This is a genomic window from Methylophaga sp. (genome assembly GCF_965655755.1).
Lineage (GTDB): Bacteria > Pseudomonadota > Gammaproteobacteria > Nitrosococcales > Methylophagaceae > Methylophaga.
Genome location: NZ_CBFHHW010000015.1, coordinates 1 through 44,171, shown reverse-complemented (window position 1 = coordinate 44,171; position 44,171 = coordinate 1). Strand labels below are relative to the sequence as shown.

General features: G+C 46.0%; 40 protein-coding genes. 28 read left to right on the top strand and 12 right to left on the bottom strand.

Features of this window, described 5'->3' with window-relative positions; all coding sequences use genetic code 11:
* Together ACTF5U_RS06710 and gatC are read right to left on the bottom strand one after the other, a co-directional pair.
* On the bottom strand, window positions 1-503 hold a 503-nt coding region (locus ACTF5U_RS06710; protein ID WP_438970870.1), incomplete at its 3' end, for an amidase.
* 20 nt (window positions 504-523) lie between these two features.
* A complete protein-coding gene (gene gatC / locus ACTF5U_RS06705) occupies window positions 524-811 on the bottom strand; it encodes an Asp-tRNA(Asn)/Glu-tRNA(Gln) amidotransferase subunit GatC (protein ID WP_438970869.1) in 288 nt (95 codons plus the stop codon).
* Between the two features lie 120 nt (window positions 812-931).
* On the opposite strand from gatC, the gene ACTF5U_RS06700 reads away from it, so the two are divergent.
* From ACTF5U_RS06700 to ACTF5U_RS06635, 14 genes are all read left to right on the top strand, one after another.
* Window positions 932-1,978 (top strand): rod shape-determining protein, encoded by a 1,047-nt coding sequence (locus tag ACTF5U_RS06700; RefSeq protein ID WP_008291235.1) that lies wholly within the window; start codon window positions 932-934, stop codon window positions 1,976-1,978.
* 77 nt (window positions 1,979-2,055) lie between these two features.
* Window positions 2,056-2,970, top strand: coding sequence for a rod shape-determining protein MreC (gene mreC, locus ACTF5U_RS06695; protein WP_438970886.1), 915 nt, complete (start codon window positions 2,056-2,058; stop codon window positions 2,968-2,970).
* A complete protein-coding gene (gene mreD / locus ACTF5U_RS06690) occupies window positions 2,954-3,433 on the top strand; it encodes a rod shape-determining protein MreD (protein ID WP_438970868.1) in 480 nt (159 codons plus the stop codon). Before mreC ends, mreD begins: the two co-directional genes overlap by 17 nt.
* A 7-nt stretch (window positions 3,434-3,440) precedes the next feature.
* Window positions 3,441-5,309 (top strand): penicillin-binding protein 2, encoded by a 1,869-nt coding sequence (gene mrdA, locus ACTF5U_RS06685; protein WP_438970867.1) that lies wholly within the window; start codon window positions 3,441-3,443, stop codon window positions 5,307-5,309.
* Window positions 5,290-6,420: a rod shape-determining protein RodA gene (gene rodA / locus ACTF5U_RS06680; protein ID WP_438970866.1), complete on the top strand. Its 1,131-nt coding sequence runs from the start codon at window positions 5,290-5,292 to the stop codon at window positions 6,418-6,420. Before mrdA ends, rodA begins: the two co-directional genes overlap by 20 nt.
* Window positions 6,417-7,397, top strand: coding sequence for a lytic murein transglycosylase B (gene mltB, locus ACTF5U_RS06675; protein ID WP_438970865.1), 981 nt, complete (start codon window positions 6,417-6,419; stop codon window positions 7,395-7,397). Before rodA ends, mltB begins: the two co-directional genes overlap by 4 nt.
* Window positions 7,394-8,215, top strand: a complete 822-nt coding sequence (locus ACTF5U_RS06670; RefSeq protein ID WP_438970864.1) for a septal ring lytic transglycosylase RlpA family protein — start codon at window positions 7,394-7,396, stop codon at window positions 8,213-8,215. The genes mltB and ACTF5U_RS06670 overlap by 4 nt, the downstream gene beginning before the upstream one ends.
* A gap of 25 nt (window positions 8,216-8,240) precedes the next feature.
* Entirely contained in the window at window positions 8,241-9,389 is a 1,149-nt protein-coding gene (locus ACTF5U_RS06665) for a D-alanyl-D-alanine carboxypeptidase family protein (protein ID WP_438970863.1), read from the top strand.
* 3 nt (window positions 9,390-9,392) lie between these two features.
* Window positions 9,393-10,241, top strand: coding sequence for a D-amino-acid transaminase (gene dat / locus ACTF5U_RS06660; RefSeq protein WP_438970862.1), 849 nt, complete (start codon window positions 9,393-9,395; stop codon window positions 10,239-10,241).
* Window positions 10,238-10,513: an HP0495 family protein gene (locus ACTF5U_RS06655; protein ID WP_438970861.1), complete on the top strand. Its 276-nt coding sequence runs from the start codon at window positions 10,238-10,240 to the stop codon at window positions 10,511-10,513. Before dat ends, ACTF5U_RS06655 begins: the two co-directional genes overlap by 4 nt.
* 4 nt (window positions 10,514-10,517) lie before the next feature.
* Window positions 10,518-11,129, top strand: coding sequence for a lipoyl(octanoyl) transferase LipB (gene lipB, locus ACTF5U_RS06650; RefSeq protein WP_438970860.1), 612 nt, complete (start codon window positions 10,518-10,520; stop codon window positions 11,127-11,129).
* On the top strand, window positions 11,129-12,085 hold the full coding sequence (gene lipA / locus ACTF5U_RS06645) for a lipoyl synthase (protein ID WP_438970859.1): 957 nt from the start codon (window positions 11,129-11,131) through the stop codon (window positions 12,083-12,085). The genes lipB and lipA overlap by 1 nt, the downstream gene beginning before the upstream one ends.
* Window positions 12,086-12,100: 15 nt before the next feature.
* Window positions 12,101-13,375, top strand: coding sequence for an FCSD flavin-binding domain-containing protein (locus ACTF5U_RS06640; protein WP_438970858.1), 1,275 nt, complete (start codon window positions 12,101-12,103; stop codon window positions 13,373-13,375).
* 111 nt (window positions 13,376-13,486) lie between these two features.
* Window positions 13,487-14,644: a citrate synthase gene (locus tag ACTF5U_RS06635; RefSeq protein WP_438970857.1), complete on the top strand. Its 1,158-nt coding sequence runs from the start codon at window positions 13,487-13,489 to the stop codon at window positions 14,642-14,644.
* Between the two features lie 3 nt (window positions 14,645-14,647).
* On the opposite strand, the gene epmB is transcribed toward ACTF5U_RS06635, so the two are convergent.
* Window positions 14,648-15,655 (bottom strand): EF-P beta-lysylation protein EpmB, encoded by a 1,008-nt coding sequence (gene epmB, locus ACTF5U_RS06630; protein ID WP_438970856.1) that lies wholly within the window; start codon window positions 15,653-15,655, stop codon window positions 14,648-14,650.
* Between the two features lie 60 nt (window positions 15,656-15,715).
* On the opposite strand from epmB, the gene efp reads away from it, so the two are divergent.
* The 4 genes from efp to ACTF5U_RS06610 all read left to right on the top strand — a co-directional run bounded on the left by efp (window position 15,716) and on the right by ACTF5U_RS06610 (window position 19,387).
* Window positions 15,716-16,285, top strand: a complete 570-nt coding sequence (efp, locus tag ACTF5U_RS06625; RefSeq protein ID WP_438970855.1) for an elongation factor P — start codon at window positions 15,716-15,718, stop codon at window positions 16,283-16,285.
* Window positions 16,286-16,328: 43 nt separating this feature from the next.
* A complete protein-coding gene (epmA, locus tag ACTF5U_RS06620; protein ID WP_438970854.1) occupies window positions 16,329-17,309 on the top strand; it encodes an EF-P lysine aminoacylase EpmA in 981 nt (326 codons plus the stop codon).
* A 75-nt stretch (window positions 17,310-17,384) separates the two neighbouring features.
* Complete coding sequence (locus ACTF5U_RS06615; protein WP_438970853.1) at window positions 17,385-18,362, top strand: sensor domain-containing diguanylate cyclase; 978 nt, start codon at window positions 17,385-17,387, stop codon at window positions 18,360-18,362.
* 266 nt (window positions 18,363-18,628) lie between these two features.
* A complete protein-coding gene (locus ACTF5U_RS06610) occupies window positions 18,629-19,387 on the top strand; it encodes a hypothetical protein (RefSeq protein WP_438970852.1) in 759 nt (252 codons plus the stop codon).
* 35 nt (window positions 19,388-19,422) lie between these two features.
* On the opposite strand, the gene ACTF5U_RS06605 is transcribed toward ACTF5U_RS06610, so the two are convergent.
* Both ACTF5U_RS06605 and ACTF5U_RS06600 read right to left on the bottom strand, forming a co-directional pair.
* Window positions 19,423-20,730, bottom strand: a complete 1,308-nt coding sequence (locus ACTF5U_RS06605; protein WP_438970851.1) for a TRAP transporter large permease — start codon at window positions 20,728-20,730, stop codon at window positions 19,423-19,425.
* Complete coding sequence (locus ACTF5U_RS06600; RefSeq protein WP_438970850.1) at window positions 20,730-21,254, bottom strand: TRAP transporter small permease subunit; 525 nt, start codon at window positions 21,252-21,254, stop codon at window positions 20,730-20,732. Before ACTF5U_RS06600 ends, ACTF5U_RS06605 begins: the two co-directional genes overlap by 1 nt.
* Before the next feature lie 130 nt (window positions 21,255-21,384).
* Here ACTF5U_RS06600 and ACTF5U_RS06595 point away from each other — a divergent pair, with 130 nt between their 5' ends.
* The 3 genes from ACTF5U_RS06595 to thpR all read left to right on the top strand — a co-directional run bounded on the left by ACTF5U_RS06595 (window position 21,385) and on the right by thpR (window position 23,184).
* Entirely contained in the window at window positions 21,385-21,768 is a 384-nt protein-coding gene (locus ACTF5U_RS06595) for a DUF4389 domain-containing protein (protein WP_438970849.1), read from the top strand.
* A gap of 21 nt (window positions 21,769-21,789) precedes the next feature.
* Window positions 21,790-22,560 carry a peroxide stress protein YaaA gene (gene yaaA, locus ACTF5U_RS06590; RefSeq protein ID WP_438970848.1) on the top strand — a complete coding sequence of 257 codons (771 nt, stop codon included), beginning with the start codon at window positions 21,790-21,792 and terminating at the stop codon, window positions 22,558-22,560.
* A gap of 111 nt (window positions 22,561-22,671) precedes the next feature.
* The gene (gene thpR / locus ACTF5U_RS06585) at window positions 22,672-23,184 is read left to right on the top strand and encodes an RNA 2',3'-cyclic phosphodiesterase (RefSeq protein WP_438970847.1); all 513 of its coding nucleotides are present in this window, start codon (window positions 22,672-22,674) and stop codon (window positions 23,182-23,184) included.
* 1 nt (window position 23,185) lies between these two features.
* Here the strand turns inward: thpR and ACTF5U_RS06580 are convergent, their stop codons facing one another.
* The gene (locus tag ACTF5U_RS06580) at window positions 23,186-23,836 is read right to left on the bottom strand and encodes a TetR/AcrR family transcriptional regulator (protein ID WP_438970846.1); all 651 of its coding nucleotides are present in this window, start codon (window positions 23,834-23,836) and stop codon (window positions 23,186-23,188) included.
* A 384-nt stretch (window positions 23,837-24,220) separates the two neighbouring features.
* On the opposite strand from ACTF5U_RS06580, the gene ACTF5U_RS06575 reads away from it, so the two are divergent.
* Complete coding sequence (locus tag ACTF5U_RS06575) at window positions 24,221-25,321, top strand: efflux RND transporter periplasmic adaptor subunit (RefSeq protein ID WP_438970845.1); 1,101 nt, start codon at window positions 24,221-24,223, stop codon at window positions 25,319-25,321.
* A 31-nt stretch (window positions 25,322-25,352) separates the two neighbouring features.
* Entirely contained in the window at window positions 25,353-28,514 is a 3,162-nt protein-coding gene (locus tag ACTF5U_RS06570; protein ID WP_438970844.1) for an efflux RND transporter permease subunit, read from the top strand.
* 131 nt (window positions 28,515-28,645) lie between these two features.
* On the opposite strand, the gene ACTF5U_RS06565 is transcribed toward ACTF5U_RS06570, so the two are convergent.
* The 6 genes from ACTF5U_RS06565 to ACTF5U_RS06540 form a co-directional block, all read right to left on the bottom strand.
* On the bottom strand, window positions 28,646-30,850 hold the full coding sequence (locus tag ACTF5U_RS06565) for a bifunctional diguanylate cyclase/phosphodiesterase (protein WP_438970843.1): 2,205 nt from the start codon (window positions 30,848-30,850) through the stop codon (window positions 28,646-28,648).
* A 201-nt stretch (window positions 30,851-31,051) separates the two neighbouring features.
* Window positions 31,052-32,734 (bottom strand): methyl-accepting chemotaxis protein, encoded by a 1,683-nt coding sequence (locus tag ACTF5U_RS06560; protein ID WP_438970842.1) that lies wholly within the window; start codon window positions 32,732-32,734, stop codon window positions 31,052-31,054.
* Between the two features lie 291 nt (window positions 32,735-33,025).
* Complete coding sequence (gluQRS, locus tag ACTF5U_RS06555) at window positions 33,026-33,919, bottom strand: tRNA glutamyl-Q(34) synthetase GluQRS (RefSeq protein WP_438970841.1); 894 nt, start codon at window positions 33,917-33,919, stop codon at window positions 33,026-33,028.
* Between the two features lie 90 nt (window positions 33,920-34,009).
* Window positions 34,010-34,285, bottom strand: a complete 276-nt coding sequence (locus ACTF5U_RS06550; protein ID WP_438970840.1) for a YrhK family protein — start codon at window positions 34,283-34,285, stop codon at window positions 34,010-34,012.
* 48 nt (window positions 34,286-34,333) lie between these two features.
* Window positions 34,334-34,729, bottom strand: a complete 396-nt coding sequence (locus ACTF5U_RS06545; protein ID WP_438970839.1) for a YkvA family protein — start codon at window positions 34,727-34,729, stop codon at window positions 34,334-34,336.
* A gap of 2 nt (window positions 34,730-34,731) precedes the next feature.
* Window positions 34,732-35,484, bottom strand: a complete 753-nt coding sequence (locus tag ACTF5U_RS06540; protein ID WP_438970838.1) for an endonuclease/exonuclease/phosphatase family protein — start codon at window positions 35,482-35,484, stop codon at window positions 34,732-34,734.
* A gap of 186 nt (window positions 35,485-35,670) precedes the next feature.
* Between ACTF5U_RS06540 and htpG the strand changes: the two genes are divergently transcribed.
* From htpG to ACTF5U_RS06515, 5 genes are all read left to right on the top strand, one after another.
* Window positions 35,671-37,578, top strand: a complete 1,908-nt coding sequence (gene htpG / locus ACTF5U_RS06535) for a molecular chaperone HtpG (protein WP_438970837.1) — start codon at window positions 35,671-35,673, stop codon at window positions 37,576-37,578.
* Between the two features lie 88 nt (window positions 37,579-37,666).
* The gene (gene hslO, locus ACTF5U_RS06530) at window positions 37,667-38,554 is read left to right on the top strand and encodes an Hsp33 family molecular chaperone HslO (RefSeq protein ID WP_438970836.1); all 888 of its coding nucleotides are present in this window, start codon (window positions 37,667-37,669) and stop codon (window positions 38,552-38,554) included.
* Window positions 38,555-38,629: 75 nt separating this feature from the next.
* Window positions 38,630-39,901 carry an NAD(P)/FAD-dependent oxidoreductase gene (locus ACTF5U_RS06525; protein WP_438970835.1) on the top strand — a complete coding sequence of 424 codons (1,272 nt, stop codon included), beginning with the start codon at window positions 38,630-38,632 and terminating at the stop codon, window positions 39,899-39,901.
* 34 nt (window positions 39,902-39,935) lie between these two features.
* On the top strand, window positions 39,936-43,151 hold the full coding sequence (gene recC, locus ACTF5U_RS06520) for an exodeoxyribonuclease V subunit gamma (RefSeq protein WP_438970834.1): 3,216 nt from the start codon (window positions 39,936-39,938) through the stop codon (window positions 43,149-43,151).
* On the top strand, window positions 43,148-44,171 hold a 1,024-nt coding region (locus ACTF5U_RS06515), incomplete at its 3' end, for a UvrD-helicase domain-containing protein (protein WP_438970833.1). The genes recC and ACTF5U_RS06515, both read left to right, overlap by 4 nt.

The window sequence follows — 44,171 nt, the reverse complement described above, 5'->3', positions numbered from 1 at the left end:
GTTGCGATGGGAGCCAGTCGTGCCGCCATCGCAGCAGCTGAACCACCGGAAGACCCGCCGGGAACACGATCCGTATCCCACGGGTTTTTAACGGGACCATAAAAACTGGTCTCGTTTGAAGAGCCCATAGCGAACTCGTCCATATTGGTTTTGCCCAAGGTCACCATGCCACTGGCATCGATTTTTTCAACGACAGTTGCATCATACGGTGCGATGAATTTATCCAGCATTTTTGATGCACAACTGGTGCGGACGCCTTTGGTGCAGAAAATGTCTTTGTGCGCCAGCGGAATACCGGTCAATGTGCCAGCGGTCTTGTCGGCGAACATTTTGTCTGCGGCTTTTGCCTGCTCAAGTGCGCGGTCCCCGGTGACAGTAATAAATGCATTCAACGTGTCATTGTGGGCATTGATACGATCCAGATAATGCTGTGTCAGTTCAACACTGCTGATTTTACCGGTATGCAGGGCTGTCGAGAGTTCTGATAGTGATTTGTTATGCATGTGTTTGCCTGTTTTTCGGGTTATTCGATGACTTTAGGGACCAGATAGACACCGGCTTCGGTTTTTGGCGCAATGGCTTGAAAGGCTTCACGCTGATCAATCTCAGTGATTGTGTCTGGACGCAGCCGCTGATGCGCATCCAACGGATGAGCCATAGGCAAAATATTGCTGGTATCGACTGCACTCATTTGCTCTACCAGATTAAGAATATTGTTCAGATCCCGTGCATAGTGAGGGATGTCATCTTCCTGTATAGACAGGCGCGCCAAATGCGCAATTTTTTCTACATCGTTTTTATCTAAACTCATCGACAGTTCCAAATGTTAATTGCTTCAACAAAGCGTGAAGTTTAAATCATTACTTGCTTGCCCAACAGCATAGAGCATTGCTAAAGTACTCATTTTGCCCTTTCAGGTGTGGTTTCTTCAATGTTTGAACGTTTACGTGGAATCTTTTCCAACGATCTGTCGATCGATTTGGGAACAGCAAATACGCTGATTTATGTGCGTGGTAAAGGTATCGTCCTCGACGAGCCGTCAGTTGTCGCTATTCGTCAGGATAAAGGCCCGGGCGGTCCTCGCTCAATTGCCGCTGTAGGTGTAGAAGCCAAGCGCATGCTGGGGCGAACGCCAGGTAATATCACCGCTATCAGACCATTAAAAGATGGTGTGATCGCCGATTTCACCGTAACAGAAAAAATGCTGCAACACTTTATCCGCAAAGTACACGAAGGACGTTTTTTAAAACCAAGTCCCCGTGTTTTGGTTTGTGTTCCATGCGGATCCACTCAGGTTGAACGTCGCGCAATTCGTGAATCAGCGGCGGGTGCGGGTGCCAGAGATGTGTTTTTGATTGAGGAACCTATGGCTGCAGCAATCGGTGCAGGTATGCCAGTTGATGAAGCCAGTGGCTCGATGGTACTGGATATTGGTGGTGGTACCACTGAAGTCGCCGTCATCTCCTTGAACGGTATTGTTTATTCCGCCTCCGTTCGTATCGGTGGTGATTTGTTTGATGAAGCCATTGTCAACTATGTTCGTCGTAACTACGGCACATTGATCGGTGAATCCACCGCTGAAAAAATTAAAAAAGAAATTGGTTCTGCCTATCCTGGGAACGAAGTCAAGGAAATGGAAGTGCGTGGTCGTAACCTTGCAGAAGGGGTACCTCGTAGCTTTACTCTGAACAGCAATGAAATTCTGGAAGCCCTACAGGATCCGCTATCAGGCATTGTTGCAGCTGTTAAAACGGCATTGGAACAAACGCCACCGGAACTGGGTGCTGATGTCGCTGAACGTGGTATTGTTCTAACAGGTGGTGGTGCCTTATTGCGGGATCTGGATCGTCTGTTGATTGAAGAAACCGGGCTGCCGGCTATTATTGCTGAAGATCCATTGACCTGTGTTGCTCGAGGTGGTGGTCGCGCGCTGGAAATGATTGATGAAAAAGGCACAGACGTTTTCACTTTCGAATAAGCGTAACAGGATAATCATGACAAGACCTTTGCGAGTGCCGGGCATTTGCGAAGGTCTTTTAGTTTTGGACTTTAGACATTAAACCGTTATTTTCTAACAATCCGTCGTTAAATACTCGCATGATGCTGGTCATTCTGGCATCGTTGGTGCTGTTTTTTCTGGATTCCAGACTGGATTATTTTAAACCGGTACGTTCTGCTCTCGCTACAGTGGTCTATCCGATTCAGGTGACGGCATCCATGCCAACCAGCTTGATTGATTGGATAGAAGAATTCTTTCAGGATCGTGATCAATTACGTGAGGAAATGACGGCATTGCAGGCCAGTAACATGCTGCAAAATATCCGTCTGCAGAAGATGCAGGCATTGGAACGTGAGAACATGCGGTTGCGTGAATTGTTGGGATCTTCGTTCCGCTTGCAAGAAAGGGTACAAGTTGCAGAGTTATTGACTGTTGACCTTGATCCATTTTCACAACAAGTTGTCATTGATAAAGGCAAAAATTACGGTGTTTATGTCGGTCAGGCTGTGCTTGATGCAAAAGGCGTCATGGGGCAGGTGACAGAGACATCATCTTTATCCAGTCGCGTCGTATTACTGACGGATCCCAGTCACAGTATTCCTGTTCAGCTCAATCGTAATGGCCTTCGCGCTGTGGTAACCGGCCGCGGTCTGGGTGAAAAATTGCAGATGGATTTTCTGCCTCATAATGCGGACGTGAGAGTGGGGGATCTGTTGGTGACATCAGGGCTCGGCGGTCGTTTCCCGGTAGGATATCCAGTCGGTGAAGTCATTACCGTTAACTTCCCCCAGGGGAAAGCGTTTGCTGATATAAAGGTCGAGCCTGCTGCCAGTTTATCCACTAGTCGTGAAGTGATGCTGGTGTTGCCCGGAGAAAAAATACAAGCTCAGCCAGCATCTACCCTGCAACAAGATGATTCTGAAGCCGTCATAGACACACCAGAGGAGCAGGCTGATGGCGACGACAGCTGAGTCACGCAATGGTTTTGTGATTGTTGTGACATTGATTATCGCCATGCTGTTCATGCTGGTTCCAATGCCTGATGTGGTGCGTTACTTTCGACCGGAATGGGTGGTGCTCACACTCATATATTGGGCAATGGCACTGCCTCACCGTGTCAGTATTGGAATAGGCTGGTTCGTCGGTTTATTGATGGATGTGATGATGGGGGGCGCACTCGGTATTATGGCATTCAGTTATGCCTTTGCAGTCTATCTAATTGCCCGTTTTCACCTACAGCTTCGCCAGTATCCACTGTGGCAGCAGGCGCTGACAATATTCTCCGTTATGGTAATGGTTCACCTAATTTCTGTGGTGACGTCCAAGGTTGAATCTAACTGGCTTGTGTGGATGCCTGTTTTGACCAGTACGCTGTTATGGCCAGTGATGTTTGCTGTGCTCCGCAAAATTCGACGCACTTTCCAGGTCAGCTAGTCGGTTTATGGCATCCCGTTTTACTCTGAAAGATCATTTTCGCGAAAGCCGTTTAGTCAATGGCAGATTAATCTTTGCGGCAATTCTGTCGGTGCTTGTGTTTGCTGTGGTTATCGTCAGATTAGTAGTTTTACAGGTTCTGGAATACGAACATTTTGATTCGCTATCGAACCGTAATCGGGTTGATATAGAGCCTTTGCCTCCACAGCGTGGTCTGATATACGACCGCAATGGGGTCATGCTGGCGGAAAACATTCCGACGTTCAGTCTGGAAATGGTTCCTGAGAAAGTACCTGACATTGAAAAAACGCTGGAGGAATTAACAGAACTTCTCGCCTTGAATGAAGAAGATGTCAGTGAATTTCGTGACCGACTGAAGCAACATCGACGGTTTCATCAGGTGGTCATCAGGCAACGGCTGACCGAACAGGAGGTCGCCCGTTTTTCAGCCAATCGTTATCGATTTCCTGGTGTTGATATCGAAGGACGTCTGATACGCCATTATCCGCAAGGCCCTTTGTTTGCCCATACAGTGGGGTATGTTGGTCGCATCAATGAGCGGGAGATGCAGACTATTGACCAGCAAGATTACAAAGGCTCATTGCAGATAGGAAAAACCGGGGTTGAAAAAGAGTATGAAGAGTCACTGCACGGCGATGTGGGTTATCGACAGGTTGAGACCAATGTGCAGGGCCGGATTGTTCGCGAATTGATGTCCGTCGCTTCTCATTCAGGTGATGACCTCTTTCTTAACCTGGATATTAACTTACAGCGGGTTGCTTCTCAGGCATTAAATGATTATAACGGTTCGATTGTGGCGCTGGATCCCCGGAATGGTGGTGTCTTGGCTATGGTTAGTAAGCCAGACTTTGATCCGAATGCATTTGTTTCAGGAATCAGCAGTAAAGCGTATTCGGCCCTACGTGACTCACCTGACCGACCATTGTTTGATCGCTCGCTTCGTGGGAATTACCCGCCAGGATCAACACTGAAACCCTTTGTAGCATTGGCTGGCTTGGAGTTGGGCGTAGTCACAGAGAATTCAAAAACGTTTTGTCCTGGCTGGTATTCCTTGCCCGGTCATGATCATCGATATCGGTGTTGGAAGCACTACGGCCACGGGCATGTTGATTTAAATGAAGCCGTTTCCCAGTCTTGTGATGTGTATTTCTATGACTTGGCACACGCCCTCGGTATTGATCGTATGCACCAGTTTCTTGATCTATTTGGCTTTGGTCATCGCACAGGTGTGGATATTCCGAGTGAAAGTAAAGGCTTATCTCCTTCCAAGGAGTGGAAACGCCGCAGTCGTAATCAGGTCTGGTTTCCAGGAGAAACACTGATATCGGGAATAGGTCAGGGGTTTAACCAAACCACACCGATACAACTCGCTCACGCGACAGCGACCCTCGCCATGCGTGGGGCTACCACGCAACCGAAAGTAGTTCGTGCCAGCCGAGGTGCGGGTGAAGCCGAGATGCAGCTTCGTAATAAGGACACTCTGAATAGCTTACCCATGGAAAACAGTCAGCATTGGGAGGCAGTGATAGACTCCATGGTTGAAGTCGTACATGGCGCGAGAGGGACAGCAAGACATGTCGGTAAAGACATGCCTTTTCAGATTGCTGGTAAGACCGGTACTGCTCAGGTTTTTGGTATAGCACAGGATGAGAAGTACGACGCAGAAACGTTGGAAAGAAAGCTACATGACCATGCGCTGTTTATCGCATTTGCCCCTGCTGACAAACCTGAGTTTGTTGTTGCCGTCGTGGTGGAAAACGGTGGTAGTGGAAGTAAAACAGCGGCTCCCATCGCGCGTGAAATGATAAAACAACATTTTGGAATTGAAGAGAGCGATGAGCAGCCTGATCAGTGACAACAGACAAGCGAATCAGTGGCAGTTGAGCACTTGGCTTCAACGTATGCACATTGATGCGCCGTTATTGATGGGATTGCTACTGCTGTTGGGAATAGGTCTGATGATGCTCTACAGTGCAGGCGGTCAGGATATGGGTCTCATTGTCAGACAGCTTATCCGGATGGGCATGGCCCTGTTTGTCATGTTGCTTGTGGCTCAGGTTAATCCTGATCGCATGCGTGATGGTGCTTATTGGCTTTATGGTCTGGGATTGATCTTATTGCTTGCTGTGCTGTTGTTCGGGCACGAAGGCAAGGGCGCTCAACGTTGGTTAGATCTCGGTTTTTTTCGCTTTCAACCTTCCGAAATCATAAAACTTGCCGTTCCCATTCTAGTCGCTGCTTTTTTAGCTGCAAGACCGTTACCTCCCTCAGCATGGCGATTACTCACAGGACTGTTTCTTATTGGTTTGCCTGCGTTTTTAATTGCGAAGCAACCTGATTTAGGAACCGCTATTCTGATTGCGAGTTCAGGGCTCATTGTTCTGTTTTTATCCGGTATTCGCTGGCGTATAATTCTGACCTTTCTGGGAACTTGCACTGCTGCAGCTCCGGTGCTCTGGTATTTTATGCATGATTATCAACGCCGACGTGTGATGACGTTTCTGAACCCTGAAACGGACCCTCTCGGGGCTGGTTATCACATTATTCAATCAAAAATTGCGATTGGTTCAGGTGGTACTTTTGGTCAAGGTTGGTTACAGGGAACGCAGTCGCACCTTGAGTTTTTACCGGAGCGATCCACCGATTTTATTTTCGCTGTCATTGCAGAAGAGTTTGGTCTGGTCGGCGTCGTGTTATTACTCTGCTTATTTCTTTTGATAGCCGGTAGAGGCTTGTTCATTGCCGGTCAGGCACAAAGTAGTTTTTCTCGCTTATTAGCTGGCAGTATTTCGATAACATTTCTTGTCTATGTGTTCGTTAATGTTGGAATGGTAACTGGATTGTTACCTGTGGTTGGGGTGCCGTTACCCCTGATTAGTTATGGGGGAACGTCAATGGTGACCCTGCTAGCAGGCTTCGGTATTCTTATGTCTATTCATACTCACCGAAGGATGATGTCGTCGTGAAGCAAGTGTTACTCAGTATAAGTGTATTCTTTTTGTGTGTTTTACCGGTTCATGCTGACAAAGATTTACCGGATCTACCTGTATTTATTGATAAAATGGTCACTGAACATGGGTTTGAACGGGATGAGCTGGAGACCGTGTTTGCCGATGTTGAGGTGAAAGATAGCATCCTAAAGGCCATCTCACGGCCAGCTGAGAGAAGTAAACCCTGGTATGAATACCGCAAGATTTTCATTACCGATGCACGAATCAATGGCGGTGTTGCCTACTGGCAACAGCATAAAGAAGCCCTGGCGCATGCTGAGGCAAAGTACGGCGTACCAGCTGAAATCATTGTTGCTATTCTGGGTGTAGAAACCCGTTATGGTGGGAATGTTGGCGGCTTTCGTGTGATTGATGCGCTATCCACACTGGCTTTCCGTTACCCGCCACGCAGTCCTTTTTTCCGTAGCGAGCTGGAACATTTTCTGATTTTGACACGTGAAGAAAAAATGTCACAGTTGGACCCCGTGGGTTCCTATGCCGGAGCTATGGGGCTAGGACAGTTTATGCCTAGTAGCTACCGGGCCTACGCGGTTGATTTCGATGCGGATGGACATCGTGATATCTGGAATAATCACACAGATGCAATTGGCAGCATTGCTAATTACCTGAAAGTACATGGTTGGGTGCCGGGCAAGTCTATTGTTCACCGGACATCGGCAAGCAAATCATTACCAGAAGCAATGTTGGATAATACCTTGAAACCGAGTTACAGCCGCGAAGAACTGGCCGTTGCCGGATTAAGCTTGAATCAGTTGCCCGCCGGGAATGATGTTATGTCGTTGGTAACACTGACTCAGCCTGAGGGTGAAGAATACTGGCTTGGTAGACAGAACTTTTATGCGATCACTCGGTATAATCACAGTCGGATGTATGCAATGGCTGTAACTCAGCTGGCGCAGGAGATACGGCAACAATTTAGCGAGCTGCAATGATGAAAACCTCTTTTTTAAGCAGAGCAAGCCTGTTTATGGTCTACCTGCTTTTAACCTCTTGTGGCGGCGGTGTCGTCACAGAAAAAGACAGAGCACCTGCGACCGTACCTGATGTCAGTCAAATTCCTGATGCAGTCCCAAAAGTGGAGCCTCGCAGTAAATATGGTAATCCCCCTCAATATGAAGTGTTCGGCAGAAATTATTACACCCTTACCAGTGCAGAAGGATACCGTGAAAAAGGGATAGCCTCATGGTATGGGACCAAGTTTCATGGACGTCGTACTTCCAGTGGTGAGATTTACGATATGTATGCGATGACCGCTGCGCATAAAACATTACCTTTACCGAGTTATGTCGAGGTCACTAATCTCGAAAACGGGCGCAGGGTTATCGTTAAGGTTAATGACCGGGGTCCCTTTCACGATAACCGGTTAATTGATTTATCATATAGCGCGGCAACTAAATTAGGGATCGTGGCGAAAGGAACAGGTTTGGTGGAAGTGCGGGTTATCACCCCGGGGAAACTTCAAAAAACAGATACTGCACCAGTAGTTAAACCCGAACCGCTAAAGTCCAACAGCTCAGCTTTGATGTTCCTGCAGGTAGGCGCATATAGCACCCGGAGTCGGGCTGAGCAGGTAAAACACCGACTGCAGCAGGACATCAAAGATAGCGTTACCATTGAGCCTTTCGATGCCATTCAAGGTACCCTGTATCGGGTTAGAATTGGACCATTAGCCAATGTTGCCTATGGTGATAGCTTATCCACTGAGTTAGCGGGTCTTGGATTTCGCGAAAACCACATCGTTATCGAATAAACATTTTTTTACCTGAGAGTTCACCATGTTGAAAAACACGAAAGTTGTTTTATTTCTATTGTTTTTTCTGACAATGACTTCGGCAAATGCCGGCGCCATTGCACCTAAGCCATCGGCACCAAGTATCGCAGCCAAAGCCTATGTGCTGGTTGACTATGAGAGTGGCCGGGTACTCGCAGCAGAAAATGCTGATGAAACCCTGCCGCCGGCAAGCATTACCAAGTTAATGACATCCTACGTGGTTTCTCACGAATTACATGCCGGTAATATTCAGCTTGATGATGAAGTACTCATCAGTGAAAAAGCCTGGCGAATGGTGGGCTCTCGTAGCTTTATTGAGGTCAATACCAAAGTCTCTGTTGAAGCATTGCTACGGGGCATGATTGTTCAATCGGGAAATGATGCGGCTGTAGCTCTGGCAGAACATATTGCAGGAAGCGAAGAAACCTTTGCCCAGATGATGAACCAATATGCGCAGCAATTGGGCATGACAGGAACCAATTATCGCAATGCGACTGGCTTGCCTGATCCGGATCATTACACCACAGCACGTGATATCGCGACTTTATCAGCAGCCTTGATTCGTGACTTTCCGGGGCATTACGAATGGTATTCAGAAAAAGAATATACCTACAATGACATCACCCAACACAATCGGAATAAGTTGTTGTGGCGTGATAATAGTGTTGATGGACTGAAAACCGGTCACACAGAAGCAGCAGGATATTGCCTGGCAGCGTCTGCCAAGCGAAGTGATATGCGTCTGATTTCGGTCGTTCTGGGAACCCGCAGTGAAAATGCACGCGCTCAGGAAACTCAGAAGTTATTCAATTATGGTTTTCGTTTCTTCGAAACGCACCAGCTGTATCAAGCGAATGTGGGTGTTACAGAAAGTAAGGTCTGGAAGGGGGCTCAGGACACGGTTGAACTTGGTTTACCGACTAATCTGTCTGTTACCGTGCCCAGAGGCCAGTATGAAAATCTAACAGCCAGCACTAATATACAGCAGCCTGTTATCGCTCCCATCAAGGTGGGCGAAAAGTTGGGTGAAGTTGAAATCAGATTGGGTGAAGAGGTCATTACAACACAACCGTTGGTTGCGGTTAATGCCGTTGAACAGGGCAGCTGGTGGCGTCGTCTCATTGATGAAATTATGCTGTGGATTTGGGGTTAAAAAGTGAATACAGTTTTCCTCAACGGCGAATTTATGCATGCCGACCAGGCACAGGTTTCTGTATTCGATCGTGGGTTTTTGATGGGGGATGGCGTCTATGAAGTCATTCCTGTTTATTCGGGGTTACCCTTTCGATTGCCTCAACATATGCAACGGCTACAGAACAGTCTTGATGGTGTGCGCATGCAAAACCCCTACACTAATGAAGAGTGGTCAGGGATTATTGCAAAGTTGGTTGATCAGAATGGACCAGGCGATCAGGCCATTTATCTTCAAGTGACACGTGGAGTAGCACCACGAGACCATATCTTTCCAGAAGGTGTTGAGCCGACCGCCTTTGTTATGACGAATCCGATTAAACCCATGCCAGAGTCATACAAAGCAGAAGGTATCAAAGCAATTACCGTAAAAGATATTCGCTGGGCGCAATGCGACATTAAAGCGATTACTTTGTTACCGAATAGTTTATTGCGTCAACAAGCACAGGATGAGGGTGCACAGGAAGCGCTTCTTATTAGAGATGGCTACATGACCGAAGGCTCAGCCAGTAATAGTTATGTGGTAAAAAATGGTGTGCTTTACACTTCACCTAAAGATAAGAAAGTGCTGCCTGGAATTACCCGTGATTTCATCTTGGAACTGGCGGATAAAGCCGGTATAAGCTATCGGGAAGAGGCTGTATCTGAAACTGAATTACAACAAGCTGATGAAATCTGGATCAGTAGCTCTACCCGTGAAGTTCTGCCTGTTACCACATTGAATAATCAAACTGTCGGGCAGGGTAAACCCGGACCGGTCTGGAAGCTGATTGATGATTTGTATCAGCGATATAAAAGAGATGGCTCAGTATGAGTGAGCAAGAGCAACAAGAAACACTTCTCGAATTTCCTTGTGATTACAGCATTAAGGCAATGGGCGAGACATCGGAGCAGTTAGATCTTATTGTGGTCGAAATTGTTCGTCGTCATGTGGATGATCTTGCAGAAGGTGCTGTGTCTTCGCGACTAAGTTCCGGTGGTAAATACACCTCAATTACGGTCACTATCCGAGCGACCAGCAAAGCCCAGCTTGATGCTATTTATCAGGACTTGAGCAGTCATGAACTGATTAAGTACGTGCTCTGATGTCATGATTATTAAAGATCTGGGACTGGTTGAATATGAGCCAGTTGTCAATGAAATGCGTGAGTTCACTCTCGGGCGTGACAAAGATACCGAAGATCAGCTCTGGTTACTTGAGCATAAGCCTGTTTTTTCTCAAGGCGCAAACGGTGATCCATCGCATTTATTAAATTCTCAGTCTATTCCCATCGTGCATACGGACAGGGGCGGTCAGGTCACTTACCATGGGCCTGGTCAACTTGTCGCTTACACACTGATTGATTTACGCCGCATAAAGTCGGGTGTCAGACAAATGGTCAGCCGGCTAGAGCAGACCATCATCAACATGCTCGCAGAGTTCGATATTGATGCTTATGCACGACAGGATGCGCCGGGTGTGTATGTTGATCAGCGTAAGATAGCTTCACTGGGATTACGTGTTAAACGAGGCGCCTGTTATCATGGAGTCAGTTTTAATGTTGATATGGATCTGACACCATTCAGCTATATCAATCCCTGCGGTCAGGCGGGTATGGAAGTGATTGATTTAACATCACTGGGTATTTCACTGGATATGACCGAGGCCAAACAACGATTTGTGTCTGCTTTTAAGCAGCAGATGCATATAGGTAATAAATAATGACAGAATCAGTACAGGGAAAACGTGATGTTCGCGCATTGAAAGGCGAATCAAAAGTTGCCCGTATTCCAATCAAAATTGAACCCAGCGAACCGAAACGCAAACCCGAGTGGATTCGCGCCAAGTCGCATGGTGATCCTAATGTGCAACATATTAAAGATATGTTGCGTGAACATCAGTTACACACGGTATGTGAAGAAGCAGCCTGTCCCAACCTGGGAGAATGCTTTGCCCATGGCACGGCAACCTTTCTCATCATGGGGAATATCTGCACCCGTCGTTGCCCATTTTGTGATGTTGCCCATGGCAGACCGGACCCATTGGATGACAATGAGCCGGCACATCTCGCAAAAACTATTGCAGCGATGCAACTCAAGCATGTGGTTGTCACATCGGTAGACCGTGATGACCTACGTGACGGCGGTGCAGGCCACTTCATTCGCTGTATAGATGAGATTCGTCAGCAGTCACCGGCAACCAATATTGAGATTCTTGTGCCTGACTTTCGTGGCCGTATGGATGTTGCTCTGGAAATACTGACACAAAGCCCACCGGATATTTTCAATCATAACCTGGAAAGTATTCCACGCTTGTATAAAGCGGTACGTCCGGGATCTGATTACCAGTGGTCGTTAGATTTGATCAAACGTTTTCAAGCTATGCACCCTGATGTACCGACCAAGTCTGGTTTAATGCTGGGACTGGGTGAATCCATGGATGAAGTCAAACAGGTCATGCAGGACTTGCGAGATCATGGGTGCCGAATGCTGACTTTAGGCCAATACCTGCAACCCAGCCGTCATCATCTGGCAGTAGAACGTTTTGTGACACCGGAAGAGTTTGATGAACTGGGGCGTATTGGTAAGGATATGGGGTTTGACCACGTTGCCAGCGGTCCTATGGTACGCTCGTCATACCACGCTGATTTACAGGCGCAGGGGCAACCGGTGTCCTGATTAAAGGGAGAAAACATGGCAATCAATCGTCGCAATGTGATTAAAACAGCCGCTGCAGCAGGCCCATTTGCCATGTTTCCCAAACTGGGCTTTTCTGTTTCAACGCCTGATCGCCATAAACCCCGTGTGGTGGTGATTGGGGGGGGCTTTGCCGGCGCTACCGCCGCGAAATATCTGCGTATGTGGGCGCCTGATATTGACGTTGTTATGGTTGAGAAAAATGCCCAATTCGTCTCATGTCCGCAAAGTAATCTGGTGCTGAGTGGAAATCGGACCCTGCAGCAACTCACCAGTGATTATCGTTCTTTAGCATCCAGACATGATGTGAAGACTGTGCAGGCGACGGTCACAGCAATCGATACGGAGAAACAGTCTGTCCGGCTCAATGATGGTTCTGATATTCAGTACGATCGCCTTATTGTAGCGCCTGGAGTGGATTTCATTTACGACCATTTACCGATGCTGACGGCTGATATCGTTAACAATAAAATTCCCCATGCATGGAAAGCAGGCCCGCAAACTCAGCTTTTATACGATCAGCTCAAAGCAATGCGACAAGGCGGACGAGTTGTGATGACTGTTCCTAACGCGCCATTCCGATGTCCGCCAGGTCCATATGAACGTGCCTGTCAGATTGCACTGTTTCTGAAACAACATAATCCCAAGGGAAAACTTATTATTCTGGATGCGAATGGTGATATTGTGTCTAAAAAGGCATTGTTCACCGGTGCCTGGCAAAAATATTATTCAGGTCTTATTGATTATCATCCCAGCAATGCTATTGAGTCCGTTGATGTTGATAGCCTCACGGTTGAGAGTTTTTTTGATACCATCGAGGCTGACGTGCTCAACATCATTCCACCGCAAAAGGCAGGTAAAGTAGCTGAACTTGCTGGTGTCATTAATGTTGATAAGCGTTGGTGCGCGGTTGATTTTCAGACCTATGAGTCCACCCAGGTCAAAGGTGTGCATGTGATTGGTGATGCGGTGGCTTCGAAGCTTCCCAAATCAGGACATATTGCCAATTCACAAGCCAAAGTATGTGCTGCTGCCGTGATTGCCTTGCTTAAAGAACAGGCATTTGAGGCTGAACCCAAGTTTAGTAATACCTGCTATAGCTTTGTTGATGGCGACAAAGCAGGTCATGTTGCAGCTGTGTTTGGCTACGATAGCAAACAAGGTGATATGGCTGTGATGCCTGGTGGCGGTGTCTCGCCATCAGCTACAGAACAGGAAGGGCGTTTTGCTGATGCCTGGGCCAAGAATATCTGGTCCGACATTCTTCGCTAGCGCTAAACCAATCATGTTAATCCGAGATACGGGATGCCGCTGTGACGGCAATGCAGTATAATGCCTGCTTTTCCGATAATCTCCACCATCAAGATAATTATGAGGTTGTAGATGAGTGATTTTTTACCCGGACTGGAAGGCGTTCCCGCCACAAAGTCAGCCATTTCAAATATTGATGGTGAGAAAGGCATACTGAGTTATCGTGGTTATTCGCTTGAAACACTAGCGGAAAACAGCAGTTTTGAAGAAACTACGTTACTGCTTCTGAATGGCGAACTACCAAACCATAAAGAACTCGACGACTTTAAACATCAACTGCGTCAGAATTACCGTACCAAGTACCACATTCGCCAAATGATGCGTCATTTTCCCCATACCGGACATCCGATGGATATGCTGCAGACAGCTGTATCCAGTTTAGGCATGTTCTATCCGGGAACAGAATGTCTGACCGATGCACAAGCCTGTGAAGATCTGGATTATGTGCGCAATATGACGGTTAATATTATTGCGCAAATGGCGCCCTTGGTAGCGATGTGGGAACACATTCGCAATGGTTGGGATCCGGTTCAACCTCGTTCAGATCTTTCTGTTGCTGAAAATCTACTGTACATGTTTACTGGTCAGGATCCTGACCCATTGATGGCTAAAATCATGGATGTTTGCTTGATTTTGCACGCCGAACATACTCTGAATGCGTCAACCTTTGCGGCATTAGTTGCAGGCTCCACTCTGGCAACGCCTTACAGTGTTATCTCAGCGGCGATCGGAACTTTATCCGGTCCATTACATGGTGGTGCTAATCAACGCGTGGTTGGCATGCTGCAAGAAATTGGTTCGCCCGATAAGGTTGAAGCTTGGGTGGATGACAAGCTTAAGAATAAAGAAGTCATCTGGGGCATGGGTCACAGGGAATACAAAGTTAAAGATCCGCGTGCAACGATTTTGCATAAGCTGGTGGAAGAACTGGTTGCACAACGTGGTGGCCATCTTGATCAGATGTTTGATACCGCACTCAAACTAGAAGAAGTTTGCGCCGATCGTTTGGGGCACAAAGGTGTTTTTCCTAACGTAGATTTTTATTCCGGTATTCTTTATTCCGAAATGGGTATTCCGGAAGATGAATTTACCGCACTATTCGCTGTGGCGCGCAGTGCTGGTTGGTTAGCTCATTGGCGTGAGCAGATTGCGAACAATCGTATTTATCGTCCTACTCAGATTTATGTGGGTAGTGAAATGCGTCAATACACCCCCATTAACAAACGTTAAAATTTAACGAATAACTGTTTTACTGGCTTCACCTTGTTGCTCGCGCACTAGTCGCGGCACAAGGTAGCCGGGCAACAGCTTTCTTATAGCGTCAATTAATTCGATAGCACGCTTCTCGGCGACATCAAAATGTTGTGCACCCGCTACTTTATCCAAAAGATGCAGGTAATAAGGCATCACATCCACCTCATTCAAACGTTCACTCAGTGCAGTCAAAGCCTCAACGGAATCATTAACCCCTCTGAGTAATACGGTTTGATTCAATAACTGACAATCTGCCTGCTTTAGTTGTGCCAGCGCATATTCGGCATGTTGATCAATTTCATTCGCATGATTTGAATGTATCACCATAACGGTCTTTAACCGTGTTGCTTTTATCCAGTGAAGGAGTGATTCGTTAATTCGTTCGGGAAGGACCACGGGCAGACGTGTGTGTATTCTGAGACGCTTAATATGTGGAATGGCTGCCAGATCGCTTACCAGATTAGCCAGCTTGTCATCATGCAATGACAAGGGATCACCGCCGCTTAAAATGACTTCAGTAACAGATGTGTCGGATTGCAGTTGTGTCAGGCTTTGCTGCCACTGACTGGAGAGTGGATTACTATCTGAATAAGGGAAGTGGCGTCGAAAGCAGTAACGACAATGGATTGCACAAGCACCAGTGGTCAAAAGCAAAGCCCGGCCCTGATATTTTTGTAAAATGCCCGGTGATGTTACCGCCAATTGATCCCCGACCGGATCCATCAGGTAACCCTCACTGTTGAAACCTTCATCTATCAATGGAAACACTTGTCGCAATAGCGGATCGCTGGCGTCACCATAGCGCATTTTTTGAACATAACTTTGCGGCACACGTAGCGGAAACTGGCGAATTTTTTCTTTATCAATTGCCTGTAAATGACCCGATAAACCAAGTTTCTCCAGAAGTTCATCGGCATTATTAATAGCGTTAGACAGGGCGTGCTGCCAGCTTTGTTTTAACGTAGAGGGCTGCGAATGGGGTATCATAGTCGTTTTTTTATTGAAGCCGAAAAGGCAGACGACGATCGTCCCCTAAAAGAGGTTAAGATGGCAAGCTATAGTACGAATGAATTTAAATCCGGTCTCAAGTTTATGCTTGATGGTGATCCATGCAGCATCATTGAGAACGAATTTGTTAAGCCTGGCAAAGGGCAAGCTTTCAACCGTGTTAAATTCCGTAATCTGAAAACAGGCCGCGTTAATGAGCGTACCTTTAAATCAGGTGATAGCGTTGAAGGCGCGGATGTCATCGAAATCGATTTGGAATACTCCTACAACGATGGTGAGTTTTGGCATTTTATGGATCCCAATACCTTTGAGCAATATGCTGCTGATGCTAACGCAATTGCTGAGAGTAAAGACTGGCTTAAAGAGCAGTATTCCTATCTTGTAACACTCTGGAACGGCTCACCGTTATTGGTAACACCGCCAAACTTTGTCAATCTGACCGTTACTGAAACCGATCCTGGTGTGCGAGGTGATACTTCAGGTGGCGGTGGTAAACCCGCTACCCTGGAAACCGGTGCCGTAGTTCGGGTTCCATTGTTTATCGAAATCGGTGAAGTATTGAAAGTCGATACGCGTTCGGCTTCTTACGTTGAACGAGCGAAAGACTAGCTCAACCTGATCTTTCGTCACCCTTGGCGGTTGTTAAGGCATTATGAGTAATACAGACTGGCAACCCTCAGCGACTATTGACACATTAAAACGGCGGGCACAGCTTATGGCTGATGTCCGTCGTTTTTTTTATGCGCGACAGGTGATGGAAGTGGAAACCCCGGTTCTGTCTCGGGCGGCACCAACGGCGACTTATCTGGACAGTTTCGCCACCGAGTTTTGTCCGTCTGGAGGACACAGCCACCGCTATTATCTTCAGACCTCTCCTGAGTTTGCAATGAAACGGCTGTTGGCTGCAGGCTCTGGTGATATCTATCAAATGGCACGCGTTTTTCGAAATGGTGAAATGGGTCGGCATCACTCACCTGAATTCACGATGCTCGAATGGTATCGGCCCGCCCTAGATTATTTCGGCTTAATGGATGAAGTCGATCAATTATTGCAACAAGTGGCAAGCCTGCCAGCCGCAATAAAATTACCTTATCAGCAGCTTTTCCTCGATTTTTTGCAATGTGATCCACATGAGGTGCAAACCAATAAGCTTAAAGCCCTGGCATTCACTCATATTTCGAGCTTACCAGCGGACTGGAAAGCCGATCGCGATGGCTGGCTGGAAATGCTGATGAGTGAGGTTATTGAACCACAGCTTGCCTCTTACGGTGCGCCTGTCATTGTGTATGATTTTCCTGCATCGCAAGCCCAACTGGCTAAGGTATATCAGAATATAAACGGACTTAGGGTAGCTGCACGTTTTGAAGTCTATGCAGGGGGATTGGAATTAGCCAATGGTTACGATGAGTGTCTTGATGCCAAAGAACTTGAACAACGTTTTAAAAATGACAACAACACGCGATTGTCTCAGGCAAAAAAGCCGATGCCTATAGATGCACGGTTACTTGCTGCTATAAAAGCCGGGATGCCAGCATGTACCGGTGTGGCATTGGGGCTTGACAGGCTTTTAATGCTTATTCATCAGCAAACTCATCTGACCGATGTATTGAGCTTTGGTTTTGAGCAAAGCTAGGGCATAATCGACTCGACGTTCAGGGAAAACAAAAAATAACCATGGAATTGGTCATTTGATTGAGTGGAGTTACTTATGACTGATTCACAGGATTCAATAGCACTGGTGGATGATAATGTCTACAAAACCCTATTGGAGTCGACCAAAGCTATTCCCTGGAAAATCGATTGGGAAACGATGCAGTTTTCCTATATTGGACCTCAGATAGAACAATTACTCGGCTGGTCGCCTGAAAGCTGGTTGAGTGTGAATGATTGGGTTGAACGCATGCACCCGGATGATCAGCAATGGGTAGTCGATTTTTGCGTGAGCCAGTCTAAATCGGGTATCGACCATGAAGCTGATTATCGTGCAAAAACAATAAACGGTGATTATGTCTGGATAAGAGACGTGGTTCATGTCGTCCGTGATGCTGATGGAGAAGTTGAATCGCTAGTCGGCTTTATGCTTGATATTAGCGAGCGTAAAGAGACGGAACAAAAACTGCTGGATTTGCAGAAAGAACTGGAAAACTTGTCATTTAAGGATGGCCTTACGGGGATAAATAATCGGCGCATGTTTGATACGGCGATTGAACAGGAGTGGAAACACGCACAACGGAGTAAGCAGCCACTATCTATCTTATTGATTGATATTGATTTTTTCAAGCAGTTCAATGATTTGAATGGGCATGTTCAAGGCGATGAATGTCTTAAAAAGGTCTCGCTCACGCTGTCAGAAGCGGCGACTCGGTCGCGTGATTTTATTGCCCGTTACGGAGGTGAAGAATTTGTCATGATATTGCCTGAAACGGATCTCTTGTCGGCACAAAAAATAGCAGAGCGTTGCCAGCAACTTATACTGAGACTACAAATTCCTCATCTTGATTCAGAAGCGTCGCAATTACTGACGATCAGTATCGGTTTGGGCAGTGTCGTCCCTGAGCAGAATGATGAATATATGACATTTCTCGACTGCGTTGATCAGGCGCTTTATGTGGCTAAGCAGCGTGGACGAAACTGTATCGTGCATGTTGACGATATTGACTTGTCGAACCAGACAGTCCGGGGCTAAATTCTGGCAATGCGATGATTATCCATCATATTCTGTCCTAATCTGAATCACAAGCTACCCAATCAAAATAAAACAAAACTATTTCTCTGAGTCTAGAAAATGAATTTTTACGAGATTTCATGATTATGTGAGGTTGTTCACGGATTCAGAAATTACTTTGAAGAATAGTAACTTATAGCCAGAAAGTTGAAGCGGAAACGAGCGATCTTACTAATGGCTGCTAGTTTGATTGGGACTAAAAATACTATTTGAACAAGGATGACGCTATGCATAAAAAGACTGTGTTGCTACTTATATTCACCGTTTTTTTAAGTGCATGTGATGAAACCCAAACTTTTATTCTTGAACCGGTTGCACGACAGCAATTATATACATTAAAACTTGATGGGGGCCAAAGTCGGTTGTGCGGTGTTGATACGCATCCCATCGACCCGATCCCTGTTCTCGGCTTAGGTGCAACAAGTATTCAGGTAGGCTACAAAAGTTACAATAATGGCGGGCGCGCATTCTGTGAAATAGAACGTGGCTATGAATACCATGGTGAAATTTTTTTTGATCCCTCACCTTTGTACGATGCTGGAATTAGCGAAATCAATACGCTGACATTAACAGCAAACCTGCGGCGTTCAACAGACAATACCTGTCTTCGTGCTGACGATATGACGGCACCGGTTTATGCGGTAGAAATGCTCGCGGTGACCGATGCTTTTAGCAACGATGAAAGTGAAGATGTTTACCCTCAAGAAGCGACTGGTGGCGAACTCGATGGCGAGATCTTAGACTATCGTGAGTGGATCACCCGCGGTAGCGTCGATGACATTGATGAAACAGTAGGTGTTAATCGACTGACCGTTGATATAGGAACAAGTGGGATTGACTGGCTCGAAAGTGATATATCAAGAGAACTTCGTGACTGGAAAGCATTTTCTGTTGTGGCAACCCCCAACCCGGATTGGAGAGGAAAGAAAACATGTTTAGCGCGTCTAACCGATGTTCAGTTAATCGTGGTTGCTCCGGATGTGTAAATTTAACCGGCGATCATTGACGTTGTATACACATCTCAGTTCTGCATCAATTCAGGCAACCATAAACTGATTTGTGGAAATGTAATTAATAATCCCAGTACCACAACCTGAATGACTACAAAAGGCACAATCCCTTTATAAATTGACTGTAATTTCAATGTGGGTGGGGCACTGGCTTTCAGGTAAAACAATGAAAAGCCAAACGGTGGAGTCAGAAATGAGGTTTGCAGATTGAGGGCAATAAGCAGCGCAAACCAAAGTGGATCCAACCCCATATGGATAGCGACGGGAGCAATAACCGGCACGACGATAAAACAGATTTCAATAAAATCCAGGAAGAAACCCAGCAAAAATATCAGCAACATGCTGAGTATCAGAAACGTCCACTTTCCACCTGGAAGCGAGCTGAATATATCCAAAATCAGTTTGTCACCACCCATACCCACAAAGACCAAGCCAAACGCCGTCGCACCAATAAAGATGATAAACACCATGCTGGTAAGACGCGTCGTTTTTTGCATGGCTTCCTGCAGGTTAGATAGATTCAGCCTTTTATTAATCAGGGCAAGCAATAACGCACCAAGAGCGCCGACTGCAGCTGATTCTGTAGGGGAAGCCACACCAAAAAAGATAGAGCCCAATACGGCAATAATGAGAAATAGAGGCGGGAGCAGGCTTTTAACCACACTGATTGCCAGACCGGAATTAAATTCTTCATCGTTATTCATTGCCGGCGCCAGCTCCGGTTTTCGCCAGGCGATCCAAATGATGTAGAAAATATAGCCACTGATGAGCATTGCTCCGGGTACGGTTGCGGCAATAAATAATTCACCAACCGGTACACCAATTACATCACCCAACAAGATGAGGATAATGCTGGGAGGGATGATCTGGCCCAAAGTGCCTGAGGCAGCAATGGTGCCGCTGGCCAGTGATGGCGCATAACCGCGTTTAAGCATGGACGGTAAGGCTATCACCGCCATCGTGACGACCGAAGCGCCCACCACACCGGTAGTGGCAGCCAATAAGGCACCCACAACAACGACTGAAATTGCGAGTCCCCCTCGCATGGTGCCAAATAACCGCCCCATGGTGTCGAGCAACTCTTCTGCAATGCCTGACTTTTCGAGTATCACGCCCATGAACACAAACAACGGTACAGCGAGAAGCGTGAAATTAGTCATGATGCCCCAGATACGAAGAGGCAGCAGATTAAAGAAATCAAACCCGAGGAAGATACTTCCAAAGGTGAGCGCAATCGCACCCAACGTGAACGCAACGGGGTAGCCTGCTAATAAAAGCAGAAATAAAACGGCGAACATGGTCAGAGCCCAGTATTCCATTATCGGCTCTCCGTGTTACGTAATACTTGGACGTTTTTCAGTATTTCTGCCAGGCCCTGCAACATCAACAAGGCAAAGCCAACCAAAATGCTGCTTTTTAAAACAAAACGATAAGGTAAGCCGCCGGGATCGGGAGAGCCCTCATTATATAAAAAGGCGTTTTCTACAAAGGGCCAACTGGTTATGAGGATTAGCAGACAAAATGGAAATAGAAACAAAACAGTACCAATGATTGAAATATAGGCTCGTGCATTATCAGTGAGGTATCGGCTCTGATAGATAATATCGACACGAACATGCTCATCATGCTTGAATGTATAAGCACCACCCAGTAAAAATATTACGGCAAAGAGATGCCACTCCAGCTCTTGTAATGCGACAGAGCCTTGCTGAAATAAATAACGCATGGCCACGTCGTAGCAGATAAGAATCACCAATGCCAAAATCAGCCAAGATATGGCTCGTCCTGATTTTTCTATAAAATTCTCTATGCCATTGATAAAGCATTGAATGGATAAATTCATCGTTGTTTCGGTTTTTCAATCACAATCGATAGAGTTTCCCATAATTGGGCTTCAAGCTCTAGTAAAAGCCGCTATTATCGAGTAAAACGAAGTGGTAAAGTAAGTTAATTATGTGACAAGGAGTAATAAGGTGGAAAATCAAGCGGTAAAACAGAATCTTTCCAGCAAAAGCCAATGGTTGAGAATCCTCTACATGGTGCTATTTGCTGTTGTCTTGTACCTGGTTATGATGCTGGTTGCTGTCGTTACCGTTGTTCAAGCTTTATTTTCACTAATAAGCGGTAAACCGAACAAAGATATTGGTGACTTTGCCAATGATTTATCAACCTATGTTTATCGTATCGTTGCATTTTTGACATACAGTGATGATCGACGTCCGTTTCCTTTCAATAATTGGGAAGATGAGACAGTGTCGTCAGATGATAAAGATGACGATGAGTATGCCAGTGCTGCAGAAGAAATGGGTGATGCTGGTCAACCCGGTGGCGATAAGCGTAATACTACCGACCAATAAAACTACGAACAGGATTGACACATGTTGATGGTGATTTCACCAGCAAAAACGCTGGATTTTGACACCGATCCGGTCACTAAAGAATTCAGCCAGCCGCGATATCTTGATGCCTCAGCGCAATTGATTGATGAACTCAAACAGATGAGTACAGCAGAGATCGCTAGTCTGATGAAACTCAGTGACAAGCTGGCAGGGCTCAATGCAGCCCGTTATGGAGACTGGCAAACACCGTTTAATCTGGACAATGCCAAACAAGCAGTACTCGCCTTTAAAGGTGATGTCTATACAGGCCTGGATGCAGAAACGATGGGGAACGCCGAATTCGGCTATGCCCAACAACATCTACGTATTTTGTCCGGGCTTTATGGTGTATTGAAACCTTTGGATTTGATACAGCCCTATCGTCTGGAAATGGGAACAAAACTAGGCAATAAAGCGGGTAAGGACTTGTACCAGTTCTGGGGCAGTCGACTGCGGGAATCGCTGGAGCAGGAGCCGGCATTTGACGATGGCATTCTGATTAATCTCGCATCAAATGAGTATTTTAAAGCGGTTGAAGCCAAAAAACTGAAAGCGCGTATCATCACGCCGGTATTTAAAGACTGGAAAAATGGTCAATACAAGATGATCAGTTTCTACGCAAAAAAAGCCCGTGGTTTAATGAGCCGCTATATCATCGACCATCAACTTAATGACGCTGAAGCGATTAAACGTTTTGATAGCGGTGGTTATCGGTACAATGCAGAAATGTCGAAAGGGGATGATTGGGTATTTATTCGGGACAATGAATAACTGAGGTAGCTTCCTTTGGCCGTCAAGGATGTGACTGGGGGAAAGCATTGCCAGTACTTTGATGTTAATCATATTTTCGTATTTTTCAGTTCAGCTCTATGGCAGTCTGTTATGAAACGTTTGTTTTTTGCCTTGTGGCCGGATGACGAAGCCCGCGAACAACTCGATCGCATCAATCAGATCATTCCAGCGAACGGGCTAAGAAAACTGATACCGGAAAACCTGCATACTACGTTGGTCTTTTTAGGTAATGTTGATGATGAGATCGCTGTAGCAATACAACAGCGAGCAGCTGAGATTGTTGCACCACCGATTGTTTTACGGTTTGATGAACTCAATTTTTGGCCAAAACCGAAAGTACTTTGTCTGACATGTCGTAAGCAACCTGAAACGGTTTATCATATCGTTAATGCATTAACGCGAATTATTGCAGACTATCCGGTCAGGCTGGAAAAACGACCCTATCGCGCCCATATCACGCTGGCACGAAAAGCAAAAAAACGACCTGATATTACGTTTGATCCTCTGGTTATTAACTCAGAAAGTTTTGTGCTTGTAGAGTCGATATCTACCGAACAGGGTGTCAGATATAAAGTATTGGAACGTTGGCCTTTGAAAGGCTAACTCACGCTTTATTGTGCAAAATGGCTGGCGTTTGTTGCCAGCTAGGTGAGCTGGTAAACCAGAATTCGGGTTTAACGCCCAGTAAGCGATATAAGCCCTCGGGCATATCTTTTTTGATAACACTGACGTCAGGTTGAACGTATGCGTAGCTCATCACACCATGAATGTAGTGATACATGAGTCTGGCCTGCTGTTCCATATCACTGACTCGGTCAAGGTAGCCGCCTTCATTTAGCGCTTTGATTAGAGCAAGATTATAAGTAATGGCCGTTTGAGACAGGTTTTTCAGGGCTTCAATGACTTTTTCATCATCGGTTCCAATCTGTGCGCCCGCATTGAAAAATGGGCAGCCGCGAACGTTGTCATCATTTAGCTTAGAATTAAAAAGAAACTGGATCAGGTTCTCGAGTTGTTCAATCGGTGTATTGACTGGCGAGAAGATACTGTCGAGATCCTTTTTAATAACCTGCCAGTAATAGCTGGTAGCCTCACAAAACAGGCTCGCTTTGGAATCGAAGTGATGGTAGAAAGCACCTTTTGTCACTCCCGCTTTTTTACAGATCTCATTGACTCCGACACTGCTATAGTTACTTTGCCAGATAAGCTCCAATGCTGTTTCCAATAATCGTTCTCGTGTTTCGCTAACCGACATGAGTTCTCAATCAATAAAGTATGGGTTGATTATAAACCATATGGTTTGTATGGCAAATAAATGGGTGTCTTTTAGCCATATATTTAAGGCCTGTAATGAATGCGCTCAGATAGAGGTTGTAAAGAATAAATTATAATAGAAATAATGGCCTATATCGATTTGAAAGAAGGTAAAGCCTAGTCAGTCTTGACGTGCATACCGACCGGTATGTATTCTATCGTTCTTAATATCCTGACTCAGGATAAATTTCACATGGACCCGTCGTAGTACGGTTGCGACATATGGAGATCTTTCATGTCTGACTCATCAGCAAATTCTAAAAGCCGAAGCTGGCTTAAAGTCATCACAGTCCTGCTATTGTGTTCAACGGCAGGTGCTGTGTACATGACAAATGCTGATAATCAGCAGAAAAAATCGCAATCAGCTCCGGCTACACCACCACCTCCAGTAGCAGAGGTTATTACTGTAAAGCCGGAGTTTGTTCGAATCTGGACCAATTTTTCTGGTCGTCTCCGTGCAGTCGATATGGCTGAAATAAAACCGTTAGTAGGTGGAGAATTACAGCAGGTATTGTTTGATGACGGGCAGTTGGTAGAGAAAAATGATTTGTTATTTGTCATCGATCCGAGACCTTATAAGGCAGCGTTAGTGAGGGCAGAAGCACAACTGACGTCGGCAAAGTCGCGCGCTAAACTGGCTGAAGATGAGCTGGAAAGAAGTGAGAGATTGGTGAAGAACAAGCTGGTTTCTGAAAGTGTGTTTGATGCAGCTAAAAATGAATATCAGGTTGCGGCTGCTTCGATTAATGAAGCGGAAAGCGCTGTTGCTCAAGCGAGACTGGATCTGAATTACTGTTATATACGGGCACCGTTTTCTGGACGTGTCAGTCGAGCTGAAGTGACCGTCGGTAATGTTATCGAGACGAGAACGGGTGCACCAGTTCTCACGACGCTGGTAGCCAATAACCGCCTCTATGCTGAATTTGATGTGGACGAACAGACCTATATTGAGTTCATTCGTACGAGTCAAAGAGAGCAGAAAATGCCGGTAGAGATGACCCTGGCTGCCGATGACAGCGTGGTTTATCACGGCGAGATTGATTCGTTTGATAATCAGCTGAATGTGTCTAGTGGCACTATCCGCGCCCGAGCTATTTTTGACAATACTGATGGCGCTTTGACCCCAGGTATGTATGCTAATGTGCGTCTGGGTGCAGCGACTGAGCAGGAAACGCTCTTAATCCCGTCGCGAGCTATCAACACAAACCAGGATAAGAAATTCGTTTATGTCGTCAATGATGACAATAAGGCGACTTATCGTGAGGTCAGTCTTGGTGGTCATCATAATGATCAGCGACTGATTAAGGATGGCTTAGAGGCAGGTGATACTGTCATCGTTAATGGTCTTTCTCACATTCGCCCGGACTCCGTAGTGACACCGAAACCGTTTGATAGCGCTGAATCAGCTGCACAGACTGAACAATAAGTCAGCTTGAATCTCTGAACGAAGGAACGCGATGAATATTTCCAAGTTTTTTGTGGACAGACCTATTTTTGCTGGTGTGCTGTCGCTACTGATTTTTATAGCAGGCTTGCTGTCAATGTTTAACCTGCCGATTTCAGAATATCCTGAAGTCGCACCCCCATCAGTTGTTGTGAATGCCTCCTTTCCCGGCGCTAATCCCAAAGTTATTGCTGAAACGGTGGCCAGACCATTGGAGGAACAGCTCAGTGGTGTTGAGAACATGCTGTACATGTTCTCACAGGCAACGTCTGATGGACGTATGACACTCACCGTCACATTCAAAATCGGTACAGATCCGGATCTGGCTCAGCAAATGGTTCAGAATCGTGTGACACAGGCAACGCCACGATTGCCTGAAATCACACGTCAGCTAGGCGTTACGGTCGTTAAAAGTTCACCCGATCTGACGATGGTGGTGCATCTTATCTCACCGGATATGAGTTACGACGAGCTCTATCTACGTAACTATGCGCTGATGAATGTAAAAGACGAATTGGCCAAGGTTGAAGGGGTCGGTAATGTTCGCCTGTTTGGCTCAGGTGATTATGCCATGCGGATCTGGTTAAACCCGGAGAAGATCGCAGAGAGAGGGCTGACAGCCACCGATGTGATTGCCGCTATACGTGAGCAGAATGTTCAAGTTGCTGCCGGTATTATTGGCGGTGCGCCGATGGCAAATCCGGTTGATGTGCAATTACCGATCAATGCCAAGGGGCGTCTTGAGAGTCCGGAAGAGTTTGAAAATATTATCATCCGTGCCGGCGCGCAAGGCCAGATCACCCGACTGCAAGATGTGGCCAGAGTGGAACTTGAAGCGGCAGAGCACAGCTTAAACTCAATGCTCAATAACCAACCTGCTGTGGCTATACCTATCTTCCAGTCTCCTGGCGCCAATGCGATTTCGATTTCTGACAATGTCCGCGACGTCATGGCGGATCTAAAACAACGGTTTCCCAAAGGCGTAGATTATGAGGTCGTTTATGACCCCACGGTATTCGTAAAAGAGTCGATAAAAGCCGTTATCAAAACACTACTGGAAGCGTTGGCACTGGTCGTTATTGTGGTGGTTGTGTTTCTGCAGACATGGCGTGCATCGCTTATTCCATTGTTAGCGGTTCCGGTCTCGATAATCGGTACTTTTGCCTTAATGCATATGTTTGGCTTTTCGATCAATACGTTGTCCCTGTTCGGACTAGTGTTATCGATAGGTATTGTGGTGGATGACGCTATTGTTGTGGTCGAAAACGTTGAACGTAATATTGAATCAGGCTTATCACCACTTGAAGCCAGTTATCAGGCGATGCGTGAGGTCAGTGGTCCGATTATTGCCATCTCCTTGACGCTCGTTGCAGTCTTCGTCCCGATTGCATTTGTAAGCGGGTTGACAGGTCAGTTCTATCAGCAGTTTGCCCTCACCATTGCCATTTCTACTGTGATATCAGCCATCAACTCGCTGACGTTGAGCCCTGCCTTGGCAGCTTTACTGCTTCGCAGTCATGATGCGCCAAAAGACAGATTGACCAAAGTCATCGACTTTTTCTTTGGCTGGTTTTTTAAGATATTCAACAAAACCTTCAAAAAAGCGTCACATGGTTATTCAAGCTCGGTGTCAGGTTTATTAAGACATAAAAGTATTACTGTGATCATTTACGCTATCCTGCTTGGTTTTACTGTTTATGGCCTTAACAGTTTGCCAAAAGGTTTTGTTCCGGCTCAGGACAAGCAATATTTGATCAGTTTTGCTCAATTACCTGATGGCGCATCATTGGCCCGCACCGAAGAAGTGATTCGTGAGATGGGCCGTATTGCGCTTGAGGAGCCGGGCGTCACCAATGCGGTGCAATTTCCTGGCTTGTCGGTAAATGGTTTCACCAATAGTCCCAGCGCCGGTATAGTTTTCGTCCCGCTTGATGATTTTGATAAGCGTCAGGATCCTTCACTATCAGCCAATGCCATTGCCGGTAAATTACAAGCTAAGTTTGCACAGATTGAAGAGGCGTTTATTGCCATCTTTCCGCCACCTCCGGTACGTGGATTGGGCACAACGGGTGGCTTTAAATTGCAGATAGAAGACCGCGCTGATTTAGGCTACGAAAAGCTTGATGAAGTGGTTCAGCAGGTGCTGGGACAGGCGAGGCAGAGTCCTGCCCTGACCAGTGTGTATTCGAACTATAAGATAAACGTACCGCAGCTGTTTGCAGATTTGGATCGCACTAAAGCCAAGCAACTGGGCCTCAATGTGAAAGAAATTTTCGATACGATGCAGATTTATCTGGGGTCTTTGTATATCAACGACTTTAATCAGTTTGGCCGTACCTATCAGGTCATTGCTCAAGCTGACTCCCAGTATCGCGATAGTGCTGATGATGCGCTTAATCTCAAAGTCCGTAACACGCAGGGTGAGATGGTTCCTCTGGGTAGTGTTATTGAAATGAAAGAAAGCTACGGTCCCGAAAGTGCCGCTCACTATAATGGCTATCTGGCAGCTGATTTGAATGGTAATGCTGCACCGGGATACTCGAGTGGACAAGCTCAGGATGCCATCAGTGAAATTCTTGAGAAGACATTACCACCCGGCATGGTCTTTGAGTGGACGGATCTAACCTATCAACAAGTACTGAGTGGCAATACCGCGCTGTTTATTTTCCCGCTATGTTTATTACTGGTGTTTTTGGTACTGGCAGCACAATACGAAAGTCTTATTCTACCGTTGGTGGTCATTACCATCGTTCCGCTATCGATTCTGGCAGCTGTGTTTGGAGTCTGGATAACCAATGGCGACAGTAATATCTTTACTCAAATCAGCTTCTTTGTTTTGGCTGGGCTCGCCAGTAAAAATGCTATTTTGATCGTTGAATTCGCCCGTGAGCTGGAAATTCATGGAATGGAAACAGTTAAAGCTGCTATCAAAGCCAGCCGTATGCGTTTGCGTCCGATTCTGATGACGTCATTTGCTTTTATCATGGGGGTTGTACCGATGGTGTTATCAACGGGTGCCGGTTCAGAAATGCGTAATGACATTGGTATCACTGTATTTTCAGGCATGCTTGGCGTCACTTTCTTCGGGCTTTTCTTTACACCAATTTTCTATGTCCTGCTGCGTAAGCTTGAAGGCCGTCGTCGTTATCACAGTCATGTAACAGCCGACTACTAATCTTCTGTCTTGAGTCAGTCTCAGAGACTTACAGTGATGTTCGTTTTCTGAGGCAGCAGGATGCCTAACGTGACGAAAGTTGGCGACGTAGTCTCAATAATGCTCTTCCGAGAACGAAGTAAGATATTTTTTTACTGACTCATCAGTTTTTCTTTTAATTGATCCCATACCAGTGGTTTGGAAAAATAATAACCTTGAAAACGGTGGCAGTTGATGGATTTCAGGACTTGAGTTTGCTCTAAAGTTTCTACCCCTTCGGCGATGACGCTCATGTCTAAAATTTCACCAATTGAAATAATGTTTTGAATCATTTTCCGGGAAGTTTCATCGTCTATTAAAGAATCAATAAAGCTTTTGTCTATTTTAAGTTCATCAATAGGTAACTTTCTAAGCATACTGAGTGATGAGAAGCCCGTTCCAAAATCATCCAGAGAAATACTTATACCGAGTGCGTGCAGCTTTTCTATAACGGGCAATATATATTCTGTGTCTTCTATAAAGAGGCTCTCAGTAAGTTCCAGACAGATTTTTATTTGTTGCAATGCGGCTGTTTTGTGTAAGGCCTCAAAAACAGGGTAGAAGTCATGCTGCAAAAATTGACTGGCAGAGATGTTGATGGAGACGGAAAAAGGGCGATCAATTTGCCGGTCTATATCTTTCAAATCCGTAAATATCATAGTCAGTATGTGCATACCCAAACGAGGCATCAGCCCAGATGACTCAGCAATTTTGATGAATTTGTCAGGTCTGACAAGACCGAGTGTCGCATTATCCCATCTCGCTAAGGCTTCTATTCCTATAATTTCCCCGTCATTAATGACTTGTGGCTGGTAGTTCATGAAAAACTCATCAGAACCGATGGAGTGTTTAAGTTGTTGCTCTATTTGCAGGTTTTCCTGATATGTCTGATAAATATCATCACCAAAAAAAACAAAATGGTTTTTCTGCTTTTTTGCCTCAAACATGGCAATTTCAGCGGCTTGGATGATATTTTCAAATGACTTTCCATGCTCGGGAGAAAAGGCTACCCCTATACTCATTGTTAAAATAATTTCTGCTGAATTACGACTATATGGTTGTGACAAAAACCGATGTAGATTACTCACAAACTCCTCTATACGAGAGGGATCAGAAAACGCTTTTTTCATCAGGTACTCATCACCATTCAGATGAAAAATAAGATCCTTTTCGGCTTTGTGCATCTTCAGTCTTGATGCGACATCTATCAGAATCTGATCACCAAAGTCAGTGCCGTAGCTCTCATTGGCTGATTTAAAATTATCGATATCGATGTAGATGACTGCAATGTGATTAGGGCCATAACAGAGCTCGTTCTCAGTCAATACCGCCTTGAGACCATACATATTCGGAAGCTTAGTTAGCTCTTGATGTTGGGTTTTGTATTGCAACTGCTGAATATGTTGTTGTTCGGAATGTATGATGCGCTTAAAGAGGTAAAAAATTACTGCTATGACGGTTAAAAAACAGCCAAGAAATAACCAAAAGCTGTGCAAAAATCGAGTCACGAGGAGTGATTGAGATGTTGTGGTAACACCCCATAAATTGTATTGGGGTATAAACTTGAGTGTCAGAATCTGTTTATCACCATACCGATTCGTATAGGCGACAGAATGCGAAATCTTGCCAAGGTACAAATCTGTCTTAGGCATATCTTGCTGCGCGAGGGTATCAATCACATGGTCATATGTAAGATCGGGTATCGCAGAATTATAAATTTCAGAATCATTAGCCAGTACTGTTGGTGAGACATATTGAGGGTACTTATCGACTTCACGGACGATGAAAATTGCGTTGGAGCTATCTTCAAGTCCATTGCCTTCTAGAAATGCATCTCTGCCACTAACACGGAGTCCTGCTGTCATGACAGCAACAACTTGATTATTTTCATCACGTAATGCTTTTCGGATAGGCATCACCCATTCCTGCAAGGTAGGCATTAAATAGGTTCTTCCGAGTACCATGTTGTTCTGCAAGAGCGTTTCTGCAAATGAATCAGCGCTAGCCGGGTAGTGGGCAAGATTAGGTAAGTTATTACGATTGAGATTATCGCTTGTGAAAATGAGATGACCATCAGGCTGTGCGAGGCCAAAAGCTATGATTGCTGGATTATTGTTAAGTAACTTGGACAAAAGCCTAATACTTTTTTCCTCATCCATATAGTTTTGGTCGTCTAGTAAACTATCGCCTACCAAATCGAGCAGGTTTGCTTGCGCATTCAGTGTCGCCACCATCGAGGAGGAAAGTAAATTAATGACACTTCTCTGATTCTGGGCATTGTCTTCAAGAATCTCATCCCAGGTGAGTTTTGACAGCACAATGAGTAATATTAGTCCGGCAGTAACCAGACTAAAAAAAAGTGTCCAGAGGCTCTTGCTGAGATGATTTTCTCTCGTCGATTTTATAAAGTTATTAGTATTAGGGAACACAGTAGCTACTCCATTAGCCTTCAGTTCGAAAGGAACGCTGAACATGGCGTTGCCTAACTATCCATGCCCTCAGAGATACTGTGAGTATAGTCACACTTTGAATTGATTCACCAGTCTTTGTAAGTCACTCGCCAGCTCGGTGAGTGATTGGCTGGTTTCTGTGGTTTCTGAGGTACTGGTGGCATTTTCATCTGCAATCATCGCGATATTATTGATGTTGCGGTTGATATCTTCAGCCACGGCAGACTGTTCTTCTGCTGCTGTCGCAATGTATGTATTCATATCACGAATAGCCAGAACACGTTCTGAAATGACGTTAAGAGACTGACCGGCTGATTCGGCTTGCGAAACACTTTCCATAGCCATGTTTTGTCCGCGGTTCATTCCTTCGACACATTTGTTGGCTCCGCTTTGCAGTCGTTCAATGATCGTTTTGATTTCTTCGGTGGATTGCTGACTTTTCTGGGCTAAGGTACGAACTTCATCGGCAACCACGGCGAATCCTCGACCTGACTCACCTGCTCGAGCAGCTTCAATGGCTGCGTTGAGAGCAAGCAAATTCGTTTGTTCGGCAATACTCTGAATGACGGTTAGAACGGTTCCAATATTTTCGCTTTCAACTTGCAAGTCGTTAATTGCATCAGCATTTGTTTTGACCATGGCGGCAAGTTCTTTAATGCCTGTCACACTCAGGGTAACGACTTGTTTACCCTGTTCCGTTTCCCGATCGGCTTCTTGAGAGCTCATTGATGCATTTGCTGCGTTCTTGGCAACTTCCTGAACCGTTGCTGTCATTTCATTCATTGCAGTGGCAACTTGTTCAGTATTCGTTTGCTGAGTCATGACCCCTTGGCTTGTTTGACCGGTAATGACTGACAACTCTTCTGCGGCAGAGCTCACCGTGTGTGCTGAGGTAATGACTTCATTAATCAGCTTCTGGAAAGATTCAGTCATGGCATTGTAAGCCTGCGCCATGTGTGTAATTTCATCGTCACCATCAATACTAGCCCGAAGAGTGAGATCGCGGGTTTGATTGGCTTTGGTCATGGTGTCGTACAACGAGGCAACGGAGCGGTTAATACCTTTACCAAGTGATAAAATGAAACCGACAATGATGACTGAAAGCAGTACGGAAGTGACAACCGTTATCAATTCAATTATGAAAATTTGTTTGGGAATCGAATTCTTTATACCGGATTGAAGATCTGCTAACAATGATTCTGACTGCTGAATAACGCTGCGCATTTCACCGCGCAGACCCTCGTCGGAACTCAACCCCAGCTTTTTTTCAGCATTGACGAGAGCCACAAAATCTTTTTCATATGCCTTGAGTGCACTATTGATTGCAACGATCTGGCTGGAGGATATAAAACTGCTATCCAGGTTTTCCTTGAATGTCTGAATATTGTCCTGAAATTTTTGTAGATATTTCAGATCACCACGAAGCATGAAGTCTTTCTCATTTCGACGAAGCGTTAACATGTCTTTGAGCAGTCCATCAGAAGAGGCATTGTTGAGAATTTCTTCAACTTCATGCACTGAGTTCCTCAGCGATCCATAAAGCCCCGATTTGGGGTCAAGGCCTATCGTTTTCTTCGTTTCAACGACTTGGCTAAAACTGTTCTGGTACTCGTTGATAATGTCAATCAACTGCGAGGCAAGATCAGCTTCCTTTGGAAACGATGCTAATTTTTTTTCCACAGTGAATAGGTGCTCAAGCATCGTTTGAATATTGTCATTAAATTTATCGGAATATTTAAGGTCATTGCGCATCAAAAAATCTTTTTCAGATCGCCGCAGGCTCAACATCTCCACCTCCGATTGGTACGATAAAACTGCGATCTCCTCAAAGTTGGCAATCTTCTTGATTCCTACAAACTGAAGGATAAATAAACAAACCAAAGAGCCAGTAACCAGCAAGGCTAATAAGAAAAGTTTCTTTTTTATGGTGATATTTTTAAGCATTCCGAAAAGCCTTGTGCACGATTGTTTATGTGTTAGCGACCATTATTGCTGAAAGTTAAGGGCTACGATGTTAAATTTTTGTGATGATAAAACATGGCACTAGTTCGCCTTGAAGGGGACGGCGAAAAGGCGCCAGTCTTTTACTGCTTGTTTCCAGAGTGCTGGCAGACTTTCAGATGCTGAATAATAGCTTGTATCAATCCCCAGAAAATGAAAGGCATCAATTAAATAATGACCGGCATGCTTGACATGAACCGGTTCAGCGTGAGTTTGCTTGCTCAGTTTTTTGCCCTGGGCATTCGTCACCACTGGAATATGGGCATACTGCGGCGATGGGAGTGTCAATAGATATTGAAGCAGGATGTGACGACTGGTGGAATTGAGCAGATCGACACCGCGTACTACATTTGTGATGCCTGTTTCAGCATCATCCACCACAACAGCCAGTTGGTAAGCAAACAAACCATCGGCACGTTTCAGTATAAAATCACCGATATCAAGTTTCATCTGGTGATCGATATTGCCCTGAAAAAAGTCGTTGAAAATGACATGTGAGGCGCTGGCTTTGATTCGCCAGGCCTGAGCTTTCTCGGTTTGCCTCATACCGGATCGACAGGTACCCGGGTAGACGGGACCTTCTATTCCCGCATGGGCAATGGCGGCGATTTCACGACGGCTGCAACTGCAGGTGTAAACCCGATCTCTGCTGATGAGTTTATCCAGCGAAGCCTGGTAGGCTTCATAGCGCTGGCTTTGGTAGACAACCTCACCATCCCACTCAAAGCCGAAGGCGGTTAGCGTGCGTAATATGTCATCAGCTGCACCCGGCATTTCGCGTGGTTTGTCGAGGTCTTCCATCCTGATCAGCCAGCTTCCCTCGTTACTGCGAGCATCGAGATAACTGGCAACGGCAGCGACTAAGGAACCAAAATGCAGTGGTCCCGTCGGAGAGGGGGCGAAACGCCCGACGTAAAGACGTGAATCGTTGGTCATGGCTACCGAAAAATTAGGACTCGCTTATAGGATTACGGTGAATTCACTCGATTTTATCAAAATAATCAACGTTATCTCCTTGTCGACAGATTATTGTTGCCAATGACTTTCGGGTGTTTTTTGTAAATGGATGAGTGAAGCCAGGCGAAGCATAGGCCGAATTAAAAATTGCACACTACCAACGATAAAGAACCAGATAGCGGTTTTTTCCAACTCTGGATACAGAAAAAAGATACTTCCTAACAGAAACCAGAGTGCGATCAGAAAATCGTTCAGAATGCTCAAAACTTCATAACGACGACGAATAACCAGTTGTTCATGTCCCATCGTCAACGTCAGGGGATTGTCGTTCACATCTGTAGCCATTACGTTCTTCCTTATACATCCTCTAAAGAGAGCTAAAATCTCATTTAATCATTCATAGTAATGATACAAGCTCATACCCAATAGCAGAATAACGAGGAGCCAGATAATCACAATGACAGCACCCATCCAGCGAAACTGAACCTCGACAGTCCTGGTTTGGGCCCGTTCAAGGTTGTCCTGCCATATATGATTTGGAACCAGCTTGATAACCAACCAGCACATAATGGGAACAAGCAAAAGATCATCGAGCAAACCCAGTACCGGAATAAAGTCTGGAATCAGATCAATCGGACTGAACAGATAAGCAATAGTCAGCCATGCCAATAGTTTCACTAGTTTCGGACTGCGAGGATCCTGCCAGGTAAAGTATAGAGCGTATCCCTGAAGTGTTAGTTTAGAAGCCCAAGTTTGCCAGCGCTGCTTTGACCACAGAGATGAGGCCATTGTCAGAATTCAAAGGAGGCGAATAATGGTGAGTGATCGGACAGTCTGTTCCAGGTGGAGTGAGGGGGCCGCTCACAGATAATCGGTTCCATGCCACGGTAGTAAATCCGGTCCATCTTTAAAATCGGCATCCACGATGGCCAGGTGCGTGCATAGCGATTGTGCAAGGTCCGATAAGCTTCTTTAAGATTGAGGTGTTGGGACAGTCTTTTTTCTGCCTGTCCCGCCCAGTCATTAAAGTCGCCGGCGACAATCAAAGGCGCATCGTGAGGTACATATTCATCAATGCGATCACACAGCTTGGTGAACTGTCGGCGTCGCTCCATACCAATCAGGCCGAGATGGATGCAGATGATATGTAACGTTTCACCGGTTCCTGGTAATGTGATTTCACCATGCAACAAGCTACGGCTGGCCCAGGTGAAAGGGGAGACATTGATATTTTCCCATTTTGTCAGTGGGTATTTGCTCAGTATGGCATTGCCATGATGCCCGACACTATAGACCGCATTTTTGGCATAGGCATAGTGTGGCCAGACGTCGCGAGCCAGAAACTCAAAATGGGGTTCTTCCGGCCAGTGCTGATGGGTAAGACCATGTTCACTATGCGCACCCTGAATCTCCTGCAACAACATAATATCGGCATTCGTCGCTACCAAAGCGTCACGAATAGGGTGAAGCGTAAATTCGCGATTACCGGTGTTGAAGCCTTTGTGCAGGTTGTAGGTAAGTATTCGAAGCTGATTTTGTGGCATTAAAAATTAATTCCAATCATAGAATAACCTTACAGCAGTATGCGGTTCATTTGTTGCTTTTTTAATGTGACGAGACATCTAAAAACGCAAGGTTTAAGTATGCATTTTATTTGCTCTTGATTTTATAGAACACTGACCCCATTTCAAGAGCAGTTAAACAAATAGCCATACGGAGGCATTATTTCAATGAGCGTTGATGCACATAAAGAAACATTGGGTTTCCAAACTGAAGTTAAACAGTTATTGAATCTGATGATTCATTCCCTGTACTCAAACAAGGAAATCTTTTTACGCGAATTAGTCTCGAACGCAGCTGATGCGGCGGATAAGTTACGTTTTGAAGCATTATCAGATGATGCACTTTATGAAGAAGATGGCGATCTGAACATTCGTGTCTCTTTTGATAAGGATGCCAGAACGGTCACTATCGCCGATAACGGTATTGGTATGAACCGTGAAGAAGTCATTGATAATATCGGCACCATCGCACGCAGCGGTACCCGTAAGTTCTTCGATAGCCTGACAGGTGATCAGACCAAAGACTCACAGCTTATTGGTCAGTTTGGCGTGGGCTTTTATTCTGCCTTCATCGTTGCTGATAAAGTGACTTTGCGCAGCCGCCGTGCGGGTTCAGGCGCTGAACATGGTGTGAAGTGGGAATCAGAGGGTGAGGGTGAATTCACCATTGAAACCATTGAAAAGCCGGAACGTGGTACAGAAATTACACTGCACCTGCGTGAGGGAGAAGATGAGTTTTTAAATGGTTGGCGCTTACGTAACATCATCAGTAAGTATTCGGATCACATCAACCTGCCGATTCTGATGGCAAAAGAACCCGTGCCCAATGAAGACGGTGAAATTGATGAAGCCGATCAGGGCGATGAGACAGTCAATAAAGCCACTGCTTTGTGGACTTTGGCGAAGAACGATATCTCTGACGACGAATACAAAGAGTTCTATAAGCAGATTGCACATGATTTTCAGGATCCAATGACCTGGAGTCATAACAAAGTTGAAGGTAATGTCGAGTACACGTCACTACTTTATATCCCGTCAAAAGCGCCATTTGACTTATGGGACCGTGACCGCATGCATGGCATCAAGCTGTATGTGAAACGCGTCTTTATCATGGAAGACAGCGACCAGTTGATGCCACGTTACCTGCGCTTTATCCGTGGTGTGATTGATACCAATGATCTGCCATTGAACGTATCGCGTGAAATTCTGCAAAGCAGCAAAACCATCGATACCATCCGGGCCGCCTCAGTGAAGAAGGTACTGAGTGAACTGAACAAAATGGCGAAGAATGAGCCTGAGCAATATGCGGAATTCTGGAAAGAGTTCGGCCAGGTGATTAAAGAAGGTCCGGGCGAAGACTTCGCTAACAAAGACAGTTTGGCGAAATTGTTGCGTTTTTCGAGCACTGAAACCGGCAGCCAGGAGCAGACAGTATCGCTGGAAGACTATGTCAGCCGCATGAAGGACAAGCAGGATAAAATTTACTTTATCACTGCTGAAAGTTTTGCGGCAGCCAAGAATAGCCCACATCTGGAAGTCTTCCGTAAGAAAGGCATTGAAGTGCTGTTACTCACCGATCGTGTTGATGAATGGCTGACGCAATCGTTGACAGAATTTGACGGTAAACACATGCAGTCGGTCGCCAAAGGTGACCTCGATCTGGGTGAGCTGGAAGATGAAGAAGAGAAAAAAGCACACGAAGAAATCGATAAGAACTTCGAAGACCTGGTGGAACGTGTCAAGAAAACACTGGAAGACAACGTCAAAGATGTACGTATTACACATCGTCTGACGGATTCTCCAGCTTGTCTGGTCGCGGATCACTATGACATGAGTGCTAATCTGGAAAGGATGTTAAAAGCAGCCGGTCAGGAAGTGTCAGGTAGCAAGCCTATTCTGGAACTGAACCCCGAACATCCAATGGTCGCCAAATTGAAAGATGAAAAAGATGACGGTCGATTCACTGACTGGACATCTATCATTTTTGATCAGGCTTTACTGGCCGAGGGTGGTCAGCTGGAAGATCCGGCCAGCTACGTCAAACGTATTAACGAGCTGTTGTTGAAGATCGCTTAGTTTCACACAGCGAATACGATAGAATGGCCGGATATAAGTCCGGCCATTTTGTTTTTAAACAGCCGATTTAATTCAAGTGGGATATCACGTGAAGTCAGATTGTTTACAACGTTTTATTTTTGATAACGCCCCCATTCGCGGTGAGTGGGTTGGCCTGCAGGAAACATGGCAGGAAGTATTGAACCGTCGAGAATATCCAACCGCTATACGTCGCGTGTTAGGCGAAATGATGGGGGCCGCGGCATTGCTTACGGCCACGGTTAAAATCACCGGCCGACTGGTGCTGCAAATTCGTTCAGAAGGTCCGGTCAATTTGATGATGGTCGAGTGCACCAGTGACAATACCTTACGCGCATTTGCACAATGGGAAGGTGAAGTCGCGGATGAGCTTGGTTTAGCCGATCTCACTGGTGAAGGCAACATGGCTATCACGATTGAAGCAGAAAATGCCAAACAACCGTATCAGGGTGTTGTGAGTGTTCAGGGAGATGGTATTGCTGAAACACTGGAAACTTATTTCGAACAATCCGAACAGCTGGCTACTAAAATTTGGCTGAGTGCCAATGATCACAATGTATCAGGTCTGTTTTTGCAGCAAATGCCCAGCGAAGAAAGCCATAAAGAACTCGCTGAAGAAGACTGGTCTCGCATCAGTCAGCTGGCTTCAACTGTGACCGACGAAGAGCTGCTTACACTGGAAATTGAAACATTACTGCATCGCCTGTTTCATGAGGAGCAAGTACGCTTGTATGAGCCAAAGAGCTTAAGCTTTGCCTGTACGTGTAACCGTGCACGGGTAGCTGAAACCATCGGTATGTTGGGTCAGCAGGAAGCAGAAGAAATAATCGACAGCGAAGGCGGTATCGAGGTCGCTTGCGAGTTTTGTAACGAACACTATCACTTTGATCGCGTTGATGTGACGGAGTTATTCACTGATACAGTCTCTGCTGAAAGTGATCCTGACACGCTGCATTAATATCATTGGCTTGCTATGCCATGCATAAAGTACTAGTTTGAGTCTTTTTATTCGAGAATAGCCGGGATCCCCCTTATGGCTCACGTGGTTATTATTGGTGCCAGCACCGCTGGTTTACCCGCCGCTTATGAATTAAAAGCGGCGCTGGGTGATTCACATCAGGTGACAGTGATCTCCAACACGCCCATTTTTCATTTTGTCCCCAGCAATCCATGGGTAGCGGTGGGATGGCGTACCAGAGAGCAAATCAGTTTTGATCTTCAGCCATCGCTCTCGGCAAAAGGTATCAGCTTTTATGACTGTGGCGTGAAAACCATTCACGCAGAAGACAATAAGCTGACTTTAGGGGATGAAGCTCAGATTGAATATGACTATCTGATCATTGCGACGGGGCCAAAACTGGCTTTTGATGAAATTGAGGGGTTCGGCCCGGATGGCTTTACCGAATCGATCTGCACCGTAGGCCACGCTGAAAATGCGTATGTGAGCTGGCAGGACTTCATTAAAGATCCCGGTCCAATCGTGGTGGGAGCCGTACAAGGCGCATCCTGTTACGGTCCGGCCTATGAGTATGCGATGATTTTGAACCGGGCACTGCGTAAAGCCAAATTGCGTCATCGCGTGCCCATTACCTTCGTGACACCAGAACCTTATATCGGTCATATGGGGGTGAGTGGTGTCGGTGACTCCAAAAGCCTGTTCGAGTCTGAGTTCCGTATGAACGATATCAAATGGCTGACGCAGACACGCGTCAAATCGGTTGAATCCGGCAAAATGTTGGTAGAGCAGCTTGATGATCAGGCTGAAACGATTAAAACTCATCAACTACCGTTTAAATACGCCATGATGATCCCGGCCTTTAGCGGTGTCGACTGTGTGGTCAATCTCGGTAAAGATGCGGTCAACCCGAGAGGGTTTCTCAAGGTCGATGAGTATCAGCGTAGCCCGGTATATCCTAATATTTTTGGTACCGGGGTATGTATTGCCATTCCGCCCGTTGAGGCGACAGCACTTCCGGTTGGTGTACCCAAAACAGGGTTTATGATTGAGAGTATGACCAAAGCGGCTGTGGAGAATATCAAGGCCAGTATTGAAGGGCGTGAACTGCAGATACAAGCCAGTATGAATGCTATTTGTCTGGCTGATTTAGGGCATACTGGGGCGGCGTTTATTGCCGAACCTCAAATCCCGCCACGGAATGTGGCATGGATGAAAAAAGGGCTATGGGTACAGTGGGCGAAAACGGCGTTTGAGAAATACTTTTTATTCAAAATGAAAAAAGGTTTTCCGGAACCAAAACTGGAAATCTGGCTATTAAAAATACTCGGTCTTAACAAACTGAAATAACGGTTATGGGTCGTTTACTGCGAAGGAGTCACGGATGCTGAAGATTGTTTACAGTAATGACACTGGGCAATTAGCTGCTCAACTTGCTGAACATCTTCTATCTGAACCGTTACCGCCGCTGCAAGCTGAAACCATCATGGTTCAGAGTAATGAGTTGTCACGCTGGTTATCGCTGCGACTGGCTAAGTGGCATCACGTTTCAGCCAATATTGAGTTTCCTTTTCCTTCTGCCTATATCTGGCAATTGTTTCGTAAGCTTTGGCCTGATGTGCCCATACAGTCACCCTATGCCAAAGAGGCCATGGCGTGGCGTTTATTTGACTTGTTGGCCGATGCATCACAGCAACCCGGCTTTGAATCGGTTGCCGCCTATCTGGGGGAGCAATCAGATGACCTCAAGCGATATGAACTCGCTGAGCGTATCGCTGATACCTTTGACCAGTATTTGATGTATCGTCCTGATTGGATCACTGCCTGGGAGCAGGGACAGGGAACCAGTTGGCAGGGAAAACTCTGGCAAATGTTAACAGCAGATGACCCACAGCCCATGCATCGGGCGCGTCTGTTAGAACAAATGTTCGCCTTGCTGAGTGAAGCGGAAACAGCGCCGTTAGGATTGCCCCGCAGAATTAGTATTTTTGGCATATCGGCCTTACCTCCGGTATATCTGCAGATTCTGGATTTACTCTCCAAATTTGTCGACATTACGCTTTATTACCTGTCACCCAGCGAACATTATTGGGGTGACATCATCGATGCCAAAAAGCATCAAAAACAACAGTTACAGCTTGATTTTGATGACACAGATATTGGGATTGAGCCCGGTCATCCTCTATTGGCAAGCTTAGGTAAACAGGGGCAGGCGTTTTTCAGGCAACTGCAAGAAACACAGCATGACGATGAAAGTTATTTTGTTGAGCCGGACGGTGACAGCATGTTGTCTCAACTTAAAGACGATATTTTTGAGATGATGCCGGGGCAACAAACGCCCGTTTCCGATGACGATAATTCCATCAGCATTCAAATCTGTCATAGCCCAATGCGTGAAATGGAAATTCTGCAGGATCAGTTACTGGCGATGTTTGAACAGAATACCGATCTCACGCCCACCGATATTGTGGTGATGACGCCTGATATTGATGTCTATGCACCATGGATAGAAGCGGTGTTTTCAACTGCCGATCCAGCGAGAAAAATTCCGTTTAGCATTGCTGATAGTAGTGGTCAGCAGGAAAGTCTCTTAATTAATACGTTCTATAGCGTCTTGCAGTTACCCCAATCCCGGTTTGATGTTGAAACGGTATTGGCGATGCTGGAATGCCCCGCAGTACAAAAACGTTTCGGACTGGATGATGCCGCATTAAGCTGGATTCGTGAGTGGTGTCAGCAGACCCGCACGCGCTGGGGGCTGAATGCGAGCGATAAAGCCGCGTTGGACTTGCCGGATACAAATGCCAATACCTGGCGTGCCGGGCTGGACAGGTTATTGTTGGGGTATGCCATGCCATTAACAGAGCCCGGACAGCCGTGGCGTTTGTTTGATGGACAGCTGGCTATGGATGGCATCAGTGGTGAGCGAGCCCATATCGTCGCGGCTCTGTGTGACTTTATTGATGCTTTGGATACATGGCGCGAGAGGTTGGCAAGACGCTATTCAATTGCTGACTGGCAGACGCAGCTCAATCAGTGTTTGGATGCATTTTTTCAGACTGAGGGGCTGGAGGAAAGCGTATTTGAGATTGAGCTGACTGCCATTCGAACCCAACTTGAAAGGCTCAGCAGCAGTGCTGAACAAGCCAGTTTTGAGAAAAATATTGGCTCAGAACTTATTCTCAGTTGGTTGCAATCACATTTGGAACCCGTCGATAACACGCATCGTTTTCTCGGTCATGGGGTGACATTCTGTGGCATGGTGCCAATGCGCAGCATACCGTTTGATGTGGTGTGTCTGGTTGGGATGAATGACGAAGTCTTCCCACGCCGTCAACCAACATTGAGTTTTGATTTACTGGCAAATGATCATCGTGAAGGTGATCGCTCACGTCGTGATGATGACCGTTACCTGTTTCTGGAAGCGTTATTATCAGCGCAGCAATTACTTTACATAAGCTATGTTGGCGCCAGCATTGTGGATAACAGCGATATTCCACCATCGGTATTAGTCAGTGACTTGCAGGACTTATTGTCTGAGCGTTTTCAAATGCAGAGTGGTCAAAACATTCTGGAACAGATAGTCACCAAACATCCATTACAGGCATTCAGCCGGCGTTACTTTGATGGTGAAAATGATCGCCTATTCAGTTTCAATGCGGCGCAGTGCCCAACTCAGGAAATCGGCGAACAACAAGCCTGGTTTGATTCACCTTTGCCGGAAGCAGATGAAAGCTGGCGGCAGATCTCACGTGATCAACTGATCCGTTTTTTTGCTCACCCAGCTAAGTTTCTGTTGCGTGAACGCCTTGGCATCAGGCTTGAATTGGATGAAGAAGAACTGGAAAGTCGCGAACCGTTTGCCTTAGACCATCTGGAAAGCTGGCAATTACGCCAGTGGTTACTGGAATCAAACCTGACCCCGTTCAGTGATGAAGGATTAAAGCCTCTGGTTCAGGCAACGGGCATGTTGCCGCAGGGCTTGATAGGTGATGCCTGGTTTGAAAGAGAATCAGAAACCGTTGACGCGTTTATCGAAAAACTACGTCCGGTTTTACCAGATAATGGACCCATTACATTGCCGATAGCGCTGGAGATCGATAACTTTCGGATCAGCGGACAACTGGAGCAGGTCAGCGAGCAGGGACTATTACGTTATCGTCTGGCGAAAAAGAAAGGCAAGGATCTGATAGCTGCCTGGATCGATCATTTGATCCTGAATATCCTGCAACCGGAAGGCATTAAACTTGAAACCCGCCTCGTTCTGCAGGATGCAGATTATCTGTTTTTGCCTGTCACCGGACCAACACACATTCTGGCGGACCTACTCACGCTTTACTGGCAGGGTTGTCATTTACCGCTTAAGTTCTTTGATCAGAGCAGTCTCGCTTTCGCTGCCACAAGTTTTGGTAAGAAGCCGGAACAAGCGATTAAAAAAGCACAAGACAAATGGGCAGCCAGCGGGGACTTTCCGGGTGAAGGCGAAGATGTCTATTACCGGCAGCTCTACCGGGAATCACCACTGGGTAATGAGTTTAAAGAACTGGCATTACGGGTTTATAACGCCATTCAGCTGCACATTCAGGGCGGTGAACTATGAGCTTGTTTGATGCCGCCAAGGTGGAACTGAACGGGTTGAATCTGATTGAAGCCAGTGCCGGTACCGGTAAAACCTATACGTTGGCCGAACTGTATTGTCGCTTGATCACTGAAAAACTGTTGGAAGTGAAAAACATTTTAGTGGTGACCTACACCCGGGCAGCAACAGAGGAACTCCGCGGGCGTTTGCGTAAGCGTCTGGTGGATGAAAGACAAAAACTCAGCCAGGACGAACTGGCCGATCAAGCATCGCTTAAACGACTCAAGCTGGCTATCCAGAGTTTTGATGAAGCTGCCATTTTTACCATTCATGGTTTCTGTCAGCGTGCGTTACAGGATTTTGCTTTTGAGAGTGGTCATTTCTTTGATGTGGAAATGGTGACGGATGAAGAAGAATTAAAACAGGCTGTTGTTGATGACTTCTGGCGCCGTCATATCAGCACAGCAGATGCCGACTTTGCCCGTTTTTTACTGGCTCAGAAACAAACACCGGAAGCCTTGTTAAAAGCTGTAGGGAATTTGCCGGGAAAACCCTACCTGACATACCTGCCGTTACCTGAAGTTGATATCGCCAAAGCGCAGTTACAAGCTGAAACCGATTTTGAATCGTTGAAAAAATGCTGGGCAAATTATCACGCCGAAGTCATCAATATTGTGACGGATAATAGCTTGCTTGCAGCCAATAAATACCGGTCGGACTGGGTCACAAACTGGTTGAACATGCTGGAAGCATTGACACAAGAAGCGCAGCTTCCTGATCAGGTGTTTGAGCAATTAGACCGGTTTACCCGTGCACGCCTTGAAGCGGCTTTAAAGAAAGGGAAAACCCTACCTGAAAATCCATTTTGGGCACATGCTGAGCGATTTATTGAGTCGCACTCTCAGCTTAATCAATGTCGTCAGGTCGCTTTACAGCGATTACGCATGCAACTGGCCGATTACCTCCGTGAGGAATTACCCAAACGTAAACAAAAACTGAAACTTCAGGCCTTTGATGATTTGTTACTGAATCTGCAACAGG

Coding starts and splice junctions, on each gene's coding strand:
- thpR (WP_438970847.1), top strand. CDS start 22,672: ATGAAACGTTTGTTTTTTGCCTTGTGGCCGGATGACGAAGCCCGCGAA.
- mreD (WP_438970868.1), top strand. CDS start 2,954: ATGGCGACGACAGCTGAGTCACGCAATGGTTTTGTGATTGTTGTGACA.
- ACTF5U_RS06580 (WP_438970846.1), bottom strand. CDS start 23,836: ATGTCGGTTAGCGAAACACGAGAACGATTATTGGAAACAGCATTGGAG.
- ACTF5U_RS06605 (WP_438970851.1), bottom strand. CDS start 20,730: ATGGAATACTGGGCTCTGACCATGTTCGCCGTTTTATTTCTGCTTTTA.
- lipB (WP_438970860.1), top strand. CDS start 10,518: ATGATTATTAAAGATCTGGGACTGGTTGAATATGAGCCAGTTGTCAAT.
- ACTF5U_RS06610 (WP_438970852.1), top strand. CDS start 18,629: ATGCATAAAAAGACTGTGTTGCTACTTATATTCACCGTTTTTTTAAGT.
- ACTF5U_RS06560 (WP_438970842.1), bottom strand. CDS start 32,734: ATGCGCAATGACCTTAAATATTCCGATAAATTTAATGACAATATTCAA.
- htpG (WP_438970837.1), top strand. CDS start 35,671: ATGAGCGTTGATGCACATAAAGAAACATTGGGTTTCCAAACTGAAGTT.
- ACTF5U_RS06700 (WP_008291235.1), top strand. CDS start 932: ATGTTTGAACGTTTACGTGGAATCTTTTCCAACGATCTGTCGATCGAT.
- yaaA (WP_438970848.1), top strand. CDS start 21,790: ATGTTGATGGTGATTTCACCAGCAAAAACGCTGGATTTTGACACCGAT.
- ACTF5U_RS06550 (WP_438970840.1), bottom strand. CDS start 34,285: ATGGCTACAGATGTGAACGACAATCCCCTGACGTTGACGATGGGACAT.
- lipA (WP_438970859.1), top strand. CDS start 11,129: ATGACAGAATCAGTACAGGGAAAACGTGATGTTCGCGCATTGAAAGGC.
- ACTF5U_RS06670 (WP_438970864.1), top strand. CDS start 7,394: ATGATGAAAACCTCTTTTTTAAGCAGAGCAAGCCTGTTTATGGTCTAC.
- ACTF5U_RS06665 (WP_438970863.1), top strand. CDS start 8,241: ATGTTGAAAAACACGAAAGTTGTTTTATTTCTATTGTTTTTTCTGACA.
- ACTF5U_RS06635 (WP_438970857.1), top strand. CDS start 13,487: ATGAGTGATTTTTTACCCGGACTGGAAGGCGTTCCCGCCACAAAGTCA.
- gluQRS (WP_438970841.1), bottom strand. CDS start 33,919: ATGACCAACGATTCACGTCTTTACGTCGGGCGTTTCGCCCCCTCTCCG.
- ACTF5U_RS06575 (WP_438970845.1), top strand. CDS start 24,221: ATGACAAATGCTGATAATCAGCAGAAAAAATCGCAATCAGCTCCGGCT.
- ACTF5U_RS06525 (WP_438970835.1), top strand. CDS start 38,630: ATGGCTCACGTGGTTATTATTGGTGCCAGCACCGCTGGTTTACCCGCC.
- ACTF5U_RS06615 (WP_438970853.1), top strand. CDS start 17,385: ATGACTGATTCACAGGATTCAATAGCACTGGTGGATGATAATGTCTAC.
- ACTF5U_RS06570 (WP_438970844.1), top strand. CDS start 25,353: ATGAATATTTCCAAGTTTTTTGTGGACAGACCTATTTTTGCTGGTGTG.
- ACTF5U_RS06600 (WP_438970850.1), bottom strand. CDS start 21,254: ATGAATTTATCCATTCAATGCTTTATCAATGGCATAGAGAATTTTATA.
- recC (WP_438970834.1), top strand. CDS start 39,936: ATGCTGAAGATTGTTTACAGTAATGACACTGGGCAATTAGCTGCTCAA.
- ACTF5U_RS06545 (WP_438970839.1), bottom strand. CDS start 34,729: ATGGCCTCATCTCTGTGGTCAAAGCAGCGCTGGCAAACTTGGGCTTCT.
- ACTF5U_RS06655 (WP_438970861.1), top strand. CDS start 10,238: ATGAGTGAGCAAGAGCAACAAGAAACACTTCTCGAATTTCCTTGTGAT.
- epmB (WP_438970856.1), bottom strand. CDS start 15,655: ATGATACCCCATTCGCAGCCCTCTACGTTAAAACAAAGCTGGCAGCAC.
- gatC (WP_438970869.1), bottom strand. CDS start 811: ATGAGTTTAGATAAAAACGATGTAGAAAAAATTGCGCATTTGGCGCGC.
- mrdA (WP_438970867.1), top strand. CDS start 3,441: ATGGCATCCCGTTTTACTCTGAAAGATCATTTTCGCGAAAGCCGTTTA.
- ACTF5U_RS06540 (WP_438970838.1), bottom strand. CDS start 35,484: ATGCCACAAAATCAGCTTCGAATACTTACCTACAACCTGCACAAAGGC.
- efp (WP_438970855.1), top strand. CDS start 15,716: ATGGCAAGCTATAGTACGAATGAATTTAAATCCGGTCTCAAGTTTATG.
- ACTF5U_RS06640 (WP_438970858.1), top strand. CDS start 12,101: ATGGCAATCAATCGTCGCAATGTGATTAAAACAGCCGCTGCAGCAGGC.
- epmA (WP_438970854.1), top strand. CDS start 16,329: ATGAGTAATACAGACTGGCAACCCTCAGCGACTATTGACACATTAAAA.
- rodA (WP_438970866.1), top strand. CDS start 5,290: ATGAGCAGCCTGATCAGTGACAACAGACAAGCGAATCAGTGGCAGTTG.